Source organism: Acinetobacter legionensis (assembly GCF_057165765.1).
Map to the genome: position 1 here is coordinate 1,557,133 of NZ_CM169896.1, position 57,671 is coordinate 1,614,803.

Here is a 57,671-nt window from a genome sequence, read left to right on the forward strand (position 1 = left end):
TGCGGTAAAAGGCAAATGAATTTCAAAATGGCGTAACCATTGAAAATCCGCTTGTCCTAATTGATCTAGACCAATCGGGTAACGACCTACACTACTGATATAATCAGCACTAAAACCATAGTCTGTTTCTTGCGTAGTGTAATCAGGCACTTCTGTATTTTCTGGGTCACCAAAAGTTTCTGGATGTACCCATGCAAAATGGGCAACATCGATAAAGCCTTCCAATTGTCGACCAGCAAAGCATTTTAAATCGACTTGAGGACAAACCAGTTGTTGGTACGCGGTCTCATCCCAATGCGGCATATTTGGAATATTGGCTATATCCTGTTCTTTTGCTAAAAGTGAACACCAGATTAATCCATAACGTTCAACAGCAGCATAGGTTTTTAGGTGGAAACGGTCCGAAATTTTATGATTGGGATGAGCAGGGATTCGATTACATTTACCATTTTCACCAAAGCGTAAACCATGATAACGGCAAACGATACCTTGACCATCATTTGTTCCGATGCTTAACGGAACACCGCGATGTGGGCAGGCATCTTTGGCAACAATAATTTCAGCATCTATTTTATAAATGACCAATGGCATATCCAGCAACATGGTTCCGAGTAGTTGCTCAGTAATATCTCTTGCTAATGCAATTGGATACCAATATTGGGCTAAGAGTTGCCAGTCATGTTCGGAGAAGCTCATATGAACGGGGAGGTCTGGGTTAAAGCTGTTCAGCGTTTTGCTATTCATATTCAAATCTTTTATGGAATGCTCATTTGAATATAAAACAATGCTGTGTTCTTTGAAATTTCAATTATTATGCGTAATGATGGAAAAAAAGAGAACACATGATTGACTACTAAGCATGATAAGCGGTGGATTTCCATATATAGGCTTAGCTGTAATAATCTTTTAACATTTTTCCAAAATTTAATAAAAAAGAACTGAGTACAATAAGTGCGATGGAGAAACTGCTGCAAAAGAAAATAATTTTTTGATAATTTAACCTGCAACTATTCATTAAAGGCAAATAGTAGACTTGATACATTGAGCGTAAGGTTTGCATGGTTAATATAAATAAACTGATGAAGCTAAAACTAATGACAATATTTTGGATCAGATTGTATTGACTAATTTGTGCCAATAAAAAGTAAATGATCCAACAGCTCATATAGATAATGAATGTAATCATGCTAGCTGAGGCTACCATTTTTAGAAAAGTTTCATGCCATTCTTTACGATTTAATCTCATTATTTAAATTGCTCTTTTTTATTTATTTTAAAGGTTTTTAGATGAGTAAATAAGGTTGATACGACGTATATTGTCGCTTTAAGTATGTAAACGTTAATACAGTTTTTGTGACATACACATGAAATATTACAATTTGAATTGTAATATCCTCAAATTTAAAAAATAGCACACAGTTGATTACATATTGAATTTAAAAGATTTTTAATAAAATCAAATGTGAATTATCAAATATCATAAAAGCGTCATAAAGCTGTAACTTATTTGTCATATTTTAAAATCAAAATGCAATTATCCGAAAAGTACTACACAACAAGAAGTGGTGTACTTCAAAATTGCAGTTTATTTAAGAGAGAAAAGAATGCGCATTAATCACATCGCACTTGCATTAGCAGTTTCAGGGGCAGCAGTATCAGCAAATGCTCGTGATACCATCCAAATCGCTGGTTCTTCTACTGTACTTCCTTATGCGAGTATTGTTGCTGAAGAATTTGGTAACACTTTCCCTCAATTTAAGGCACCTGTAGTTGGCTCAGGCGGTAGTTCTGCTGGTCTTAAACAGTTCTGTTCAGGTGTAGGCGATAACACAATTGATATCGCAAATGCTTCACGTAAAATTAAAGATACTGAAATCGCAGCGTGTAAAAAAGCTGGCGTAAACAAAGTCCAAGAAATAAAAATCGGTTATGACGGTATCGTTTTTGCTTCAAATGCAAGTAAAGCAGCTTATAAATTACGTCCACAACACGTATTTGCAGCCCTGGCAGCTGAATTACCATCAAATGGTAAATTGGTACCAAACCCATATACACGTTGGAACCAAATTGATAAATCGCTTCCAAATGAGCCAATTACTTTAGTTGTTCCAGCTTCTAACCACGGTACACGTGAAGTGTTCCAAGAGAAAATGGTTGAAGCGGGTTGCGAAACTTACGATTACTTCAAAAAGTTAGACAAAGATGCACAGAAAAAAGCATGTTCTAACTTCCGTAAAGACGGTAAAGTAATTGAAATTGCTGGTGATTATACTGAAACTCTAGCACGTTTAAAAACATCTCCAAGTGCGGTAGGTGTATTTGGCTTAGGTTTCTATGACCAAAACAAAGATAAATTACGTGTTGCGACAGTGAACAACGTTGTTCCTTCTGAGCAAACTGTTTTAAATGGTACTTACCCTGTATCTCGTCCTTTATACTTCTATGTAAAAGGTGAACACTTACAGTCAATCAAAGGCTTAAAAGAATATACTGAATACTTCCTTAACAAGAAGGTATCTGGTAAAGGTTCTAAGTTAGACAAAGCTGGTTTGATTTCATTGTCAGATGCTGAACGTGCAAAAGTATTAGCTGGTTTTAAAGCTGGTAAATAATAAAACCGCAATAATGGAGCTGATGGTGGGTGACTACCATCGGCTTTCCTTGCTAAGTAGAGTTTTTTCAAAGCATTGAAATTGAAAAAACGGTGGAGAATACATGAATCTGCTACTCATTGGCGTGTTATTGGCTTTAATCGCTATCGCATATCAAATCGGGCTACGAAAAAGCCGAAGCCTAGCAGGTAAGGGAAATAACACTGCAATTTTACATTCGCGTCCTGGCTACTATGGCTCTTTGGTGGCGTTGTGGTGTGGAATCCCAGCTTTTTTAATTTTGATTGTGTGGAATTTGGTAGAACCAAGTGTTTTACAACATCTAATTTTAAAAAATGTTCCAGCAACTGTTGCTTCATCGCTAGATACAGCTGGGGTAGATGTACTGGTAGATCGTATTAAAGCAATTGCCTCTGGCTTTGGTGTGACAGATACGCCAGCAGCTTATGAGGTTGCAGCTGCAGAACAACTCTCAAAATTTGAAAGAATTGGCTCGTTTGCAAAGTTTGCTGTGGTAACGTGTGCTGCGATCCTTGGATTGATTTGGGCAAGAAAAAGAATTAGTCAACAATTTCGTGCACGTAACGAAGTTGAAAAAACTATTAATGTTGTTTTGATCCTCTGTTCTGGTGTCGCGATTCTCACAACTGTGGGTATTGTGATGTCGATGTTCAGTGAAGCGATGCACTTTTTCCAGTTTGTAAGTCCAATCGACTTCTTCTTTGGTACAGAGTGGAATCCTGGGTTTAGTACTTCAGGAAATGCCGAAGGAAGTTATGGTTTGCTACCATTACTTTGGGGAACACTCATGGTCAGTGGTATTGCACTACTGGTTGCTGTTCCACTGGGTCTAATGATTGCAATTTATCTTGCTGAATATGCTTCACCTCGATTCCGTTCATGGGCAAAGCCAACAATTGAAGTTTTAGCGGGTATTCCAACCATTGTTTATGGTGTTTTTGCCATGATGGTGCTTGGTCCAATCTTCAAATCAATTGGTGATTCTATTGGCGTTGAAGTTAATGCGACTAGCGCACTAACAGCGGGTTTTGCAATGGGGATTATGATTATCCCATTTGTATCTTCTTTATCAGATGACATTATTACTCAAGTGCCGCGAGCTTTGCGTGATGGTTCGTTAGGTTTAGGTGCAACCAAATCTGAAACTATTCGCCAAGTGGTTCTCCCAGCTGCCTTACCAGGTATTACTGGTGCATTCTTACTCGCAGTATCTCGTGCGGTAGGTGAAACCATGATTGTAGTACTCGCTGCTGGTAATAGTCCATTGTTACATATCAATCCACTTGAAGCTGTTTCCACAGTAACAGTAACGATTGTAAAACAATTAACAGGTGATACAGACTTTGCAAGTCCGCAGGCATTAGTTGCATTTGCACTGGGTTTAACTTTATTTACCATTACATTGTGTTTAAACATTGTCGCACTTTATATTGTGCGTAAATATCGTGAGCAATACGAATGAGTACATCAAATACATCTCCTGTGGATCAAAATGTATTTGATCCTCAAGCCGCTGCTGAGTCGCGAGAAAAACGTAAAGCTAAAATTGCTAGCTCATTGTCAAAACGCCATCGTAAAGAAAAGACCTTCCGTATTGCTGGCTTTTCAGCAGTGATTACTGGCTTGGCATTTGTAGCAATCTTATTTGGAAGTATTTTATACAAAGGGTTGCCAGCATTTTGGCAAGCAAGCATGACTGTACCTGTGTATTTTGATCCCGCTATGATTGATGCAGGACCAAAACCAACGCAAAAAGTAGGGGAGTCTCCTGCTGTTTTTCAAGAGCGTTATGTAGACTGGCAAACTAAAATGGGTATGGTTGATTGGGATGCCTTGATTGTAAATGCAATCATTGCAAAAGATCCTACACTTGAAAGCCGTCGAGATGATCTTTCGGGTGTTTACACCAGCTCAGAAGCTTATCGTATCCGTGATATGGTCTTCAAAGATCCTGCATTGATTGGTAAAACAGTCGAACTCAACTTCCTTGCTGATGCTAATATTGATGTTTGGTTAGCAGGTCATATCGATCGTTCATTACCTGATGAGCAACAACAACTTAGCCCAGAAGTACGTCAACTTTCAGATGATTTGGCCGCAAAAGGGATTATTAACCGAACTTTTAACACACAAATGTTCACTAACCCTGATTCACGAAGTTCACCTGCAACAGCAGGTTTAGCAGGTGCATTTATGGGTTCATTGTTCATGATGTTAATTGTGATTGCGATTTCTATTCCATTGGGCGTGGCAAGTGCGATCTATCTCGAAGAGTTTGCACCAAAAAACTTTATCACAGACATTATTGAGGTAAACATCAATAACCTTGCAGCGGTTCCATCGATTGTATTTGGATTATTGGGCGCTGCCATTTTTATTGGTTGGATGCATTTGCCTATATCCGCACCTTTGGTCGGTGGTTTGGTATTAAGTTTAATGACCTTGCCTACAGTAATTATCACCACTCGTGCATCACTGAAAGCAGTACCTCCATCAATTCGTCAAGCGGCGTTAGGTATAGGTGCTTCTCGTTTACAAACAGTATTCCACCATGTATTGCCTTTGGCTCTGCCAGGGATTATGACAGGTGCGATTATTGGTATTGCTCATGCATTGGGTGAAACAGCACCATTACTCTTAATTGGTATGAGTGCTTTCGTTGCAAATATTCCAGTATCTCCATTAGACCAATCTACGGCTTTACCTGTTCAAGTTTACTTATGGCAAGGTAATGAATTACGTAACTTCTTCGAAGGGCGTACGGCTGCAGCCATCATTGTGTTATTGGCACTCATGGTCGGTCTAAACAGCTTTGCAATTTGGTTACGTAAGAAATTTGAAGTTCGCTGGTAAAAGAGGGCAGAATAGAGATGAATACTGTAGAAACTAAAAATTCCTTAAGACAGGATACAACCGTGAATTCTGAACAATCTCAATTTACATCGACTGACAGTAAGCAAAAGCAAGCAAGCACTTCTTTTGTATCCCAGTTTGAGTCTTCGACGCCGAAGAAAGAAAAAAATACAACTGTGAAAATTAGTGCTGAAGATGTGCATGTTTACTATGGTGAAGCTGAAGCGATTAAGGGTATTGATCTTCAAGTTTATGAAAATGAAGTGATTGCATTTATTGGTCCATCAGGTTGTGGTAAATCAACATTTTTACGCACCTTAAACCGTATGAATGATACGATTGATACTTGTCGTGTAACAGGTAAAGTGCGTTTAGATAATCAAGATATTTATGATCCAAATCTAGATGTTGTATTGCTTCGTGCTCAAGTCGGAATGGTATTTCAAAAACCAAACCCGTTTCCTAAATCAATTTTTGATAATGTTGCTTATGGGCCTAAACTACATGGTTTAGCCAAAGATAAGTATGATTTAGAAGAGATTGTTGAAAATAGTTTGCGTAAAGCAGGTTTGTGGGATGAAGTTAAAGATCGTTTAAGTCAGCCAGGCACAGGTCTTTCTGGTGGTCAGCAACAACGTTTGTGTATTGCGCGAACAATTGCTGTAAGCCCAGACGTGATTTTAATGGATGAACCATGTTCTGCACTTGATCCGATTGCGACAGCAAAAGTTGAGGAGTTAATCTCTGAGCTTTCTGCACAATATACAATCGCAATTGTAACCCACTCCATGCAACAAGCAGCACGTGTTTCTGACCGTACAGCCTACTTTCATTTAGGAGACTTAATCGAAGTTAACTCTACAGAGAAAGTCTTTACTCAACCAGATCACCAATTGACTGAAGCTTATATTACTGGTCGTTTTGGTTAAGTCGAGCACTGATTAAGTCCAGTTTAGTTGTGAAATTAAAGAGCCGTAAGGCTCTTTTTCTATAGATAAAGCATATAAAAATTTGAGAAAATGAATTAAATTTATGAGAATGGTAGATCAAAAAAATTAAAAACCTAAGCTGCCAAATAATAAATTGATTGTCTAAATCTTTTCTTTGTTGGGTGCTGAAATAGGGATGTAATGCAGTTTTAGTTAAGTCTAGTATTTTTTAATAAAACCAATTTAATAAGAATGGGTAAGGCTAAATAATTTAAGAGGTAGGAATAGATGAGCTATGCGTTCATATTTCAATATAAGTGCCATGAAATAAATGCTTAATTATTTGAGCTTATAAGAGCGGGAAATTAAACAAAGGCTTTTTTAAGACATACATCATTTTAAGCTTTGTGTATTAAACATATTTTTCAGTTAGGGCTTTATTTTATATGCGAATAGCAGTTGATTGTTATTTGTAATTTTCTGAGCTATTCATAGTTGCTTTATATAAAAAAGGAGCTCAAAAGCTCCTTCTTATTACCAAGATTGCTTATAGTATGTTTTTAATCGATTGGATCTTCACGATGTTGTTCAACTGCTTTAGCGTCATAGTGTGCTTTACTCGGATGAGCGAATGCAGCAGCCAGTTTGTCTTTGTCTAAAGCATTGTCCCAACGTGCCACAACAATCGTTGCACACGCATTACCGACTAAATTGGTCAGTGCACGGCATTCAGACATAAAGCGGTCAATACCTAGAATCAAAGCCATACCTGCAACAGGAACTGCTGGAACAACAGATAATGTGGCTGCTAAGGTAATAAATCCAGCACCTGTAACACCAGCAGCGCCTTTAGAGCTTAGCATTGCAACGAGCAATAATAAGATTTGGTCTTGAATACTCAAATCGATATTGCAGGCTTGTGCAATAAAGAGCGCCGCCATCGTCATATAGATGTTGGTACCATCTAGGTTAAATGAATAACCAGTAGGAATAACCAAGCCGACTACAGATTTTTCGCAGCCTGCTTTTTCCATTTTACGCATCAATGATGGAAGTGCGGCTTCAGATGAACTGGTCCCTAAAACTAACCATAATTCATCTTTGATATAGCGAATTAGATCTGTAATTCTAAATCCATTGTAGCGCGCCACTGCACCCAAAATAACCAAAATAAAGAGTAAGGCCGTGATATAGAACGTCATAATCAAAAGTAAAAGATTTCCAATACTTTCAATACCATACTTACCAATTGTAAATGCCATTGCACCAAAAGCACCAATCGGAGCAAATTTCATCAGCATTCCAACTAAATGGAATACAGGTGCTGTAAGGTTGTTTAAGAAGTCTACAATCGGTTGACCTTTTTCGCCTACCGCAGCTAAGGATAAACCAAATAATACGGCAACAAATAGAACTTGTAGAATATCACCACTGGTTAATGGGCTAACGATGGTTGTTGGAAGAATATTCAGCAAGAAGTCGACAATCGAAGCGTCATGTGCTTTTTCAGCGTACTCAACAACTTTCTCTGATTTTAATGATGTAGGGTCAATATTTAAACCTTGTCCTGGTTTAATAATATTGGCAACAATCATCCCGACGATTAATGCGAGTGTAGAGAATGTTAGGAAATAAAGCATCGCTTTACCGGTTACTCGTCCTACAGTTCCCATATGTTTCATGCCTGATATTCCAGTGACAACCGTCAAGAAAATAACAGGTGCAATAATCATTTTGACCAGTTTAATAAATGCATCACCTAATGGTTTTAAACTTGCACCAATATCTGGCCAAAAGTGTCCAAGAAGGATACCAAGTACAATGGCAAAAATAACCTGAACATAGAGGATTTGATAAAACTTTTGTTTTTTAGGGGGGAGGTGTTCATCGTGTGAGGAGATATCCATACTCAATCCTTATCCTTGATGTTGATAAAATTAAACATTTTTTAAAGAAATGACACGCAAATGTTCATAAATTTTAAAAATGTAATTATTCTTTTTAACGTGTTGATTTTAAATAGTTTAATCAAAATAACAAATATGTTATTTAGATAAAAAGAGCTGCTAAATAAGCTAATATAAATTTTAAAAATGTGTGATATATGTTTATTTGTATTATTCGTTTGATATAAACATGTCTATGTTTTTTTATGTGAATTTGTCATAAGAAAAGCCAGCAAAAGTTCTACTAAGTGGCATTTGGCTTATTTTCAAGATAAAGTCGCTGAATATAATCAAATCATCAAAGCTTAACTTAGATGTAAAAACTATTAATAAAATCTTAATTTATTCACGATGTGCATCTTTACTCGAATTTTAATGCGTTTTAAAGTATAAAAAAAAGCTATATTATTCATAACTTAAATTTGGTTATTGTATTTTCAAAAGTCTTAATAAGACCGACTTTTATACTTTATATAGCCTAAGTGAGTTTAGCTTTGTCGAATTTTTCAAAAAGTGTATTGAAATTTACCTGATCCGTCCGCATCTTATTAGAAAAGCATTTCCTCAAATATTCGAGATTATAAATTCTATGTTATTCCATTTACCTAAAGTACCCGCAGAACTTCGCATTAGTCATTTAAATGCTCGAATTAATGAGCAAAGAAAAAGAATTGCTCAGTCTACTGCATCGAAATTGGAACTGTTTCAACTGACTCAACAGTTTGTAAAAGAAGCTCGTATACGTAAAAAGAATAATCAAAAAATCTATGTATTGGATTTTAAAGGAGATGTACAAGCTTCAGCGGTTGAGAATTTACGAGAAGAAATTACCTTAATTCTTGCGACAGCAAAAGCAGGGCGTGATCGTGTCATCGTACGTTTAGAAAGCCCAGGTGGTATGGTGCATGGTTATGGTCTTGCAGCTGCACAATTAGTTCGTTTACGTGATGCAGGCTTTAATCTGACGATTTGTGTGGATAAAGTAGCTGCGAGTGGCGGTTATATGATGGCATGTATCGCAAGTGAAATCGTCTCTGCACCTTTTGCTGTGGTTGGTTCGATTGGTGTTGTTGCTCAAGTGCCCAATTTTAATAGACTGTTGAAAGAGCATCATGTTGATTTTGAGCTATATACTGCTGGTCAGTTTAAACGTACTGTGACGATGTTTGGTGAAAACACTCCAGAAGGTAAAGCAAAATTTGAAGAAGAGTTACAACAAACACATCAATTATTTAAGCATTTTGTTGAAAAATATCGCCCACAACTCAATGTGGAAAAAGTTGCTACAGGTGAACATTGGTATGGTGAAGATGCGCGTAATTTAAATTTAGTGGATAAATTGCAAACTTCAGATGAATATTTGCTGAGCTTACTGCCACAACATGATGTATATGTGATTCAAACACGTCGTAAGCCAACACTTGGCGAGAAGTTAGGTTTGCAGGCTGCACAAATGGCAGATGCCTTAATTCCATCTGTCGTGAATAAATTGATGAGTGAGATCACCAAGCTAAATTCTTCTTTACCGATGTTTAAAGACGATAAATTCTAAGTTTTAATTGTTTATTGACAACCTAAAGAGTAATTGGTGAAAGCTGATTACTCTTTTTTTATAGAAAAGTCTTTTCTTTATTCGCAAAAATGCTCAGAAAAAATGACCTCATGTGGTCATGACAAGTCCGTAAAAAATGATTAGCATGCTAGGGATCATAAAATCAAAAACTCAGATTGAAAGGAATACAAGACATGTTGGCATATGATGCAGATTTAGAACTTTTTCGTGATAACTTTAAACGTTTTATGAGTGAACACGTTGCTCCATTTTATGAGCAATGGGAAAAAGAAGGTTTAATGCCACGTTCAGTATGGTCATTATTGGGTGAAAATGGCTATCTTTGTGTGGATGTGCCTGAAGCGTATGGTGGTTACGGCGTTCCAACTGAATATTCATTGATGTTAGTTGAAGAGTCTGCACGTGCAGGCTATGGTGCCTTGTCTACCGCAATTTCATGTCATTCAGAAATAGCAGCTCCTTATATTTTGCATATTGCCAACGAAGAACAAAAACAATACTGGTTACCGAAAATGGTGTCAGGTGAAGTGGTGGGCGCAATAGGGATGACGGAACCGGGCGCGGGTTCAGACTTACAAGGGATGCGTAGTAGTGCAATTTTAAATGGTGACCATTATATTTTGAATGGTTCTAAAACGTTTATTTCAAATGGTCAGCATGCAGATTTAGTGGTATTGGCAGCAAAAACTGATCCACAAGCGCGTGCAAAAGGTGTGTCACTTTTATTGGTTGATACACATCTAGATGGATTTAAAAAGGGCACCAACCTCGATAAAATTGGTTTGCATTCGCAAGATACCTCAGAACTGTTCTTTGATAATGTTAAAGTTCCAGCAAATCAATTGTTAGGTAGCGCAGGTCAAGGTTTTGCCTATTTGATGCAAGAGTTACCTCGTGAACGTACTGCAATTGCAGCAACGGCACTTGGTGCAATTCGTGGTGCAATCGATATTACCACTCAGTATGTACAGGAACGTCAAGCATTTGGTCAGAAAATTGGCAGCTTCCAAAATACGCGTTTTGTTTTGGCTCAAGCAAAAATTGATGAGTTGGCAACAGCAGCATTCTATAACCAAAATTTAGCTTTATATAAACAAAGTAAATTGGATGTTGAAACAGCAGCGGCTTTAAAAAGTTTTAGTACTGATATGCAGATGAAAATCATCGATAGCTTGTTACAACTGTTTGGTGGTTATGGCTATATGACGGAATATCCAATTTCTCGTTTCTTTGTAGATGCACGTATTCAGCGTATTTATGGTGGAACAAATGAAATCATGAAAGAAATCGTGGCGCGTGGCATCATTGGTCGATAATGCATAAATAAATAGCAACGATAAAGTATTCAAATAAAAAACCTTCTTTATTTAAAGAAGGTTTTTTATTATCAAGGTTTAGGGATTAAGCACTTAATACATTTAAACATTCATTGATAAAGATAGGTAACTCAAAAGTTGAACGTGAAGAAATATATAAATTGTTGTCGTTTACCACTTCGCGATCAAAAACCACAGCGCCAGCTTCTTTAAGTTCTTTGAGGATATCTTCAATTGAGGTTAAGCGCCGTCCAATGGCAATTTGTGCATCGATAAGCAAATGGCTACTGTAACAACATAAAAAAATAGGTTTTTGCGCATTGGCAAAATTACGTAAAAAATCAATAAATCGTTCATCTTCTTTAAGATGATAAGGGGAATAGCCACCCGGAATCATCAGCGCATCAAAATCCCGAACAGAGATTTCATCAATGCCTAAATCTATACTGACCGAAGATTTTCTTTGTTTGCTATACACAATATTCCCCGCAGACTTTTCAATATTGCGCACAGAATGGCTTGCAGCTCGAAAAGCTTCAACGGGATGATGATATTCCGCATCTTCGAAATCATGGGTAATGAGAACAGCGATTTTTTTATTCATATTCTATGACTCGAAATGCGCTTATGCTTTTTATCATAGAGCGCAATGTTTAAAATTCTATAGCTGCTTTGTAATTCATTTTGTGGTCAGAAAATTTATAAAGTGATGACATTTTATTCAATATATAAGTTGGAAGTGAAACATTGAAAAATGCACTATTGCCCAACAAATTAAACTGAACTATTGTTATACTGTCAGTGGTCTAAAACATAGACTTCTCGTAATTCTCGACTTTAAAGGGCGACATAACAATGATCAACGATGATCAAAAAACGACTTCTCTAGATCTTGCTCAAATCCGTGAAGATATTGACTCTGTAGATCAGCAAATCCAACAACTTATCAATCGCCGTGCAAAACTGGCCGAATCAGTTGCTAAAGCAAAATTTGCAGCAGAAGAGAATCCGTTATTTTATCGTCCTGAACGTGAAGCACAGGTTTTACGTCAAGTTATGGAGCGCAATGAAGGGCCATTGTCAGATCAAACCATGGCACGTTTATTCCGTGAAATTATGTCTGCATGTTTGGCACTTGAAGCACCACAAAGTATTGCATTTTTAGGTCCAGTCGGTACTTACACCCATTCTGCTGTATTAAAACATTTTGGTCAGGATGCTGTGGTTCGTCCACTACCAACGATCGATGAAGTGTTCCGTGAAGTTGAAGCGGGCAGTGCACATTATGGTTTAGTTCCAGTTGAAAACTCATCTGAAGGTGTAGTCAACCATACTTTAGACTGTTTTAAAGCATCACATTTAAATGTGATTGGTGAAGTTGAATTGCGTATTCATCACCAATTCCTGATTTCTTCAAATACCCGTAAAGACAGTATTAAACAAATTTATGCACATCAACAAACCCTTGCGCAATGTCGTAAGTGGTTGGATGCACATTATCCGGGTGTAGAACGTGTAGCTTTAAGCTCAAATGCAGAGGCTGCTCGCCGTATACGCAATGAATGGCATTCAGCAGCAATTGCATCTGATGTGGCTGCAAGTATTTACGACTTAGAGGTTCTCCACGGCAATATTGAAGATAATCCTGAAAATACCACACGATTCTTGGTCATTGGTCGTGAAAAAGTACCACAAAGTGGCAATGATAAAACCTCATTACTGATTTCAGCACATGACCGTGCGGGGGCTTTATTGGAAATTCTTGCACCATTTGCAAAACACAACATTAGTTTGACCAGTATTGAAACCCGTCCAGCATTACCTGAAAAATGGGCTTATGTATTCTTCATTGATCTTGAAGGTCATGTGGAACAGGACAATGTTAAAGCGGCGATTGAAGATATTCGCCCACTGGTTAAAGAAGTACGTGTACTGGGTTCATATCCGATTGCTGTGCTTTGATGTCGTTGTGAAATAGGTAGTTCAAAATCGTTATGTCACAACCTTTATTTAAAAAAGTTGCTTTTATTGGACTTGGATTGATTGGTTCAAGTCTAGCCCGTGTGATTGCAGCGGAACATCTTGCTGAAAATGTTGTTGCATCAACACGCTCAAAAAAAACATTAGAAGATGCAAAAGCTTTAGGAATTATTTCTGCGGGTTTTAATGATCCTGTAGACGCTGTAAAAGATGCAGATTTAATCGTTCTGGCTTTACCCGTTCGCGCGACACAGAAAGTACTTGAAACGATTCAAGCTTATGTTTCTGAAAATGCCATCATTACCGATGTCGGAAGTACCAAAGGGAATGTGGTGGCTGCGGCACATGCTGTTTATGGTGAAAATCTTCCTGTAGGTTTTGTACCTGGTCATCCAATTGCTGGCGCAGAACATACAGGTGTCCATGCCGGTAAAGTTGACTTGTTTGTAAATCATAAAGTGATCCTAACGCCGTTGCCGACTAGTGCTGATTGGGCAGTTGAAAAACTGATTCAGCTTTGGCAGGCTGCAAAAGCTGAAGTCATTTGTATGGATGTGGACAAACATGATGAAGTGTTGGCACATACCAGTCATTTACCGCATCTGATGGCATTTAATCTGGTCGAACAGCTTGCAAATCGTGAAGATAACCTAGATATTTTCCGTTATGCCGCTGGAGGTTTTCGTGACTTCTCACGTATTGCTGCCAGTGATCCGCAGATGTGGCATGATATATTTTTTGCCAATAAAACAGCCATATTGAAAGCAGTTGATGGTTTTGAAACGCAACTTGCGACATTACGTCAACTGATTGAAGATGAGAATTCACAAGCCCTGATGGGATTGCTAGGACATGCACAAGCGGCACGACAGCATTTCAATCATATGCTCGCCAATAAACCTTTGATGGAGAAAAATAAGGTGACACAACAATTTACCATTTTGCCGGGTGAGAAGACATTTAAAGGTAAATTTACCGTGCCGGGTGACAAGTCAGTGTCACATCGTTCCATCATGTTTGGTGCAATCGCTGAAGGTACAACCCATGTTACAGGTTTCCTAGAAGGTGAAGATGCTTTAGCAACACTTCAAGCATTTCGTGATATGGGTGTCAGTATTGAAGGCCCTAAAAATGGTGAAGTGATCATACATGGTGTGGGTATTCATGGTTTAAAAGCACCCAAAACGGCACTGTACATGGGTAATTCTGGTACATCGATGCGTTTGCTTTCAGGCATGCTTTCAGCACAACAGTTTGACTCTGTGATGACGGGTGATGCGTCTTTGTCTAAGCGTCCAATGGAGCGTATTGCAAAACCTTTACGTGAAATGGGTGCGCAAATTCAAACCACGGGTGAACGTGGTACTCCGCCTGTTTCTATCACTGGCGCTCAAGCACTGAAAGGGATTCATTACGATTTGCCAATGGCATCTGCGCAAGTCAAATCTGGAATTTTATTGGCAGGTCTATGGGCAGAGGGAGAAACCTCTGTGACTGAACCTGAACCAACCCGTGACCATACTGAGCGTATGTTACGTGCTTTTGGTTATGCTGTGAAAACGGAAGGTAACCGTATTTCACTCCAAGGTGGTGGCAAGTTGGTTGGGACAGAGATTCAAGTGCCTTCTGATATTTCTTCTGCTGCATTTTTTATGGTGGGTGCTGCCATTACTGAAGGTTCAGATATTACCCTTGAAGCTGTTGGGATTAATCCAACTCGTACAGGTGTAATCGAAATCCTTAAGCAAATGGGTGCAGACTTAACTGTTGAAAATGAACGAATTGCAGGCGGTGAGCCGATTGCTGATATACGTATCCGTGGTACCCGTACACTGAAAGGCATTCATATGCCTGAAGATCAAGTACCGTTGGCAATTGATGAGTTTCCATCTTTGTTTATTGCTGCTGCATGTGCTGAAGGGAAAACGGTGTTAACAGGTGCTGCCGAATTACGGGTTAAAGAGTCTGATCGTATCCAAGTGATGGCAGATGGTTTAAAAACCATGGGGATTGATTGTACGCCAACTGATGATGGCATCATCATTGAAGGAAAAGGTAAATCGGGCGACTGGTCTGCTATTTTCTCTGGCGGTGAAATTGAATCGCACCATGACCATCGTATTGCAATGAGTTTTTCGATGGCGGGTTTACGTAACTCTGGCGAGATTAAGATTATTGGCACTGAAACAGTAGCAACAAGTTTCCCCACATTTACTGAACTCACCAATCAGGCGGGGCTTCAGATTGAAGTCACGGAATAAATCAGTCCTTGTCTAATATTTGTATAATTAATTAAAAACAGCCAAGCAAATGCTTGGCTGTTTTGTTTATATTGCTTATTCTAAAACCATACAACTATAAAGCCTTTTGGATGAAGCAATGAGAACATTACAATTTACAGCAAACTGTGAGAATCATATTAACAGTCACAACCATGGTGAAAATGTATGTTATGTCACTCAGGAATATGTGACGACTTTGTTGTTAAAACAACTGTCTGAATATGGCTTTAAAGCGGAAACAACATACTCCGATGAAGACCTTGCTGTCAGCGTAGAAAATCATCCAATTGGTTTGGGGGTTAATTGTCATTTAAATGATCAAGGATTATTAACTTGTGAAATTTCAGCCCATGCTGATGAAGAACAAGCATGGTTTAAGAAGATTGCAACCCAGAGCATGATTAAGCAATTGGCAAATGCTGTAGAAAATACATTAAAAGAAGATGATGCGTTTAGTGGATTTGAATGGAAAGTATAAGCAGGGCTAAAGAAGATACTTATGCAATTACAAGCATTTATCAATAAATTTTCAGTAGATCAGGCGGGAAACAGAGTAAGCCCTGAAACTGTAAAAAAATATCAAGCATATTTACCTGAAGCGCTCTTAGAGCTTTGGCAAAATCATGGTTTTGGCTTCTATGGTAATGGTTTGCTACAGATCATTAACCCTGAGCTTTATCAAGATGTACTTTGGTCATGGTTAATGAAAGATCAACCTGATATGACCCGATTACCCATTGCTATTTCGGCATTTGGTTTGGTGTTTTATTATCGTTTAGTAAGCGAAGATGGCGATGAGGATGTATCCTTTATCGACCCGCACAACTCGGATATTGGGGTAACAGCTTGGTCATTAACAGATTTTTTTAATGACTGGATTTGTGATGATGAGATCATTGAGCAATTTTTAGAAAAATCAGCCTTAGTAAAGGCGCAAACTCAATATGGTAAATTAACTGATAATCAAATGTATTGTTATCTTCCTGCACTGAGATTGGGTGGGCGTGCCAGTGATCTCAATTTAGATAAGGGTGATGCTGCCACACATTTAGATTTTTTATATCAACTTGCTGTGAATAACTGATTTAAAAATCATTCAAAATAGATGCTTAGAAATGACAGTTTGAGTGAGATAAAACTGTCATTTCTATTATGAATTAAATTATGCTATTACTCGACACGTAACCATGTTTGGCTACGACCTACTGCTGAAATACCTAAATATCCACGAAGAAATAGTTTCTTGCCATTTGGGCTGACTTTACCTTTTAAGCGATAGATTTTACCTGAAACTGGGTCAATAATTTTCCCATCAGTATAACTCACATGATCATCTGTCTTTAGCCCAGAGATTACCTGTAAGCCAATAATTGGCTTGTTGGTATAAGGTGCAGGGCAATTGGTGCAAAATTCTTTTGGGGTGTAGCCTGGGCGTGGTGTTGCTTTTAATGCTGTACCCGCATAAGTACCGTTACTTTGTTTTTCAATTTTAACCAGTCCCTTTGCTTCACCAGTTTTGTCATCGATATAACGCCAAGTTCCCACGATATCTTCTGCAAAAGCTGTCGATGTTAAAAATGCGATACATGCTGTCCCCAATAAAACTCTCATCATTTCCCTTATTCCTTAAGTGGGTATTTTCTACTTTAAAAATCATACTTATTTAAGGCGTTGATTATATAATGAATAGTTGGGTCATTTATTTACATAATGTGCCAATAAGTATGAAATTTAAAATGAATTGGCACATAAAGATAAGCAATTGATGAGCTTGTAAACTGGATTTAGCATAGCTGAAGCTTATGTGATGACACTCACCTTAAAAATATCATTGATTGCTTCAAAGTGAATTTCACAATCTAAGAATTTTTGAATCATTTCAGCTTGTGTTGTGGTGTGTTCACTGACAACTTGAGCAGTAAACGCACCGCCTTTACCTAAAGCTAAAGGCAATAAAAGTTGGTCTGCTAGATATTCGTCAGCCACAGCATCGCAAGCTAAAAAGGATTTAACTTCTTTGGCTAAATCATGCGCTACTTTTTCTGCACTTTTCTTCATTTCACCTAACGCAGAAAATACTTGTTGATGGTGTTGGTAATCTAACACCACAAAAGCTGTATTCCCTTGGCTAATCCCTTGAAAGTTTAGTCTATTACGTTGGCTTAAACTCAATTTATTATGCAATACTTCCAGTTCACGATCCGCAATATTCTGTTGAATATTTAAGGCAGCGGCATAGCCACGTATTTCCAGTAATTTGCCTTTATCTAATACTGAATATTCAAGCTTATCTATCCAAGGATAAGTAGTAATATTGATTTGACCCGCACCAATTGGAAAGAAACCAGCACGTTCACATTCAAAATCAACCTTTATTCCAAGTTTATGAAGAGTAGGTAGAAAACAAGACTCTATGAAATCTGCAGTCGGTGCCATTGGATTATGTGTTCCGCCGTGGATACTGATGTGACTGATTTCATTTTGCATCATCAGTGCAGGCAGTAGTGTTTGTAAAACCAATACTGTGCTACCGGCTGAACCAATATGAAAATCATATTTACCCGCCTGAACTTGTTGGGGCTGAAAATATAATTTTTGTGAATGTAGTTCAGCACCTTCCACAATGGCATTACTGATGCGTTGTGATGCTTGTACACAGACTAAATGCTGTCGCATTAAGCCCGGCTTTTTACGCCCTGCTCGAATATTCACAAGCTCAAATGGAATACCCGTTAACATAGACAGTGAAAGGGCAGTTCTTAAAATTTGCCCTCCACCTTCGCCTTGTGAGCCATCAATTTGGATGGCTTTATTTTTTACTAATGTGTTCATTTTGTTCTTCATCATTTCTTTCTAAATCATTCGGTTTTCGAACATGTTTTAAAAACCGTAATTCACTTACACCATATTGTTGATAATTATCTTGTGCTTCTGCTAATGAGATTGCATTTGCACCACTTTTTGAATTTGGATGAATATTTTGTACAGGATCATCTTCCCAAAAACAAACTGGACAAATCTCAAAGTCAAAATTACCTAGAGGCTAATCTTTAGTGTAATGATGACAACAAGAACAAGGGTAATTCATTAAAAATTCCAAAAAGGGGTGAACATACTGTCAGTGCATGGTGATGCTCAGTGCATTGTAACTTTGCTTTCACAAAGGTTTGCCTTGTACGTAGTGATGGGTTGATTTGTGCTTAAAGTTTTAAGCTAACCCGCTCGCTCATCAAGCCACTACACCTTATTTTCAATCCTGTGTTGTGGAGGTAGGGGATCTTGCACTCGCCCAGTATGTTCGGGTTTTCTCAAATGACGAATCACTTGAGAAAAGGTGAAATATATTGTCAGTACGTGGTAATGCTGTGTGAATAGTCACTCTGATTCACAAAGGTTTAAGTGATGATAGGTGATGGATTTGATTGGTGTGTTTCCGCTCTAAATCCGCTTCGCTGTCATTACCCAAAAATGATGCTGACTTTTATTTCAATCTATACAGCCTTAGATCTTGTACTCGCCCAATATATTTCGAGATCTGATAGGGTAAAGCCCTATCAAAGCTTTTAAATGATGGCTTTAAACGTCAAGTAAATCAACTTGCCAATTGGTGGCTTGTATCAATACATTCAAGTCGCGTAATTTGGCACTGATATCATCGGATTGTTTTTGCAAGGATGATACTGGAATGACCTTATGCCATTTGATTTCACGTGTGCTATAGCGGTCAGGCTCACGTTGTGTGTTGCTGATAGCAGACGTTAAAATTTTATGACGCTCTACAAGCTCATCACGTTGAGTAAGTAAAGCCAATAATGAACGACCATCTGTTAATTTTGCCAAAGCATTGGTTTGATGAATGGCATAAACAAGTTTTTGGGATTCTTGAGTTAATGCAAATACTTGCTTTAATAACTCATTTGGATCCTCGGATGGCTCATCACCGTCTTGTACCAATACGTTTGCATTGATACGTTGTTTTAATGAAGCGAGTTTCTTTTGTTGATCGCTTCGTAATAAAAGTGCTTCTGCAAGTTTCATTTTATTTTCCTTATCGCTTTTAATAGTCAATAAATATTTAACACAACGATTTCATATAAAGTTTGCTGGGGTAAAGTATCAATTGGGATTGATCCGGCAAATTTGATAACATCTTCTAAAGTTTGATTTTCATGCCAAGTGGTCATGAAATTATAATCATCGTCTTTAGGTAGATCATAATTACAAAATTCTAAATAAGAATAATCCAATGCATCATCCCAAATTGAACATTCATGGCCCCAAGCTAAAGCCCAATAGCATTGTTTAGATTTTACAATCCAATCACTGCATTGATTGCGCCAATCATTAGTTACATTGTTGTTATGTATTGCTAGCACAACAATGTATGGCTCTTGTGGTAATTCAAGATGGATTGCTTGATTAGCCAAAAGATCGTAATGACTGATCTTAATTTGTTTAGAGCGATCCATTGGCATTACTCACATTCAATTAGGAGGAATTTGTGAAAGACAAAAAGCTTTATGATATATAAGTCCTTTTTCAATACATACATCATATGAAAAAGAGTGAATATTTCGTTGTAAGGCTATAATCTCATTTCTCCAGATACAAATATCTCCATGCTTTCTCTGTTTGGACTCACTCAAATACCGTTGTAAAACCAAAGTTTTTTTAAAGGGATCACTTAATCTTTTAAATTGATAAGCAACCATATAGTAAAGCAGATACTTAAAATAATTCTGCTTATTGCATTTGTGGTCTACTGCGAGTTCCAGAAAAAGTAATAATTCATCTTTCCAGACCAAGTATAAATCCCATTCAGTCGTAGGCAGATATGTATCCGAAAATGCCCATGCTCGAATTTCAGTTATGCTCGGATTGGAGATGTTGGTTATCACTATATTATCCCTTTACACAAACAACCTGACTTAAGGTATAAACCACTTCCACCAAATCACTTTGTGCTTTCATCACATCTTCAATTGGCTTATACGCAGATGGAATCTCATCAATCACGGCTGCATCTTTACGGCATTCTACACCTTTGGTTTGTTCAATCTGATCTTCCACAGTAAACAACTTTTTTGCCGCAGTACGGCTATGTACACGACCAGCCCCATGCGAACATGAACAGAAAGACTCCTGATTTCCCTTACCTTTGACAATAAAAGACTTGGCACCCATTGAACCCGGAATAATTCCATACTCACCCAAACGGGCACGTACAGCACCTTTACGTGTTACCAGTACTTCCTGACCAAAGTGTTCTTCTTTATCCACATAATTATGGTGGCAATTTACGGCTTCAACTTTGGCATTAAATGGTTTGTTGATGATGATTCGTAAAGCTTGAACCGCAGCTTCCATCATTAACTCACGGTTTTTCATGGCAAATCGTTGTGCCCAACCCACCGCAAACCAATAATCATCAAAGTGTTCAGTCCCTTCCACTAAATAAGCTAAATCTTTATCAGGCAGGTTAATAAAATGCTTTTGCATATCTTTACGTGCAAGCTCAATAAAGTGGTTACCAATCGCATTTCCAACACCACGAGAACCTGAGTGCAACATAATCCATACTTGTTGATGCTCATCTAAACAGACTTCAACAAAATGGTTTCCAGTTCCCAAAGTACCTAACTGTTTATGGTTGTTGGTATTTTTTAAACGGGGATGCTTGGCGCAGATATATTCAAAATCAGTTACCAATTCAGCCCAAGCCTGATCAACACGTGCAGTAGGTGTATCCCATGAACCTCGGTCACGACGACCACGACCTTTGGTCATACCATGTGGAATTAAACGTTCAAGTTCGGTACGCAGTGCGTATAAGTTGTCTGGTAAATCTGATGCGCTTAGCGAAGTACGTGCGGCCATCATTCCACAGCCAATATCTACACCGACCGCAGCAGGGATGATTGCGCCTTTGGTTGGAATTACACTTCCAATCGTTGCTCCGATTCCTACATGTACATCTGGCATTACTGCCATCCATTTATAAATAAAAGGCATTTGTGCTGTTTTTAATAATTGGTCTTTTGATTTCTCATCGACAGGGACACCTTTGGTCCACATTTTTATAGGAACACCTTTAGCATCCTGAATTACGTTATAAGTATGTTCCTGCGGTAAGGAAGTTTGTTTTTCGATTTGTTCTGCGACTAACATTGTCATTGCTTTGATCCTTTTCAAAACCTGCCTGCCAAGCGGTTGCAGGCAGGTGATATTTATATACATCTCATGATGTATGCTTTGTATATTGCAGAGAGTGTGCCAACTTTGTCTTTTAATTGATTTTTATTTTATAAGATATTGATTTTTAATAAATAGATAGATTTGCATTTTATTTTAAATGTACGTTTTAAAAAAAATATGCAAATTTAAATATTATTTTAGATAGTAATTTATCTATTTTTATATTTTAAATAAAATATAAAACAACCAATGCCTAAACATAATAAGAAAAGGAGGCTAAAACCAATTGAAAAGATGAGGCTTATTTTAGAGCCTTGTAAATATGCAAATAGAGTGATTGAAAATATTAGGCTATAAATACTACTAAGGAAATATCTTCCGCAATGTGGTGCAAATTTAGTTGTAAAATAGCCGAGCCAAATAGCTATTGGGAATGTTGATATAATTGAAAAATAATAAATTTTTGAGCAGGTTGGGATATCTTCTTGCTGGAAACCGCAACCCAAAGTGAGTGAAAGCAAAAAAATGACGTAGAAGAAAAATAAGAATATAAAAATTACTAAAGGAAATAAGAGGAAAGCAAACCAAGTACGCATTGTTATTATTCAGGATATTTATCATGTTACAGATTATAGTATGAAATCTAGTTTGGGAGAATTTCTTCTCCCAAACTAGATTTGATGAAATTTGTGAATCTTAATTTTTGTTCATATCCCATATCGTATTATCATCAGTTGGTTCATAATGTTCTTCGATATGGATTTTTAACCTCAGTGCGAGAGGATCATCTTCTAGGATTTGACTATGCCCATGTAAAAGTTTCAGTTCGCTTTTTTTACGACTTTTACTTGGCGGTTTTTCATGATAGTTCTGGCATTTCTTATACCAGTGGTTAGTTTCTAAATAGTACTTTTTGACTCTTAGTTTCTCTAAAGCAAGATCAAGATTGTTATCGTCAACAATAACTTGTATAGACATGATTTGCGTTTTACAGACTGACACCTGTCTTTGGTTTTAAGTTGAGACTCCAAGCTAGCAAATTTTTTGTTGATTCACAAGCATCGCTTTTAAACATGATAAGTTTAAAAAGAAAAGCAGCCACAAACGTTAAGATTGGATATTGTGAGTGAACACGATAGGAGGGTTTAAACCCTGCACTAAGGCGTTACCATGTAATCCAATTTATATTCGTGACTGCTTATCGTGTAAATCTATTTATTATAATGAGAGTACATCAACAAAAGGCTGAAGACAGTCGTGGCTCTACCAACTGAGCTACTGTATCTTGTTATACAGGGTGGTATCGAAGCACCGACAAACGCGTAATGTAGTCCTCAAAGCATTTGATCTACTTTCATTATTGCTTATACAAGATCAAAAAAGTTGGTGTTGGATATGTGCAGTACCCGAAATACTGTGCGTGAGATCGTGATGTAATCCAACAGGCATTTGATCGTTTAAACATAGGTCAAAGCCCATCAACAAATTTGATTATAAGACAAACAATTCACCGCTTTTGCTTTAAGCGACTGTATGTATATACAGCAGAGGAATCTAACCTCTGATCTGTGAATTCTAATGTAGTCCTATGAGTATTTGATGGACTGATGACCCCAGTATATTTTCATATACTGCCCTACAAGTGAATCAACAAGTTTTTCAAAGACGTTCGTGCCTTACCGCTTGGCGACCATCATCGAAATGATGGGGTGGATTCGAACCACCGATGACGTCAATTTTAAGATGTAGTCCTTGAAGCATTTGATTCTTTTACTGCTTTGCATAAACAAAATGTTAAAGACGTTTCGTTGCTCTATCCAACTGAGCTACTTTTCAAACTTGCAAAAGCGTGAAAAGGGTGGATTTGAACCACCGACCTACGCATTAAAGATGTAGTCCTTAACGCATTTTATGCGATGTATTTTGCCAACAAAGGTGTCGATAAAACATCAATTATTCAAAGTAATGTAGTTCTATCTGCATTTGGCAATTTCTTACTTAGCACAACAATTAAATATAGAAACAGCATAATCTTGAAATGTAGTTCCTATGGCATTTGTGCTTTTTATCTAACCCAGTCTTATCAAGTGTGGACATTGTTAAATGTAAACACTTGAAGAGACTCGATCAAATTTGTTTATACATTCAACTTGCATAAAGCTGAGTTTGTGTAATATCTATTTTTTCAATTTCGTTTACCCAATGATCTGCATGCATTTCATTTTTGGCAAAACTTTCAATCAGTTGAAATACCGTATCGGAAAACCCACCGACATTCATCACATCGCTATGTTCAGGCATTTGCGTAGTGGTATAGGGTTGCAGATCAACACACACCAGTTTTGCATCTGGGTTATGCTGTTTTAGCTGTTTCCAATAATGCATCATCCCAGTTTTTCGGTGTGATCTTGGAACTTGATCTGCCCATGATTCATTATCAGAGAAGAAAATTACCATATCAACTTTGGCATTTTCTTTCACTAACAGTTCCAAAGGCTTAGAGCAATCAGTTCCTCCACCACACATGCTGGCAAACATTTTAGCCAAAGCAAAAATATCAATTTCTGAATTTTGCTGTTTTCCAAAATGTTTTCGTTTTAAATATTCCTGTACTTTGCTGAAATTGGATAATTGACAAACTTCAGTATCAAACGGCATCAAACGAATATTTGGATTTACATATTTAAATGCACTAGCAAATAATGCAGCAGCATCTACGCAACGTAACTGAGAGGTTGCACCCTGACGATAACCTGTCACAGAACTTGACATCGAACCGGAAACATCAATCGCAATCACCACATTTCCTTCAAGTTTCGGTACATTGGCGATGGCACGCTGCATAGCAAACTTTAGCGCATTGGCAATTTCATGTGGCATATCCTCTGCAAGTGCTGACCAAGCCATCATCAATTGATATGGAAATACTCGACTTTTGGCTATGGCTTGCTCATCCATCAATTTATCGGCAATGATTTTTGTCATTCCTTTGATTTTAAAAACATCATGGCGTAAGAAGGTATTTAAGTTCATACGTAGCATTTGCCAAGAACCATTTTTTGCAATTTCGGCCCATTGTTTCGCATTCAAATTTAAATTGGTTAGAAGCTGCATCGGTACTTTAGGTACTTGTGTTGCTGTTCCCAATCGAAACTCTTCCAATGCCTGCACTTGAGTCGGTAATTGGACAAGTTGGTATTCTTTTCCTAAGACATAGGCAAAAAAAGCATCGTGTTGAACTGTCTTTGGTTTTGGATGAGTCATTTTTAACACATCGGCAAGTGAAGGGCTGTTTCCAATATTGGCCGCAATCAATTGTTGATCCGATGCTGAAAGAATCCATTTATTGACCATACGTTTCGGTAATGAACCTAATGACTTACGACCAATCATTCCAGAGCGCATGATTTGAACAAAATTTCTCAACTGTTTTCCATTATCAATAATCAAAGGAAAAACTTGCTTAAATAATTCTGCATCAAGTTCAGAAAGTAAAGCCAATAACACTACAGGTGTATCTTTCATATGTGCCTTTTGGCGTGCATAAATTGCAGTTTTAGCCACAAATTCAGGCTCTACTTCAAGCGCTAGGTTTAGAATATTATCAAGTTGCACTTGTGCATTTTGATAAAAGGTCTGATTCAGTGTACCTGTTGCAGCAAGCTGCGCTAGTGCGGCACGTGATTTTAATTTATATGCGCGACCACCAGCTTCGTTGTATTCAATGGTTTTTGGTTTTGCCTGTTGTTTAGAGGCAAAAATTGTCTTGTTCGCCATGACAGCATCCTCAAGTGATTTTTTAATTTCTTAAGATAGATATAGCAGAGAGTGTGCCAGGTTTTGTTTTGGAATGAAATTTTATTTTTAAGTGATTGATTTTATGAGTTTAAAAATTTTAAAAGTTCAGTGGTTATTTGTTTTTAAATTTAAAAGTTATAAGATAAAATATCTTTATTTATAGATATTTATCTTTATTTCTATTTTTAAATTAAAAATCAATGAGCCTAATGTTGTGCAAATAAAAAGGACACTAACTCCAGCTAAAAGCAAAGTTAGTTGGGGTACAGTCAACCTATTAAAAAACTCAGACACAAAAAGATGTTTTTTTTTAATTCATATTTTTAATTAAATTAATTGCATGGTGGAATAAACTATTTGAATATAAAAAGCTTGCACTGCCACACCTTTTGGAGATGAGGCCAAACCTTGCGCTGCAAACAAAGCTGAGCTTTGTTTTGCTCATGTTGGGCGAGGGGTAGATCCTGTACCCCCACATTCCTACACACAATGGGCAATATCCATATCTCCACACAATAGAACGACCATCTATGATTCAACAATATTGCATAGCGTTAAATTGAAGTTGGGACAATTACTTTTCCCAAGGTTTCCCGGTGCGAAGCTGTGTTAATTCGCCGTACATGTTTAATTCATACTGATCAAAATCATCAGCAATATAAAAATTGCCATGATAGTACTGGGCAATTTCATCACCAATGCTTTGCACACCTTGTGCATCGTGGTAACGGGCACTGAGATGCGTTGCAATTAAATTGGATAGCTGAATCGATTCGGCAAACTCAGCGACCATTTTTGCAGAACTGTGCATTGGACCTGTACCTACTTTGTCTAACACCGATTGAGTATAGGTGGTTTCATGAATCAGTAGTGCTGCATCCTGACAAGCGTTCGATAGTAATTCTGGCTGGTCGTTATCTCCACCGACAATGGCATAAACACTTTGAGTGTTTTGAATGAGAACCTCTTGACTTAAGATGGACTGCCCATTCCATTCAATATTTTGACCTTGTTGTAGATCACCCCAGAGTTTACTTTTCGGAATTTTGAGTTGATTTAAAACCTCAATATTGAGGTTGCGCTGAGTTTGTGTCGCTTTAAAGCCATAAGCATAACTTGTCACACGGTGGTGTAAGTGATGAACGTCAATAGAAATATGCTCATCCAATTGCAATGGACTCGTCAACGTATTTACATCGATAAAATGTATTGGATAAGGCAGAAAAAGTTCAGTGAATTGACAGGTAACTTCTAACCATTGCTGAATTTCTTTGGGTGCAATTAGCGTGATTGGATCTTTACGTGCATTCATACCAGCACTTGCCAGTAAACCCATCAAGCCATAACAATGATCGCCGTGTACATGCGTAATGCAAATGGCTTTTAAATGTTGTAAAGAGAGTTTTGCTTGTTGAATACGATGCTGTGTACCTTCGCCTGCATCAACCAATATCCAGTCTTTGCTTTTGCAATAATGAATCGCTAAACCTGACACATTGCGTGTTAATGTGGGCACACCAGAGGATGTCCCTAAGAATGTAAACTGTAACATGAGGAATTAAAACCTATTGAATATTTAAAATGTTTTCTATGATTGTTTTTACAACAAAGCAGGGTGGATTCCATCAAAAAGTGTCGAATCAGACGGTGATGGGAGAAGTGAGTAAAAGCTTTGTACATCAATAGTATAGTCGCATTATATTCAAAAGAGAAACTGAGATTTTTAAAATATTAAAAATGACGGTATAAACAGTATTTGATTTTTGACAAAATAAAACTATGCTTTAAGCAAGATATATAAAATTTTATAGATTTATAGAAATATGCAAAAATTTAAAAAAACAGTCGTGATTGGTTTTGTGGGTTCTACTTTAGATCAAGGGAAAAAACTTGATCGCTGGCAACGCTGGCGTCCCACCATAAGTTTGTTGATGCATGAAGATTTAGTGATTGATGAGCTGGTTTTGTTACATGATCGCCGTAATGTCAGCTTAATTGATCATTTGCGGCAAGATGCGTTAGAAATCTCACCGCAAACCCAGATTACTGGCCATAAGGTGTGTATCCGTGATCCTTGGGATTTTTCAGATATGTATGGTGCATTATATGACTTTGTAAAATCATATTCTTTTGATACTGAGAACAATCATTATTTATTACATATCACCACAGGTACTCATGTTGCGCAAATATGTTGGTATTTACTGGTTGATGCGCATTATTTACCAGCCAAACTCATTCAAAGTGCACCTACAGGTAAACAACAACCCGAGGGTGAATATCGGATTATAGATTTAGATTTATCTCGATATGCGGCATTAACCCAGCGGTTTGAACATGAACAATCTGAAAATTGGCAGCAGTTAAAAGCCAATATTGCCACGAAGAACCAAAACTTTAATCAAATGATTCAAGAAGTGGAATTGGTTGCAACACGCTCAAGTGCGCCAATTTTGATTATGGGTGCAACAGGGGTTGGTAAGTCGCATTTAGCCAAGCAAATTTATCAATTGAAAAAGGAAAAATTTCATTTTTCAGGACGCTTTATTGATGTGAACTGCGCAACACTGGTTGGTGATAGTGCGATGTCGACATTATTTGGTCATAGTAAAGGTGCATTTACAGGCGCTATTGCAGCACGTACGGGTTATTTGAAAAGTGCGGATAATGGCATTTTATTCCTCGATGAAATCGGCGAGCTAGGGTTGGATGAGCAAGCCATGTTGCTCAAGGCCTTGGAGGATAAGTCATTCTTTCCTGTAGGAAGTGATAAAGAGGTTCAGGCTGACTTTCAGTTGATTGCAGGAACCAATCGAGATTTACGTGAGGAAGTCCGTGCAGGGCGGTTCCGTGAAGATCTATGGGCTCGCTTAAATACATGGACCTTCTTTTTACCGAGCTTAAAAGATCGCGTAGAAGATATTGAACCGAATATCACCTTTGAATTACAACGTTTTGCTGTTGCGCATCAACGGCAGTTGCGTTTTCATACCGACGCCTTAGAAAAATATTTAAAATTTGCGCAATCTTTAGACGCCAGTTGGCAAGGGAATTTTCGTGATTTAACTGCAAGCGTAACACGTATGGCGACTTTAGCCAATGGTGAGCGTATTGGTTTACATGAAGTAAATGCTGAGATTGGCCGACTACAACAAATTTGGAATATTGCTGAAAATAAAGAGGCTTTAACCCAATCGTCACTGATGAAAATTTTAAGTGCTGAACAAGTGGCGCAGATTGATGAGTTTGATCGTATTCAATTGCAGGGGGTGATTGAGGTTTGCCAAAAATCGAAATCCATGGCCGATGCTGGACGGCGTTTATTTTCTGTATCTCGCGAGCAAAGACAAACCACCAACGACAGTGATCGCGTGAAAAAGTATTTGGCGAAATTTGGTTTGAGTTGGGATGATGTGAACGGATAAATAAAGTGACTCATTCACCTTATTTATCCTAGAATTCTTTTTAAATTCAGATTTATGGCACAAGAAGAAAACGCGAAATTGCGATTCTTAACTGCTTTAAATAACCTGTAAAGAAATGGTTTGCGCCTGGCAATACTGTAATTAAATGGCGCTGAGGTTTTGCCCATTCAAGCAAATCAGAGAGTTTAGTCGTCGGATCTGCTTCACCATGTACAAACAGGATATCGCCTTTAATGGCTGGGGTAACATAATGACGCAGACCATCTACAGTGGATGTTGGTAAACCACATAAGATCACTTGTTGCGGTTTAATTTCATCAGGTAGCGCATGATAGGCTTTTGCCATTACATGTGCACCAAAACTAAAACCGCCAACGTAGAAAGGTAGACTTTTGTGTAATTGTCTAACGTATCTAATGACCTCTAGAATATCTTCAGTTTCAGCAAAGCCTTCGTCATGGATTCCATCGCTTTGTCCAGAACCACGAAAACTTGGGCGATAGACCACACAACCCTGTTCAGAGAGGATTTGTGCAAGTAAAGCAGGAACTTTATGTTGAGGTGTACCACCTTGCAGTGGGTGAGGATGACAAACGACAGCAAAACCTTTTACTTCGCCCACAGGATAGTCAACAAAAACTTCAATTTTGCCAACCGAACCTTGAATGAACAGTTGTTCGGACATAATTTAAACGATCATAAGCAGGGAAGTGCGATAGTTTACCGATTCTGTTCACAGAAAACATGAATTGGAATTAAAATATCCCGACTGTTATAGTTTGATTAGTTATTTTTTGATCAGGAAGACCATGCTCGCCTTAATTTCCCCTGCTAAGACACTCGATTACCAGTCAGCACTACCGACCGATACGCACACTCTACCAAGACTGCTGGATCAATCTCAACAGCTTATAGACCTAAGTCGTAAACTCTCCGCTTCAGATATTGCCAGTTTGATGAGTGTCAGTGAAAAAATTGCCAATCTCAATGCGGAGCGTTTTCGTGACTGGAATGCTGACTTTAGTTTTGCCAACGCGCGACAAGCAATTTTTGCATTTAAAGGCGATGTTTATACAGGTCTGGATGCTTATAGTTTGTCGCAAGACGATCTCAATTTTGCGCAAGATCATTTACGCAGCTTATCCGGTCTATATGGCTTATTACGTCCTCTTGATTTAATGATGCCGTATCGTTTGGAAATGGGAATAAAACTTGCCAATACCCGTGGTCATAATCTTTATGAGTTTTGGGGGGATCGAATTACCGATTTGATCAATCAGGATTTGCAACAAAGCGGCTCAACGTTATTGGTCAATATTGCTTCTGATGAATACTATAAATCGGTCAAGGAAGCAAAAATTCAGGCTGATATTATTAAACCAGTATTCTTAGACCAGAAGAATGGTAAATATAAGGTGATCAGCTTCTATGCTAAAAAAGCGCGTGGCTTAATGGCTCGATACATCATTCAAAATCAATTGAAAAAAATGGATGATCTTAAATCCTTTAATACTGATGGTTATTATTTCGATGCCGAGAGTTCATTGAAAGGTGAACTGGTATTTAAGCGTGATGAGCAAGTTGCTTAAGTATTTCAATCGTTTAATGTATTGAAAGAGAGTTGGCTTGCTTTAAGCCAGCTCTTTTTCAAAAATAATGTATTCATGACCAAGCGAATTTACCGCTTTGATTTGAACAAAATCAAAGCCATCTAATTTTAATCTCTCAACAGAAATTATTTCCCCCGAAATAAGCTCAATTTCACCGTCTTGATTGAGAAAATCATCTAGTTCTTCATCATAATCTATATTGTGATAGACACTAAAAATGATCTCGAATTGATCCTGATTGTCCTGATCTTTATAAAAATGGATTAACGGTCTTTCGGTGATTTGTTTATGTGTAAACTCATCGCAGAACATGGGATCATAGCCATGTTGCGTACCATCAAAAAGTAAAATTTCTTCATTGCTTTCTACATCTACCGCGTAGATGAGTTCTGGTGCAAAGTCTGTCCCACAAATGAGCTGATATTCTTCAAAAATATCTCCATAATATTTGATTTTAAATCTTTTATTTTGTGTGGAGGACTGTATTTGACCTCGCCATTCAATATCAATGAGATCTTGAAAATAGTCAGCGTGTTTATAACAAGCAAATTTGTCTAAATGAGAAGGGGCTAAAAATTTTGATTTATTGATCATGGGATAACAGCCAAAAGTGTTGTATTAATATATAAAGTCTTAGATGTTCTATAAATATGATCATAGCTAAAACAGAAAATTACCTCAAACCATTCAATCAATATTGGGCTGAATTTGCGAATCAGATAGCAATCGAAAAAGAGCAGTGTATTTTTTTACAGCAGTTGCTTGTTGCTGCTTATACTGAGCCACAACGTCATTATCATACGGTTCAACATATTGTTGAATGCCTTGAGTTATTTCATCAAGTAAAAGCGCAATTGAATGATCCTATTGCTGTTGAGCTGGCAATTTGGTTTCATGATGCCGTTTATAATCCACAAGCAAAAGATAATGAACAACAAAGTGCTTACTTAATGCAAAAGCATTGTACGAATATTTTAACGCAATCGGTCTTAAACAAAGTTTCTCAATGGATCATTGCAACACAAGAACATCAGCCGTCTAATCAACATGATTTAAATTATTTACTTGATATCGATTTGGCAATTTTGGCTAGCCCCCCTGAACGTTTTGCAGAATATGAACAGCAAATTCAACAAGAATATGCATGGGTTGATACTGAAATCTATAAAGTCAAAAGAGCAGAAGTTTTACAGCATTTTTATCAAATGCAACCTTTGTATCAGACTGAATATTTTAGAAATCATTTTGAGCAAAATGCGAAAGTAAATTTGTCAAAACTTTAAAGGTGAATCTAGATCAGCATAGAAATCGTTATTATTCGGTCTTTTATGGATTTGCTGATTTCATTTTTATATTTAAATTTCATAACTTTAAGTATTTATTTTATTAAGAAACCTTAGTTTATATTTAGGAAAATATTTTGAACATTGTCAATATTTTGAGTTTATCAGTGCTTGTTTTCTTAAGCGCTTGTTCTCAACAAAATTCTCAGAATGCAGCTCCAGCGGAGTCTACGAAAAAAGTAGCGATTGCAGCAGATAATAATGACAAAGTTGATCGTGCAAAAGCTGATTCAGGAAAGTCAAGCAGTGAAGTTGAAGTCGAAATTCCTACGACTGTTACTGAAGCAAAAATAGAGCATAAATCTAAAGCGTTAAATTATCCTGATGAGCTTATACAGCAGGTAAAAGATGCACAGAAACATTGTAAGCAAGCTGTAGCGGTTGATATGAAAGATGTTGTTACGGTTGTGGATTTAATTGGGGATGATCAGCCAGAATATATTTATGAACCTGACTCAATTCGGTGTGTTGAAGATGGTGTATTTAGAGGGCATGGGGGAGATCAGCTGGTGATCTACCAATCTAAAGATCATAAAACCATACAAGAAATTTTTAACAGTGCGGTATTTTCTTATCAGATTATCAATAATCAAGCCAAAGCTATCGTTCAAGTCGAAGTTGGTGGGGGATACTGTGGGCAAAACATGGCAGAAATTAGCCGTGCAGAAGCAATCAATTGTAAGCGTAATTTGGAATGGGATGAGAGCCTAAAACAGTTGAAGATGGGTAAGATGTATGTTGATGAACCGAAGGCTAATGCTGAATAAGTGCTATTCAATATAAATAGCACTCTAAGCAGTCAATTATGTACGAATAATCATACAGGTCGCTGTTGCATGTGCATATAATTTGCCATCTTCATCGACCAATTTCCCTTCAGAAATGGCAAGACTTTTACTTAAATTAATCAACTGTCCAATAGCAAATAATTGCTTATTTTGAGGTACAGGGCGGCACATTTTTACATTTAAATCGATGGTGCCATAACCTACGCCTGCTTCTAGGGTGGTATGTACTGCACAACCTGTTGCTGAGTCTAAAACTGTTGCTGCAAAACCGCCATGTACGCCGCCTAAAGGATTTAAATGACGTTGGTCCGCTTTGACTTTAAAACTTGCATGACCATGCGAAATTTCATGTAAATCCATCGGGATGGTTTCACTAATCGATGCTCTAGGAATTTGTCCAGCAACCATTGCTTGTAGAAATTCAAGCCCTGTCATTTCTTTTGGGTGTTTCATATATTTATCCTTTATATAGGGTTCTAAAATAGAACTTAAAGTAAAATATGATGTTGGGGGATTTACTGTCAAACTTTTTATTGAATTTGAACGATTGAGTTGATCTTTTTAATGTTCAAAATCGTAGAATTTTTCAATATGGTTGGATTGATGAATGATTTTTAAATCAATTCTTTCACCCGTTGCCCACGTGGCAATCGATGCTTGTAAGTCGACATCAATAATATCGAGCTCTTTACATAAGGTCTGATCAGTTTCAATCACAATGAATTGAGGTGATTGTGTCTTTAGGCACTTTGCAATATACCGTTGAATATTTTGGAGCTGATAAACATCTATAATTTTATAACGCATACTTTTCCAAATATTATATTTAAATTGTTGTATTGACTAATTTAGAGTGAATCATTTAGGTTTTCAATTAAAAAGCATGAGTATGATAAAAAATATCTGTTTCACTATAATTTCTCTACATCATTGTAGTATCTTTATTGAAAATTTATAAAACATAAGGAAATTATTATGAAAGGGCAATGTGTTTGTGGGGCAACAACTTTTACGGTTGAATTAAAAAATCATGATGTTCATGCGTGTCATTGTTCAATTTGTCGTAGACAAACGAGCGGTGTAATTATGACGATTGATGTAGAACAGGGTAGTTTAAAGTTTACTCAAGATGATCACTTAAGTATTTATAATTCTTCTGAATGGGGCGAACGTGGGTTCTGCAATTGTTGTGGAACGAATTTGTTTTGGCGGACCAAAGACCGAAGCTATTGCAATATCAATGCATTTGCTTTGGATCAACAGCTTCAAGAACTAAAATTTAATATGGAAATTTTTATAGACAATAAGCCCGAATTTTATGCATTTAACAATGAGACAAAAAAATTAACCGAAGCAGATGTGATTGCACTATTTGCCGGAACCACTGATTCATAAGTGCGTTATTCACTGATTCGGATAAATTTTTATAAAACCAATAACTCCATGCCAGCCAATTTAAGATTGACTGGCATTTTTATTGCTTTAGAAGCTGAGTTTATGGTTTATAAAGTCCAAGTTCAGTCAAATGTAATCTTAAAATCCGTCTAAGTTCCAATACCGCTTCAGGTGTCTCTTGGATCGAATGACCACCTTTGATAATTTTCTCAGATACTGCACCGTCTAAATGTGAACTAGTATATGGAACGATTCCATCGGTCATTACGTTAGGATCTGTACTATTGGTGATATTGCCCATAATTGAGTGATAGATCATGTCTTTCTTCGGCATAACGTTTTCAGTCAATTTGGTGAAGTTTGAGCTATGGCTTAAGTCACTTGGACCATTTTGAATCAGTCCATGCCCAACATCTTTTAAAAAGTTTTTTGCATTTAAATCACGATCATCAATAGAGTCAGCTAAAGCCCCCAAGAATGCACCTGGCAACTTAATAATTCGACGAGCAGCTAAAGTGAACCAGCGATCAGCAAATGCAGTGCCACGATGTGGTGCTGAAATAAAAATAGCACGATCAAAATTAGGTATAGATTGAATAGTCAAACGAGATTTGAACATTGGATCATCTTTAAATTTATCAAATTTACGATTGTTCAACATCTTTAAGGCTGGTTGTGTCAGATTGGCATCACTGACGAGTAAGCGCGCAATAATCCCGCCCATACTATGCCCAATCAACACAGCATCTTTAGCAGAAGCAGAATTTTGATTAATTGAAGCAAAACCTTGATTAATGATGGCATTGATCTGAAAACGGCTTTCTAAGATCGGCATATTGGTGGAATAAAAGACCTGCCAAACTTGATAGTGCTCACGTAATACATTGTCGCCCATAATATCATTAGTTAAGCGAATCCAAGCTTCCGGGCTACTGGCGAGACCATGTACCAAAACAATCACTTTCTTATTTGGGTTGTATGGTTCAAGCATATACAAATGAGGCATAGTCAGGCTTTGATCGCGATCAATTAAGCTCAGATAAGCCGCAATACCTAAATTATTTTGAGCCAGCCATAGACCATAGGGCGCTGAAAAGTTTGCCGCAAGCGGGTATTGTTTGCCACCAATTTTTAAATTTTCAATGCTATAAGGATCATAAACATTCAGTTGAAAATTTGGGTTATGTAAGATGTTTTGTAGTGATTCCTTCGAATTTTCAGGTTGTGCTACAATACTGACCGATAAATAACGTGGTTGATGAATGTTGGGATTCATGCCATTTTTGTATTTATAATCAAATGGATTTACAATATATTTGTTTTCTTCAGGTGCTGTGGTGTTGGGTAAAATTGCAACAAATTCTGCACCGAAACCGTCTCTACGGTTGATTGAGCGTAACCCTGAGAAGTTTAAGTTATAGCTCGAAACAAGATCCTCAAGTTCAATCTGAGCCAGTGCAGGATAGCCATTAAAATTAATACGATAAGTGCTTTTGCCAACTTTAATTTGTTTTGCTACTTTTTGGTTTTTATTTCTTAGGGCATATGTCGAAATCAGTTTAGCTAATGCTTGATTATAAAAGTCACGTATCTGAACTTGTCGGTTATTAAAAATACGGTCTTGGGGTTGGCGTTCAGTTTTAAATAAATAGGCATAACTATAGCGGATGCTATTATCTAACATCACCATCTGCTGATCTAAACATTGCTCATAGTTTTTTTGGGAGGATTGTTGCTTGTCAGTGGATTGATGTTTAGAAAAAAGACTGACTTTACAATCTGATGAGTCGCCCAGATTGATTGCTTTGGTTAAGTAAATTTCACTTGCGGTCGAAAGTAGTTGTTCATCTTGAATCTGTGGGATTTCAGCTAAATCTGCCACACATTTTTCGGGTTCATCTGTACATGATTTGGCTTCTCGTCCAGTCATTGACAAAACATTTAAGCTGGCTTCACTCATTTTTGAACGTGTCAAAATGCTGTCACGTTCATTGGCAATAGTTACATTAACCTTTTGATTTTTTACACTGACAACTTGGCATCCGGATAAAATCAATGGACAAATTGCCAGAGCACAAAGCAAAATATTGTTTTTTGAGTATTGCATAATCATTAACTAGATCAATCTTTGTCTGAATCATACGTGAGTTTTATTCAATTGATAAACAAAAAAAATAGACTGAATGTTCAGTCTATTTTTTATATTTTATAAATTTATTTTGCCTGTGCTGGATTTTTTAATACCTGCCAAACGTTGTAACGACCTTGTTTTTCAATTTCTTCAATTAAACGATCTGCAACTTCAGCTTCTTCTGGGTATTTCACTTTATAATTTTTCAAGGTTTGGATTGCATTTTTCTTTTGCTCCATACCAATAAAGTTATTTGCAGAAGATAAATAGGCTTCTTGAACACCTTGTTTGATAGCTTTATCTAAATATGGGATGGCTTCTTTTTGACCGCCACCCTCTGATAAAGAGAAACCAAACCACAAGTTTGCTTCAGCATCATCTTTGTTGATTTTAAGGATACGTTGAGCATATTCTAGTGATTTAGTTGTATAAGATGAACCAAGGTCAAGGTTACGGCCCAAAATACTTGCTTTAAATGCACGAATCAAAATATCAAAAGAAGCATTTGGTGCAGCGGCTAATTGGTCAAGCTGAGTAGAGACTTCTTTTAACTTACCCTCAAAGCCTTTACGCTCTTTACGGTCACTAAATTGTGGTGGGTAATGGCGTGCTTTACCTTCAACCATTTGCAAGAAATCATCAATAGCAGTGATGTCAATTTCATTGTTTTCCGCAAGTACTGCATACTTCATAGCACGTTGTGAGCTATTCACTGTAGGTACAATTAGTTTATTGGTATCTAAAATGATTTTTTGGTTTGGATTTGCTGGATCAGTAACTTCAAGTTTGTTTACAGGTTGAGCCGATGCTTTTTTTAACTCCAACTCAAAAACAGGTGGTTGAGAGTAATCGAAAGGGTTTAGTGCATAGAACGGAGGAGACAATTCAGGCTCAGTGTAAATAAAAGGCTCGTTTACATCTACTTTGTTTTGTTGCTTGATGGGTGTTGTTGAACACGCCGTAAGTACTGAAGCTGCGAGTAATGCATATGCCAAAGGCTTAATCGTCATGTGTTTCTTCCATTAATTTATATTAAAAAACGTGCATGGGCATCAGTCTATGAAAAGACGTCTGAACATGCAACTTGATTTGGTTCGTATTATTAAAAATTATACATTACAGTCTATTGACACTTCATTTTGTAAAGTAGTTGGGTCTGTTGACATTTCATAAATGGCTTGCGTTGTAGGTTAAAATTGAGCAGGCAGGGGATGAAACAAAGAGAATAGCGAGACTGTTTTCGAGTTTCATAACGAAGGCTGAGATAATTTTAGCCACTACCCTGAGCAAGAACAAAGTACTGCTTTGTTTGCAGCGCAAGGCACAGCGGGGGACTAGCGTGTTTTTTGCCGCTACTTCGTTAGTTTGCGAAACAATGTTTCTCATCATTTAGAATGACTAAATTTCATATTTCGCGCCTAGTATCGCCTAAAAAACACACGTAGTCGCAAACGTAGACGAATTGTCAACAGACCCCAAGCAGCCTTATGCTTTCGATGAATGGTTTTGCGCCTCACATTCACGTCTAACTTCTTCAATGATTTTGATTTCATCTTCACTCAAAGGCTGCTCAATATTGTGTTGTAAATTGAACGTTGGGTCTAAAATTGATAAACGCTGGCACAAAATATTGAGGCGCTTTTCATTTTGTTCTAAGCGATCTAATAGAACACGCATACCATCAAGCATAGGATCGGATTGTTCTGGTACAGCTGCATAGGCTTGAAATTCTGTATTTTCAATAACACTGCTCATTTCTTCTGGACAACTTGGTTCAGGTGTTGAGATGATTTCTTTATCTTTGCTAATAAAGCGAGCAGGATTACCTACCGCCGTGACGCCATCCGGTACAGCTTTTGTCACCACAGCATTTGAACCTACTTTAGCATTTTTACCCACCACAAAAGGGCCTAGGATTTTTGCACCTGCGCCCACCACAACACCGTCAGCTAAAGTAGGATGACGTTTACCTTTATTCCATGTTGTGCCACCTAAAGTCACTCCATGATACAGGGTGACATCATCACCAATTTCTGCTGTCTCACCAATTACCACACCCATGCCATGATCGATAAAAAAGCGTTTACCTATTTTAGCGCCAGGATGAATCTCAATACCTGTTGCAAAACGACTAAAAGAAGACAAAATACGCGCTGAAGTTTTACAATCTTTTTCCCATAATTCATGGGCAACACGATGCATGATTAATGCATGTATCCCAGGATATGTGGTTAAAACTTCAAATGTATTACGCGCAGCAGGATCTCGCGCAAATACAGCTTGGATATCTTCTTTAAGCTGTTTTAGCATTAGTTTTGATCCTCATCTTTTGACTTTTTCCATGTACCATTATTTAAGGCTTGAACTCGACTAAAAATGCCTCTTAATAAATGATATTCCATCTTATCTAATTGTATACGCCCAAATAATCGACGCAAGCGTAAAGGCAGTAAACGTGGGTTTTTAGGGTCTAAAAACTCGATTTCAGCCAACATTTTTTCAATATGCGGATAAAACTGTTCCATTTGTTCGTGTGTGACCAAAGGTTCATCCCAGTGCATATCTTCTGAATCTGTTACACGCATCATCGCTTCAGTATCCAGTTTCTTATCAGCCAGTTCTAACGTTGCCATACGCATTTCATAGCACAGCACTTGAATTGCTTGAGCGACATTTAACACGCCATAATCACTATTTACTGGGACTGTAACGTGAAAGTTTGCCAGTGCAAGCTCTTCATTGGTTAAACCACGATCTTCACGACCGAAGACAATAGCGATTTCTTGCTGGTGTTGAATAACCGCTTGCATTGATTTTTGAGCCGCAGGGCGTGCATCAAGCAAAGGCCATGGAATGGTGCGACTACGCGCACTGGTTCCAAATACAATATGGCAATCTTTAATGGCATTTTCTAAGCTGTCGACAATTTCTATTTGCTCGATCAGATCTGCTGCACCAGCTGCCAACGCATCTATATCTGGGTGAGGGTAGGTTTTAGGCGCAACAAGCACAAGTTTAGTTAAGCCCATTGTTTTCATCGCACGTAAAGCACTTCCAATATTGGCAGGAAGTGTGGTATTGACCATGACAATACGTACATGACTTAAATGCTGTGAAATCACAGCATTGTCGAAAATATCCATGAATATTCCAAAATATTAAGCTTTAAATTCAAATAGGGAGGTTAAGAGAATTGGCCTGCATCTGCCATATAGTCATCCATTGCATCATCCATACTCATATTTTCTGGTGGCGGTGCAACTTGAGTCGGTTGGGCAAGTCCACGATGATCAACGGCTTTTGCCGCTTTAGATTTGACTTGGTATTCAATATGAATAGATTCTTTACCGAAGTAATCACGTAATTTCGAAAGTAACTCATCCAATGGGGCAACTTTCCATTGTTGACCTAAATGTAACTCAGCTGTGGCATAGTCGTAATCTAACTGGATCTGCATTGGGATATGTTGGCACATATCGACATTACAGAAGGGCAGTAAGATCTTTTGAATATCCGAGGCTAAAGTTTTAGTCATCACTTCAGTATTCAGTGTTATGGCAATGCTATTGGCACGCTTTTGTCGAATTTCATTGAGAGTGAATGCTTTGGTCAAACGTCCCATAGGACGGTCAAAACCTTCACGTTCATAAATTTCACCTTCAATCACAACCACTTTTTCATTTTGAATAATGTCTTTAAAGCGTTGGAAGCGTTCATGATTTGCAGAGACTTCGATACGTGCTGTGCCGTCATCAAGGGTAATCATCATCCGATTTGGGAAATTGGCAATATCGACCACTAAACCTGCGAAAACAGTAGTTACACCACGGCGAGTTGGGGTTAATTCATTAATTTTATTTGGAATAAAGGATTTTAATTCTGCACGATAGACATCAATTGGATGACCTGTCAGATATAAACCTAGTGTATCTTTTTCGCCTTTTAGACGCACTTCATCTGACCAAGGCTTTACAGGTTTAGCAGGCTTACGTTGAACCTCTTCAACTTCACCAAATAAGTCCATGATACCCGTTTCACGATTTGAACGTGCTTGTTCAGCTGCTTGGACAGCTTCAGGAAGTTGAGCCATTAAACTTGAGCGTTCAATTCCCAAACAGTCCAGTGCACCAGCGCGAATCAATGCTTCCAATGTTCTTTTATTGATTTTTTTCAAATCTACACGGTGGCAGAAATCAAATAAATCTTTAAAAGGACCATCTTGCTCACGTGAATCAATCACGGATTGCATGGCCTGTTCGCCGACACCTTTAATTGCACCTAAACCATAAATAATGGTGTTTACATCACTGGCATAGAATTGGTAGAACGACATATTTACCGATGGCGGTAATACCACTAAATTGTTGATTCGACAGTCATCAATTAAAAACACAATGTTATCAGTGTTTTGCATTTCCGAAGACATGACCGCAGCCATAAATTCAGAAGGGTAATGTGCTTTTAACCAAGCCGTTTGATAGGCAACTAAAGCATACGCAGCGGCATGTGATTTGTTAAAACCATAGCCTGCGAATTTTTCCATATAGTCAAAGATATGGTTGGCTGTACCTTCATCAATATCTTTTTTCGCAGCACCTTCAATAAAGGTGGCACGTTGCTTGACCATTTCCTCGACTTTCTTTTTACCCATCGCACGACGAAGTAAATCTGCACCGCCCAGTGTATAGCCAGCACAGAACTGTGCGGCTTGCATCACCTGTTCCTGATATACCATGATCCCATAAGTGGGTTCGAGTACACTTTCTAACAGCGGATGTAAGTATTCAAATTCCCCACCATGCATACGATGGATAAAGTCAGGAATAAGGTCCATTGGACCCGGTCGATATAAGGATACGAAGGCAATAATTTCTTCAAATTTACTTGGGCGTGCTTCTTTAAGCATTTTTTTCATGCCCACGGATTCAAACTGGAATACCGCGGTGGTATTTGCATCAGCAAATACTGCATAGGATTTAGGATCGTCTAAGGGAATGTTTGAAATATTTAACGGCTTATCAGATTGAATACGCTTATTGATATTTTGAATCGCATCTTCAATTACAGTAAGGTTACGTAAACCCAAGAAGTCGAATTTTACTAAACCTGCAGCTTCTACATCATCTTTATCGAATTGGGCAACCCGCCCTGTACCATCAGCTTCACACAAAATTGCCGAATAATCGGTGATTTTGGTTGGTGCGATGACCACACCACCAGCGTGTTTACCAGTATTACGGGTAATGCCTTCAAGCTTGAGCGCCATTTCCCAGATTTCAGCAGCATCGTCATAATCTGGGTTGGATGGATTGGTAACGATATCTTTAAGTTGTGGTTCAGCCTCAATAGATTCTTCTAAGGTGAGGCCTAAAGGTTTAGTCGGAATCATTTTAGAAATACGATCTGCCAAACCGTAAGATTTACCTAAAACCCTTGCTACATCTCGAATCGCACCTTTAGCAGCCATGGTACCGAAGGTTGCAATCTGAGAAACCGCATCACGACCATAATGGCGTGCCACATAATCGATGACCTTATCACGCCCAGCGATACAGAAATCGATATCAAAGTCGGGCATGGATACACGTTCTGGGTTTAAGAAACGCTCGAAGAGTAGGTCATAACGCAGCGGGTCTAAGTCGGTAATTTTTAAACTATAAGCGACCAGTGAGCCTGCACCTGAACCACGACCAGGGCCTACAGGAACACCATTATTTTTAGACCATTGAATGAAGTCCATAACGATGAGGAAGTAACCGGGGAAATCCATTTTATTGATAATGCCAAGCTCATAGGCCAGACGTTCATCATAAGGCTTACGAATTTCAGCCCAATCTTCATCACGTGTTTCAACAGGATAAAGGAAGTCTAAGCGTTCTTCTAAACCAATTTCAGAAAGATGCTCAAAGTAAGAATGGATGGTATGCCCTTCCGGAATCGGATAGTCTGGTAGATCATGGAATCCTAAACGGAGTGAAACTGTACAACGCTTTGCAATTTGTAAGGTGTTTTCTATCGCACTTGGAATATCTGCGAATAACTTAATCATTTCAGCAGAGGTTTTAAAATATTGCTCAGGGCTGTAGTGCTTAGGGCGTTTATTATCACCTAGAACATATCCATCTGCGATACAAACGCGTGCTTCATGTGCTTCATAATCTTCTGGTCTAACAAAATGCACATCATTATGTGCCACAACACCAATATTGTATTTTGCAGCAAGTTTAACTGCTTCTTCATTGAAGCTTTCTTCTAATGGGCGACCTGTTCGCGTCAATGCTAAATAAACACGATTGCCAAATTTTTCGATCCATTGTTCTAACAGCGGTTCGGCTTTTTCAGGATAAGCTGCACAAAGCATTTCTCCGACATCACTATGTAGACCCAAAAGTACAATGATGTCTTGAGACTGTTCAAGCACCCACTCTTTTTGTACACATGGAATCGACAGTTGTTGTCCTTCAATAAAGCCACGAGAGACAATTTCAGTCAACCCACGCCAGCCCTTATTGGTCATCGCCAGTAAAGTTGCTTTATGGTTGGCATCGTTTAATCGAATTACACTGCCGAAAATAGGTTTAATCCCTTTCCCCAGCGATTTGTTGTAAAACTTAACTGCTGCATGCAGATTGGATAGGTCTGTAATGGCTAAAGCAGGCATTTCATCAGATGCGGCAGCTTTAATCAGATCAGGTATACGTACGATCGATTCTGTAATAGAGAATTCGGTATGAATACCAAGATGAACAAACTGCATAGACCTATCCTATATGAAACTGCCGGCTATTTTATCACGCTTAAACTGTGATGTGCTGAAATAAAATGTTCTGGATGAATTATTGATTTGCATTTAAGTTATTGAAATATATTTAAATATACTGAATTTTTTAATTTTGGCTTTTAGTTGCATGATTAACCAGCAGTCAGTTTGAGTTATATGTTGGCAGGCGGTTTTGCATGGGAATAAAGAAATTAAGCTTTATTTGAATCATATGGATTAAATAAAGTAGCAGTGTTCGTCCGTGCGATTGTGTTCAGATGAGACCAACACGCAGGGACACTTTAATGTGCGATAAATAAGTTTAGGATGACTAAGCCAATAAAAATATGATCTTTTATTGGAGAGTCTGCTATTCGCTTAGCTTGGTCATGTATATTGAACCGATTTATTTGATGAATAATTTAAAGCCCTGACTATTATTCAGTTAGAGCTTTGTATATCTAAAAAAGTTGGGCTTATAATGCCTTTAAACGTTCTGAACCAATCCAATGTTTAGAGAATTGATATGCTGCACGACCTGAACGTTGACCACGTGCCTGACACCATCTTAAAGCCTCCGCACGAACATCCTCAGTAAAGGGCATTGCTGCTTTTGCCAAATAATGTTCCACAATTTCTAAATAAAGATTTTGATCCATTGGATAAAAAGACAACCACATACCGAAACGATCTGATAATGAAATCTTTTCTTCGATGGCTTCTTGCGGATGCAACTCTTTATATTGCGGCACATCGACTTTGGTTACAGGCGTGTTTTCATGCATAAATTCGGGCAATAAATGACGACGGTTACTGGTTGCGTAAATCACAAAATTACTTGAGCCAGATTGTAGCGAGCCATCTAACACGCTTTTTAAACTACGGTAATTTTCATCTTCAGCATTAAATGCCAAGTCATCACAATAAACGATGAACTTTTCTGGCCGATCTTTAATAATTTTTTGAATTTCTGGCAAGTCAGACAAATCATCTCGTTCAATTTCAATTAAACGTAAGCCTTGTTCTGCATACTGAGTAAGTAAAGAGCGAACAATGGATGATTTTCCTGTGCCGCGTGAGCCAGTCAGTAAAATGTCGTTGGCAGGTAAGCCGTGTAGAAATTGTTCAGTATTTTGTAAAATTTTAGCTTTCTGCCGTTCAATCCCTTTAAGATCATCCAAATGCATTGCTTTCGGGTTATAAATCGCTTTGAGTTGTTTATCGTGCCACCTAAAAGCCACTGCTTTAAAGTCAGTATCTTGTTTCTTTTCAGGAAGGACTTGATGTAACTGATCCAGAACAGTGGATAATTTTTGGATGATATTGTCAGGTAAGTCGAAAGTTGCCATATCCGTTCGCTATTTTCAGAAATTACAATGTGTGGTTGATATTAGCACAGTAATTTTATTGAGCTAATCTCAATAGGCGATAATTGGAATCTAAAGCAAGAATTAAATGACTTATGGTAATTGATTATCTGGTTATTTTTCAGCATAGTTTATCGACAGGTATTTAAAAGTGTCGGATTAAAAATCAAAGGAATATTAGAAATGTTATTAGAACTTACTCAAGATTTAAATCCGCATCAGGCTTATCGTATTAAAAAACTAAAAAGAAAACTGAAACATGCAGAAAACTATGAAGAGTGGAAATCTATAGCGTTAAAACTGGATGAAGAAACGGGGGCACAGGAGTGGAAGCTAGATAATACCTCACCATATTTTGATGCTGAAATTATTTCCCATCGATTAAATTTATTACGCCGTTACCGAATGCAAAATCGAACCCAAGACTTGATGTATATCCTTAGAGAGGGATTTAGTCATGATGTTGCCAATATTGGGCACCCGATGTTATTTGCGCATACCTATGTTGGTACAAAAAAAATAATTGAAGATTATATTGAGGAAGTGAGTAATAGTTTGGCATTCATCGCTTCAGATGGTTGCCAAACTTTATGTCATGAAAGTAAAAGGAAGTTTTTTGAAAACTGTGAAAAGGCCTATGGTCAGCCCGCACTGATGTTTTCAGGTGGGGCAACCTTAGGTTTATTCCATAGCGGTGTTTGTAAGGCATTAATGGAACAAGACTTGATGCCCAAAGTACTTTCAGGTTCGAGTGCTGGCGCAATTATGACGGCGATGTTGGGGGTAAATGAACCAGGTGAAATTCCAAACTTACTCAGTGGTGACCAATTTTATAGCGAAGCTTTTCACTTTCGTAGTGTAAAAGAATTAATCAAAGGCAATGGTGGTTTTGCAGATGTCCGATATCTTAAAAAATTCTTGGTTGAAAATTTAGGCGATGTGACTTTTCATGAGGCTTTTGAAAAATCAGGCTTGGATATTAATGTCACCGTTGCACCTTATGATGTTTCTCAAGAAGATGTACGCATCATGAATAAATATACCTCACCAGATTTGTTGGTCTGGAGTGCAGTATTGGCATCCTGTGCTGTACCTGTTTTATTTCCACCTGTGCGTTTAATTAGTAAACGTTACGATGGTGTACATACTCCTTATTTGGCCAATACCCGTTGGGTGGATGGCAGCGTACGAAATGATTTCCCTCAAGAGCGCATGTCACGTCTTTATAATTTGAATTACACCATTGCCAGTCAGGTTAATCCACATATTGTACCGTTTATGCAAAATGATGAAGAACGTTACCGTAGAGATTTACTGAGTTGGCCTGAACGTATCGTACGTAGTCAAGGACGCATGGCTGCAATGGGGATCATGGATTTTGCTCGAGGTCGTATGGGAAGAGTGCCATCTATGCGTCGTTTACTCGATCACGGTTACGGTATTATTGACCAGCGCTACTATGGTGATGTCAATATTATTGGGGAGTATAGTCTACGCCATTATAGCTATATGTTACAGAACCCACGCCCATATCTATTTAAGCTGTTGCAACGAGAAGGTGAGCGTGCAACTTGGCCAAAAATTTCAAGTATAGAAACACATGCACGTATTGGTAAAACAATCCAACATTGTCTAGAAGTTTTGAATCATCCTATGACGAAAGATATACCAGCAGAACAATTGATCGAAGTATGAGCCAAAGCAGAATTCTTCCAGTTGCATATAATTCAATCCAAAGTCAAAAATTTGGTCGCCGTGTTTATCAAATTCAACAGGGACAGCAATGGTTTTGGTTGAAATTGCAGCTCAAAAATTCGAATCGCTGTTATCAACAGCACTTTTTCAATGAGCTAAACTGCTATAGCAAATTGAATGCATTGGAGACAGAATCTCAGCCTGTAATATTAAACTTTTCAATATTTGATCCATTTCAGCAATTTAAAATTGAAGAAGAGGTCATTGATCAAGCTTTATGGGTGGAAGATGTCCCAAAGCTTTTTCAGGATGCACCTGATTTACTTAGCTTGGCTGAAATTGGTATACGATTGATACTCAGCTTAGATGTGCTTGAACATCTGCATGACTATGGTTATCTGCATGGCGATATCAAAGTTGAGCACTTTCGGGTTAAGGGTGGAAAAAGTTATTTGATTGACTTTGAACAGGCTGTAAAAATAGCTCAAGACGCAAATCTAACAAGTATTGAGACACATACAGCAACACCAAGGTATATGGCACCAGAATTGTTTCATGCGCAAGTAAAATCATTTCAATCCGATATTTATGCGCTGGGAATCGTTTGGTTGGAGTGGTTGACACAACAGCGGCTATCTGCAAAAAGCTATCAAGATTGGGCATTTTTGCATTGTCAGGAGTTAAATGTGGTGTTACCAGAGCGATTTAAAATTTTTGAAATGGTATTAACAGCAATGTTAATGAAAAAAACAGGGCAACGTTGTTCAAATATTTATCAAATAAAACAAGTATTAAGCCAAATTGTTTAAACAAAAAGCAGTATTTGCAACATTTGTTTTTTATTTAAACAAACGAGTGTCTTTTTCGAAAAAAGGGCTTGTCATAATAAAACGATCTCTATAATATACACAGCCATTGGGGACGTGGCGAAATTGGTAGACGCACTGGATTTAGGTTCCAGCGCCGCAAGGTGTGAGAGTTCGAGTCTCTCCGTCCCCACCAAGCAATTCATTTTGCGGTACTAAAGCAAAATGAAGTGTTATAGAGGATTGGTGTAATGGTAGCATGACGGTCTCCAAAACCGTTCGTCAAGGTTCGAGTCCTTGATCCTCTGCCAAGTTATTTAAAAAGACTAAAACGTTAGTTTTTATTCGGGGACGTGGCGAAATTGGTAGACGCACTGGATTTAGGTTCCAGCGCCGCAAGGTGTGAGAGTTCGAGTCTCTCCGTCCCCACCAAATTTAAAAAAGCATGATGAAAATCATGCTTTTTTTTATGGCTAAATTTTTATTCTGATGATGCTGTATCTTATCTTAGTCATAGGTTTGGGAATTTAATTTTATCCAGATCAAAAAAAGACCTAAACGAAATCGTTTAGGTCTTTTTAAAGAGAAACTTCATTTACACACTTACTAAGCCTTTAAGTGATCCTCAAACTCTTCACCGAGCTGTATCGCTAAGTTATTACCTGATAAATCACAAGTGACTAAACCATATTCTTTTTTAAAGCTGAAAGTAAATCCTTTTCCATCAGCTAAATTTTTTACTGAATAGCCTAATTTTTCTAACCAAATACGAAAAGCGATTAAATTCTTTGCCTTTACAACCTTTTTCACAGAAGATCTCCTTAATTCCTGCCTATAAATTTAATAGGGGTGATCATTAAATTTTTAAAGGGGAAACTTGATGAAAGTTATTTTTTATATCAATATTTGAGCAATTTGAGAAATGAGGCTTTTGTATCATTGCGTATTTTTTTGCTATAAATATGAATAAAATGTGAATTTATTATAAAATAGTTAAATAAAACAAATTGTTAAAATAGTGTGGAAATTGTCCTTGTAATATTTTGATGCAAAGATATCTATTTTTAAAAGCAGAAATTTTCTCATTATTAGTTTGAATAAATGTAAGTAAATTTAACAGAAGAATAGATTATTGCAGTCGAACAGGATGATGTTGTTGTAAAAAATCTAAAATATCACTAAATAATTCAGCCTGATCTTTGCCTAAGGTCATGAGGTGTCCTGTCTTGGGATAGCTTTTAATCTGTTTTTCTGTGGAATTGACATGATTATAAATAATTTGTGCACTGGATTGATAATGTACATCATCTAATTCACCATACAATAAAAAAATAGGCGCGCGAATTAAAGAAACATTGCTTATGGTTACGGCAATAAACTGATGCAATTGGTGTAGTTGTATTGTTGCTTTATTTTCTAAGCTTTTTATGTCTAGTTCTAAATCGCTATTCTGAAATTGATGAAGATATTCTGCATAGTGTTTTAATCGCTTAAAGAGATCATTTACATTTCGATCCTGTGGTGCAGACATGCTAATACAAGCATCAATCGGAAAGTACTCAGTGAGTTTTAATGATAAAATTGCGCCTAAAGATACCCCAATGATAGCAATATGCTTATAACCCTGATTTTCTAAGAATTGATAAGCATTATGTGTATCTCGCCACCAATCCTCTGTAGTGTAAGTGAGAAACTCATCAATCGTTAAACCATGTCCAGCGTAGCTAGGTGCATAGCAAGTGTAGCCATTTTGATGCAGAAATTTTGCCAAGGCCCTCATATCTTGAACGGTACTGGTATATGCATGTAATATCAGTACCGCCCGCTGAGAGGCTTTTAAAAACAGAGGCTTAGGTTGGCGCAGTTTTAACATTGTGAGGACAATAATCGTGATTGCTTAAAAATTATCTTTCAATGCGCGAATACGCGCAAATTCTTCAGCACTTTCGACACGTAAAAAAGGATTGGTTTCAAGCTCAAGTTCAATGGTACTGGGCAATGTGATTTGCCCATGTTCACGAAGCAGTTGGATCTCTTCGGCACGTTGTTGTATTGCTCGGTTCTCTGGTTCGATATGCAAAGCAAATTGTGCATTAGAAAGGGTATATTCATGTGTACAGTAAACTTTGGTTCTTGGTGGTAAAGCGGCGAGTCGATTGAGAGAGTGATAAAATTGTTCAGCAGTTCCTTCAAACATACGTCCACAACCCATAGCAAAAAGGGTATCACCACAGAAAACACTGTCTAATTCATCAATAAAATAAACGACATGTCCTAGGGTATGACCTGGTACTGCGATAATGTCGATGTTTAATCCATGAAATTCAAATTGATCATCGTGTTGTAGTGGGTAGGTAATAAAAGGAATGTGACTCAGTTCAGCGCGCGGCCCATAAACAGGAATATTATGGTCTGCGATCAATTCTGGAACACCACCAATATGGTCTTTATGCCAGTGTGTGAGCCAAATTTGTTTTAAATTCAGCTGATGTTCAAGGCAATAATTTTCAACGAGTGATGCTTCAGTGGGATCAATTGCAACGATATCATGGCTTTGACTTTCTTCGATCAGCCAAATATAGTTTTGTAATTGATTTTTTACATCTATGACGTGAATTTTAAATTGCATCGTTTAATTCCATGAATATGCTGACACAAATTTAATAGCAAAATCAGGCTATAGACAAGTTAGAAAGCTGATTACAGTCTTTTTTATGTGAAAACATATGTAATTCGATAGTGCGACATGTTATTTGCTTAAACAAACAAGTCATATGGTAGGTTATTCTTTTAGAGAATAGCATATAGATCAATATGCTATTCTCAATAAAACTTAACAGGCCATCCCTTGGTTGATTTCTAATTTGCTTAGTTTGCCATTTTTAAAATTAAAATTGACGTAGGCGAGATAGCCCGCTTCAAACTCAGCAGGATTTTTTAAAAACTCTTTGGCTTCCGATGCCGTTAAAATTAAAACACTGGTGCCAGTTTTGGCGCTGTTTGGGAAGTCTTTTTTAAATTGATTGATGCTATATAGATTAGTGATGGGTTTATTGTTAATCAGGATTGTATCTGTGATTGCTGGTGCATTTGTCCAAGAAAGCCAAACTCGTCCTTTGGTTGTGCCAAGTTGTTGAAAATTATTTTTGGTTTTATAGAAGGAGTTAGACTTAATCTGTGGATTGTCTTCACTATAAATTTCAAACATCAGTTTTTTCCCTGATGCAGTAGAGCTTGAATATTCATAGTTCCCACTACATTCAGAAAATGCTTTTATAGTTTTTTGAGAGGTGTTTCCGAGCAATTTTTCAATTTGCGTTGCACTTAGCGCTTGATTGAGCTCTACACCATTGACTTTTACTGTGGTGGTGTAATCGTCTGAAGCTTGCGCAAAACTACAAATAGGTAGCATAAGGAGTAGTGAGGCGATTGTTTGAGTAAAATTATTCATTTCAAATATTTCTTAAGTTTTCTATAACTTAATCAGTTCTGAAGGATTGATCAAGAGCAGATGATCAAATGAGTAGAATTAAAAAGGATCTATAAATTTTATAAGTATTTATATCTGTAGCTAACTCAAGAAATAAAAAAATACCCTCAACAAGGAGGGTATGATTTTAGAAGTAAGAAGAATTGAAAATGAGATGCAAAGATTATCGAAGCTTAGATAACCAATTTCCAAGACTCTGTACAATTTGTACAAGGATCAATAAGACAATCACAGTGAGATAAACCACACTTTGATCGAAACGTTGATAACCATAAGAAATTGCTAAATCACCAATACCACCAGCGCCTACAGCACCCGCCATCGCTGTTGCACCAATCAAGCTAATGGTTGCTGTGGTAAGGCTCAGGATGAGTGAGCTACGAGATTCAGGGATAATAAATTTAAAAATAATCTGCCAAGGCGATGCACCCATTGCTTGTGCAGACTCAATAATCCCTTCATTCACTTCAAGCAATGATGTTTCTACAAGACGACCAATATAAGGACCCACATAAATGGTCAACGGTACAATCGCTGCCCAAGTACCAATAGTTGTACCCACGATCGCTTTGGTGAGTGGGAAAACCGCAATCAACAGGATAATGAAGGGTAGGGAACGTAGCGCATTGACGATAGGATTTAAAATCTGATAAACAGCGCGATTGGGTAAAATGCCATTAGGGCGAGTAACCAGCAAGGTAATTGCTTGAACAAAGCCCCAAATGGTACCAAACAGCATTGCAAAAATGACCATTTGGATGGTTTCTTGCATCGCTGTAACAAATTGGTCAATGCTTAAAGAGCTTTTCCAAAATGGTGCTGTGAGCGTAGTGAGCCATTGTACAATGAGTTCTCTCATAGTCTAACTCCTGACTGTTCCACCTTGACCCCATTTTTTTCAAAGAAATTTATGGTTTGGCGAATGCTTTCGGTATCTCCCAAAAGTTGTATAAACATTTGACCGATCACTGAACCATTAATTTCAGTCATATTGGCAAATAAAATATTTAAGCTGACATCAAATTGCTTAATTGCTGCTTGTACCACAGTTTCTTGCGCTGAAGTACCCAAAAATTGCAGACTATAAATACTTTTATGATTTTGATTTTCGAGATTGTTTAAGATATTAACAGGGAGTTGTTGCTGTAAAACGGTTTGAATAAAGTTTTTAGTCGTGGGGTGTTGCGGTTGACTAAAAATTTCTAAGGTAGAACCTGTTTCAATCACTTTGCCTTGTTCCATGACGGCAACAAAATCACAAACAGATTCGATCACATCCATTTCATGCGTAACCATGACAATGGTAATCCCTTGCTCTTGATTAATCTTTTTAAGCAAAGCGAGAACAGATTTCGTGGTTTGTGGATCAAGTGCAGAGGTTGCTTCATCACAAAGTAAAATTTTGGGGTGGTTGGCCAAGGCGCGTGCGATACCGACACGTTGCTTTTGTCCTCCCGAGAGTTCGTCTGGAAAAGCATCTTTTTTATGCTTTAGATCAATGAACTCAAGTAACTCATTTAAACGTTTTTCACGTTGGTCTTTACTGACACCAAGCAATTTTAACGGCATTTCAATATTGTCAGCTACAGTTTCGGTTTGTAGCAAATTGAAATGCTGAAAAATCATGCCTATATTTGCACGTTCTTGACGTAATGCACGTGCATCAAGTGCCGTAAAGTCTTTTTGATTAATGATGACTTGTCCTTGGTTAGGACGCTCAAGCAAGTTAATCAAACGGATTAAGGTACTTTTACCTGCACCACTATAGCCGATAATGCCAAAAATACTGCCCGCTGGAATCTCAAGATTAATCTGATCCAGTGCACGTATGGTTTGACCTTTCAACTCATAGTGTTTTGAAATGTTTTTAAATTCAATCATATCGTCAAAAACTATAGCAAAAAGAAAAAACAGGCAAATTCACTTTGCCTGTTTTATGAGGGCCTATAGACCTTTCATAAAAGAATGGTCAATTGACCTGATCCATTATAAAACTATTTTGATTCTGTAAGATAGCTTACAGGTTTATTCACATCAACTTTAGTTCCACCGAAGTGTTCTTGAACATATTTACCTACAGCAGGAACATGATATAACTCACCCACTTTTTTCAAGAGGGCATCGTCTTTACGTGCATCTGCAACAGCAAGTACGTTGACATTCATTTTGGTTGTTTGGTCAACTGGCTCATAATAAACTGAATCTTTAAGCACGTTTAAACCACCTTCCATTGCTAAAGTATTGCCTAAAACAATTGCATCAACTTCATCTTTAGCACGTACCGCAGTCGCCATTTGAATTGGTTTGATGACAATTTTCTTTGCATTTTCAGTAATATCAGCAGGTGTACCTTTGACTAAATCAAAACCATCTTTTAATTTGATGAGACCAGCAGATTGTAAAAGTAACAATGCGCGCGATTCATTTGCGCCATCATTTGGAATAGCAATAGTTGCACCATTGGCAAATTCTTCAACTTTTTTAACTTTACTAGAATAAATACCCATTGGCTCTAAATATGTTGTAGAGATTGGTGCAATTTTTTCTTTGTTTGATTGATTGAAAGCAACAAGATATGCATAAGATTGGAATGCATTGATATCGACTTCTTTGTTTGCCACAGCTGTATTCATTGCAACATAGTCAGTGAAGTTTTTAACTTCTAATTTAATTCCAGCTTGTTTTGTTTCTGGTAATGTTGCGATATAGCGCCAAATATCTGCATCTGAACCTGTAGAAGCCATGGTAACGACTTGTTCTTTACCTGCATCTGCTTGGGCAGCATCATTTTTTGGAGCTTCTTGTTTTCCACAAGCAGAAAGAGTGAGCACAGACGCGCTAAGTAAAACGCCAAACAGCTTTTTCATGAATAAGTCCTAAGTAGCAAATGCAGTAGAATTTTGTCCTTTGCATTCTCGATCATTTAAATCGAATTTTTAACATTTTGAAAATAAATAATGCGGTGACGTACTTGTCTGATTGCGCTATCTATATTCTTTACATTTGAGGATTAGCAGCCTGTTTTAAAAGAATTTTAATTGTTTAAAACAAACTCTAAAGATTTGTTTATCATATCAATAAATGAAAATTATACATAGTGGCTGCGTGTTGACATTGGGTGGTGATGTCGTTGCATGAATATCAATGTTTTTATTAATTTAATAAAGAAAACAAATGCTTTTGTTGAATGCTAAACGATAAATGATTAAATTTTATACTTATTCATAATATATAAATTTTTTAGGATTTATTATCTTTTTTTTGAATAAGTAAAATAATCTTAGATCTGCATCTATAGCAGTGCTCTGATAAGCGTTATTTCAAATTGTTAGGCGAAATAGGGGGATTTTATTCAAACAGTTATTGACATTGACACTACTGTCATACTTTAGCATGAAGATCTTATATACATCAAAGAGATCAATAAATGAAATTAATCATCTTTTTTTTAAGCAGTTTGTTATTTCTAAATGCTGCATATGCTCAAAATAATGTTTATATCATTCATGGCTATGGTGCAAAGGTGGATGATCATTGGTTTGATTATCTTGAGGAAAATTTACAAGATAAAAATACTAAAGTTGTAAAGATCGCATTGCCGAACTCTAACAATCCAAAGCTTTTACAGTGGAAGCAAACCTTAAAAAATAATATTGCTCAAATTGATCAACATACATTTTTTGTTGCGCATAGTTTGGGGTGTATTACGCTGCTTGATTTCCTGTCTGAATTGGATTTTCAACAGATAGGTGGTGTTGTCTGTGTATCGGGATTTTCGAATAAATTGGTAGTACTACCTCAACTAGATTCATATATCACTGAAACGAATAAGGATTTTTCTTTTAAAAATAAAATATTAAATCGAAAAATGTTTATATCGAGTAATGATCAATATGTTCCAACTGATTTAAGTATCTCGTTGGCAGAAAAACTGGAGTTTCCATATGAGATTATTCCCAATGCTGGACATTTTCTAGCCAGTGATGGGTATCGGGAATTTCCTCAATTATTAGATTGGCTTCAAATGGTCATTGGTGGTGTTGATGAGGTTGAGAGTTCTTATGATTCAAACTAAATTTTTACAACATCTTTATTATAAATTAAGTTGGATTAAGCTTTTCTATGAATAATCGTAAAGGCGACTGATACTTTACAATTACAAGCGTTTTTTTCTGAACTCATACTGTTTAGTTGTTTTGAGATAGTGGAAAGAAGAATTGACTAAGAGGATTTTTGAATAAAAGGCAAAGTTGATTTATTGGTTGTGGTTGATTTAATTTATTGATTTTTCATTTTATTTATTGTTTTTATTAGATTTTTTGTAATAAAAACTATTCATTTTTTTAAATTGTTATGTTTAAATCGAACATTATTTAATCAAGAATAAATTAGAAAATAATAATGAAAGCATTAATTACAGTTGGTTGTAAGACTGATCATGGCGGAGTCATAATTTTAGGTGATGTTTCTTTTCTTGTGGAAGGTAAAGCAGTGCATCTAGATGGTATGACACACTTTTGTCCAAAATGTAAAGTTCAATCTAAGGCTATTGCTTCTAATCAAGGTTTTGTGATTGTTAGTGGTAAGAGTGCTGTAGCTGATGGTGATAGTTCAACTTGCGGTTCAAAATATTTAAAAATTTCAGATCTTGCTGTTATGAGTAATGGGGCTAGTGTTGAAATGAGTAATGCAGTGACAGCACCTTTAATGAAAAATAATTTTATTGAATATCAGAAAAATACTTATGATGAACAGTTACAATTGCAAGATATAAATGGTGAGCCTTATGCCAATCTTGAATATTTAGTTACTTTTGATGATGGCTCAACTTGTAAAGGTGTTACTGATGATAAAGGTAATACAAAAAGGTTGAAAACAAATGGTGCTGTAAAAATTATTTCTGTTGATTTAATCGTCAATAGTAGTTGGACTGAATCTTGTTTTTGCGGGAAATAGAGTATGGATTTTAAAATTGTCCCTGATTTACATTTGCCCGAAGTTCCTGGATTTAAATTACCTAATATGCCTGAAATACCTTCAGGTAAGTCAGTAATTAGATTTATCACAGATAATCTTATAACAAATACAATTGCAGACTCTAAAATAATTATTAGAGAAGATAAGTCTAAAAATTATCGGTCTTTAACATCAGGTGAGATAGCAATATGTCAAAAGATCTTTCGTGACTCAATCAACTATAAAAATGTCAAAGTTATTAATAGTGCAATTTTACCCAAACAGGATGTTCCTGTTACACCATATGGAAGCCCTCATTACCCTGATAATTTAACGGGTTCGGATGTATACCAGTCTGATTTTTCTAATCCAAAGTTTAAAGGTAATACAAATGTTGGTAATGGCCGTGATTTAACAATAGTATCAAGAATGACGTTTATTCATGAAATGACACATGTGTGGCAATACCAAAAAGGGCTTAATCTGAGTAAAAGAGGTATCATTTTACAACCTTTAGATAGGCTGATTCCTGATAGTATTTATGATGCATATTCATATCAATTAAAATATGGCTCAAAATTTAATGATTTTAATTTTGAGCAACAAGCAACTATCGTTTCTGACTATTTTAGAATTCTATCAGGTTTTAATGAGGCTAATTTTAGTTCATATTGGAGAAAATATTCTAATCCATTTTGGAGGCAATATATTCAGGACTTAATGCTACCAATAATGAATAATCCTAAAGACTTTAAGCTCAAGGGGACTCTATTAGATAATCCAATGACTATAGCTTCTAATTTATATTTTATAGTGAGATAAAATGAAAAAAACAGCATTATTTTTATCTATTGTATTACTCTTGCTAAATGGTTGTAAGAAAAAATATGAAGATAACTTTGAATATAAGATAGTGAACAAAAAAATATGTGCTGTAAAGAATAGAGTAGTGGAGAAAGCAAATCATATAAATTGGTTATTTCTGGAGGTTCGGAATTCTTTGGGTGATGTTGTGAGTGGAAATTTGCAGGTTGATAAAAACAATAAAGAGTACCTTTTTTGCTCAGATTTGAATGAATTTAAAAAAGAGGTTGGAGAAGGGTTTATACAGTCAGATATTTCAATTGAATTAGATAATACTTCATCTGTACAAGAATATAATTTCAGGAATTATTCTTGTATTTTTGCAGACTCAGTAAAATTAAACTTATCTCAACGTGATTCATCTAAAAGCTGTACCTGAAAAAACCTAATATGTATGTACGAAGATATGAGTTTTATAATCTTTATTTAAACGTAAATTTTTGATCTGTTTGTCGTTGGAGATTTACCAAATAAAAAACCCGCCTAAGCGGGTTTTACAACTCAATCGAGTTTAAGCATTTTCACGAGCAATCGCACGGTAACCAATATCTTTGCGGTATTGGACACCATCAAAAGTCACTTTTTGGCAAAGTTCCAAGGCTTTTGCTTGCGCTTCACCAATTGTGTTGCCTAACGCTGTAACGCAAAGTACACGACCGCCAGCAGTCACTACATCACCATTGGCATTATTTGCTGTACCTGCATGGAAAACTTTAGCATCTGTCATTTGGGTATCTAAACCCAAAATCACGTCATCTTTGCTCGAAGTTTCAGGATAGCCTTTAGATGCAAGCACAATACCAACAGTTTTACGCTCATCCCATTCAGCTTCAGCGGGTAAGTTACCTGCAATACCAGCTTCTACTAAATCAACCAAAGAAGATTTTAAGCGCATCATGATCGGTTGAGTTTCAGGGTCACCAAAGCGGCAGTTAAACTCAATGACACGAGGTTGCCCTTGCTCATCAATCATCAAGCCAGCATACAAGAAACCAGTGTAAGTATGACCATCAGCTTTCATACCATCTACGGTTGGACGCATAACTTCTTTCATGACTCTGTCAAAAACATCTGCAGTCACTACAGGGGCAGGGGAATATGCACCCATACCACCCGTATTTGGACCTTGGTCAGCTTCAAAAATACGTTTATGGTCTTGTGAAGTTGCCATAGGAAGGATGTTGTCACCATCAATCATACATATGAAAGATGCTTCCTCACCATCAAGGAATTCTTCAATAACAACACGCGAACCTGCATCACCAAATTTATTGCCTGCAAGCATGTCATCAATTGCATCAAACGCTTCTTGATTGGTCATCGCTACAATGACGCCTTTACCCGCAGCAAGGCCGTCTGCCTTAATTACAATTGGTGCGCCATTTTTTTCTACGAATGCTTTGGCTGTTTCCACTTCGGTGAATACATCATAGAATGCTGTAGGAATGTGATGACGTTTTAAAAAGTGTTTGGCGAAAGCTTTAGAGCCTTCAAGTTGTGCTGCAAATTGGGTTGGCCCCCAAATTTTAAGGCCAG

Annotated in this window: 51 protein-coding genes and 3 tRNA genes (2 of these 54 only partly in view); 24 read left to right on the plus strand and 30 right to left on the minus strand. The window is 37.3% G+C overall.

What is annotated here, in order from left to right:
- Window positions 1–744 carry the 5' portion of a Rieske 2Fe-2S domain-containing protein gene (locus AC2G3J_RS07015; RefSeq protein WP_483770872.1) on the minus strand. It extends 309 nt beyond the left edge of the window, so only the first 744 of its 1,053 coding nucleotides appear in the window; it begins with the start codon at window positions 742–744; the stop codon falls past the left edge of the window.
- An 860-nt stretch (window positions 745–1,604) separates the two neighbouring features.
- Here AC2G3J_RS07015 and AC2G3J_RS07020 point away from each other — a divergent pair.
- From AC2G3J_RS07020 to pstB, 4 genes are all read left to right on the plus strand, one after another.
- The gene (locus AC2G3J_RS07020) at window positions 1,605–2,612 is read left to right on the plus strand and encodes a substrate-binding domain-containing protein (RefSeq protein ID WP_419359514.1); all 1,008 of its coding nucleotides are present in this window, start codon (window positions 1,605–1,607) and stop codon (window positions 2,610–2,612) included.
- Between the two features lie 103 nt (window positions 2,613–2,715).
- Window positions 2,716–4,095 (plus strand): phosphate ABC transporter permease subunit PstC, encoded by a 1,380-nt coding sequence (gene pstC, locus AC2G3J_RS07025; protein ID WP_336954407.1) that lies wholly within the window; start codon window positions 2,716–2,718, stop codon window positions 4,093–4,095.
- Complete coding sequence (gene pstA / locus AC2G3J_RS07030; RefSeq protein ID WP_336954408.1) at window positions 4,092–5,486, plus strand: phosphate ABC transporter permease PstA; 1,395 nt, start codon at window positions 4,092–4,094, stop codon at window positions 5,484–5,486. The genes pstC and pstA overlap by 4 nt, the downstream gene beginning before the upstream one ends.
- Before the next feature lie 17 nt (window positions 5,487–5,503).
- Window positions 5,504–6,415: a phosphate ABC transporter ATP-binding protein PstB gene (pstB, locus tag AC2G3J_RS07035; RefSeq protein ID WP_336954409.1), complete on the plus strand. Its 912-nt coding sequence runs from the start codon at window positions 5,504–5,506 to the stop codon at window positions 6,413–6,415.
- A gap of 560 nt (window positions 6,416–6,975) precedes the next feature.
- Here pstB and AC2G3J_RS07040 read toward each other — a convergent pair.
- Entirely contained in the window at window positions 6,976–8,322 is a 1,347-nt protein-coding gene (locus AC2G3J_RS07040) for a dicarboxylate/amino acid:cation symporter (RefSeq protein WP_004719230.1), read from the minus strand.
- Window positions 8,323–8,950: 628 nt separating this feature from the next.
- On the opposite strand from AC2G3J_RS07040, the gene sohB reads away from it, so the two are divergent.
- Window positions 8,951–9,913, plus strand: a complete 963-nt coding sequence (sohB, locus tag AC2G3J_RS07045; protein WP_419820258.1) for a protease SohB — start codon at window positions 8,951–8,953, stop codon at window positions 9,911–9,913.
- Between the two features lie 194 nt (window positions 9,914–10,107).
- Window positions 10,108–11,250: an acyl-CoA dehydrogenase family protein gene (locus tag AC2G3J_RS07050; RefSeq protein WP_224963824.1), complete on the plus strand. Its 1,143-nt coding sequence runs from the start codon at window positions 10,108–10,110 to the stop codon at window positions 11,248–11,250.
- A gap of 85 nt (window positions 11,251–11,335) precedes the next feature.
- On the opposite strand, the gene AC2G3J_RS07055 is transcribed toward AC2G3J_RS07050, so the two are convergent.
- On the minus strand, window positions 11,336–11,854 hold the full coding sequence (locus AC2G3J_RS07055) for a DJ-1/PfpI/YhbO family deglycase/protease (protein ID WP_336954410.1): 519 nt from the start codon (window positions 11,852–11,854) through the stop codon (window positions 11,336–11,338).
- Window positions 11,855–12,105: 251 nt separating this feature from the next.
- Here AC2G3J_RS07055 and pheA point away from each other — a divergent pair, with 251 nt between their 5' ends.
- The 4 genes from pheA to AC2G3J_RS07075 all read left to right on the plus strand — a co-directional run bounded on the left by pheA (window position 12,106) and on the right by AC2G3J_RS07075 (window position 16,596).
- A complete protein-coding gene (gene pheA, locus AC2G3J_RS07060; protein WP_004719240.1) occupies window positions 12,106–13,212 on the plus strand; it encodes a prephenate dehydratase in 1,107 nt (368 codons plus the stop codon).
- 32 nt (window positions 13,213–13,244) lie between these two features.
- Window positions 13,245–15,491 (plus strand): bifunctional prephenate dehydrogenase/3-phosphoshikimate 1-carboxyvinyltransferase, encoded by a 2,247-nt coding sequence (locus tag AC2G3J_RS07065; protein ID WP_483770873.1) that lies wholly within the window; start codon window positions 13,245–13,247, stop codon window positions 15,489–15,491.
- 118 nt (window positions 15,492–15,609) lie between these two features.
- On the plus strand, window positions 15,610–15,990 hold the full coding sequence (locus AC2G3J_RS07070; RefSeq protein WP_483770874.1) for a hypothetical protein: 381 nt from the start codon (window positions 15,610–15,612) through the stop codon (window positions 15,988–15,990).
- Between the two features lie 21 nt (window positions 15,991–16,011).
- A complete protein-coding gene (locus AC2G3J_RS07075) occupies window positions 16,012–16,596 on the plus strand; it encodes a GAD-like domain-containing protein (protein WP_483770875.1) in 585 nt (194 codons plus the stop codon).
- Window positions 16,597–16,682: 86 nt separating this feature from the next.
- On the opposite strand, the gene AC2G3J_RS07080 is transcribed toward AC2G3J_RS07075, so the two are convergent.
- From AC2G3J_RS07080 to AC2G3J_RS07120, 9 genes are all read right to left on the minus strand, one after another.
- Entirely contained in the window at window positions 16,683–17,126 is a 444-nt protein-coding gene (locus tag AC2G3J_RS07080; RefSeq protein WP_105713769.1) for a DUF2147 domain-containing protein, read from the minus strand.
- A gap of 186 nt (window positions 17,127–17,312) precedes the next feature.
- Window positions 17,313–18,344, minus strand: a complete 1,032-nt coding sequence (gene rtcA, locus AC2G3J_RS07085; protein ID WP_483770876.1) for an RNA 3'-terminal phosphate cyclase — start codon at window positions 18,342–18,344, stop codon at window positions 17,313–17,315.
- Window positions 18,322–18,531, minus strand: coding sequence for a CPCC family cysteine-rich protein (locus AC2G3J_RS07090; protein WP_483771066.1), 210 nt, complete (start codon window positions 18,529–18,531; stop codon window positions 18,322–18,324). The genes rtcA and AC2G3J_RS07090 overlap by 23 nt, the downstream gene beginning before the upstream one ends.
- Window positions 18,532–19,088: 557 nt before the next feature.
- Window positions 19,089–19,550, minus strand: a complete 462-nt coding sequence (locus AC2G3J_RS07095) for a DIP1984 family protein (protein ID WP_004822548.1) — start codon at window positions 19,548–19,550, stop codon at window positions 19,089–19,091.
- Window positions 19,551–19,576: 26 nt separating this feature from the next.
- Window positions 19,577–19,981, minus strand: a complete 405-nt coding sequence (locus tag AC2G3J_RS07100; protein WP_419359523.1) for a DUF7684 family protein — start codon at window positions 19,979–19,981, stop codon at window positions 19,577–19,579.
- Window positions 19,982–20,414: 433 nt separating this feature from the next.
- Window positions 20,415–21,680 (minus strand): RtcB family protein, encoded by a 1,266-nt coding sequence (locus tag AC2G3J_RS07105; protein ID WP_483771067.1) that lies wholly within the window; start codon window positions 21,678–21,680, stop codon window positions 20,415–20,417.
- Window positions 21,681–22,403: 723 nt separating this feature from the next.
- Entirely contained in the window at window positions 22,404–22,685 is a 282-nt protein-coding gene (locus AC2G3J_RS07110) for a hypothetical protein (protein ID WP_483770877.1), read from the minus strand.
- Between the two features lie 1,167 nt (window positions 22,686–23,852).
- Complete coding sequence (locus AC2G3J_RS07115; protein ID WP_483770878.1) at window positions 23,853–25,484, minus strand: TROVE domain-containing protein; 1,632 nt, start codon at window positions 25,482–25,484, stop codon at window positions 23,853–23,855.
- A gap of 595 nt (window positions 25,485–26,079) precedes the next feature.
- Window positions 26,080–27,057, minus strand: a complete 978-nt coding sequence (locus AC2G3J_RS07120; protein ID WP_483770879.1) for a ribonuclease Z — start codon at window positions 27,055–27,057, stop codon at window positions 26,080–26,082.
- Between the two features lie 271 nt (window positions 27,058–27,328).
- Here AC2G3J_RS07120 and rtcR point away from each other — a divergent pair, with 271 nt between their 5' ends.
- Window positions 27,329–28,930 (plus strand): RNA repair transcriptional activator RtcR, encoded by a 1,602-nt coding sequence (gene rtcR, locus AC2G3J_RS07125; protein WP_419327744.1) that lies wholly within the window; start codon window positions 27,329–27,331, stop codon window positions 28,928–28,930.
- Window positions 28,931–28,982: 52 nt separating this feature from the next.
- On the opposite strand, the gene AC2G3J_RS07130 is transcribed toward rtcR, so the two are convergent.
- Window positions 28,983–29,615 (minus strand): alpha/beta hydrolase, encoded by a 633-nt coding sequence (locus tag AC2G3J_RS07130; protein ID WP_336954423.1) that lies wholly within the window; start codon window positions 29,613–29,615, stop codon window positions 28,983–28,985.
- Between the two features lie 124 nt (window positions 29,616–29,739).
- Here AC2G3J_RS07130 and yaaA point away from each other — a divergent pair, with 124 nt between their 5' ends.
- Window positions 29,740–30,519: a peroxide stress protein YaaA gene (yaaA, locus tag AC2G3J_RS07135; RefSeq protein WP_004719270.1), complete on the plus strand. Its 780-nt coding sequence runs from the start codon at window positions 29,740–29,742 to the stop codon at window positions 30,517–30,519.
- A gap of 42 nt (window positions 30,520–30,561) precedes the next feature.
- Here the strand turns inward: yaaA and AC2G3J_RS07140 are convergent, their stop codons facing one another.
- Window positions 30,562–31,134 (minus strand): hypothetical protein, encoded by a 573-nt coding sequence (locus AC2G3J_RS07140; RefSeq protein WP_056511990.1) that lies wholly within the window; start codon window positions 31,132–31,134, stop codon window positions 30,562–30,564.
- A 56-nt stretch (window positions 31,135–31,190) separates the two neighbouring features.
- Between AC2G3J_RS07140 and AC2G3J_RS07145 the strand changes: the two genes are divergently transcribed.
- Together AC2G3J_RS07145 and AC2G3J_RS07150 are read left to right on the plus strand one after the other, a co-directional pair.
- Window positions 31,191–31,823 carry an HD domain-containing protein gene (locus AC2G3J_RS07145; protein ID WP_483770880.1) on the plus strand — a complete coding sequence of 211 codons (633 nt, stop codon included), beginning with the start codon at window positions 31,191–31,193 and terminating at the stop codon, window positions 31,821–31,823.
- A gap of 137 nt (window positions 31,824–31,960) precedes the next feature.
- Entirely contained in the window at window positions 31,961–32,650 is a 690-nt protein-coding gene (locus AC2G3J_RS07150) for a hypothetical protein (RefSeq protein WP_004719277.1), read from the plus strand.
- 36 nt (window positions 32,651–32,686) lie between these two features.
- Here the strand turns inward: AC2G3J_RS07150 and AC2G3J_RS07155 are convergent, their stop codons facing one another.
- Both AC2G3J_RS07155 and AC2G3J_RS07160 read right to left on the minus strand, forming a co-directional pair.
- Window positions 32,687–33,124: a PaaI family thioesterase gene (locus tag AC2G3J_RS07155; protein ID WP_004719280.1), complete on the minus strand. Its 438-nt coding sequence runs from the start codon at window positions 33,122–33,124 to the stop codon at window positions 32,687–32,689.
- 108 nt (window positions 33,125–33,232) lie between these two features.
- Entirely contained in the window at window positions 33,233–33,478 is a 246-nt protein-coding gene (locus AC2G3J_RS07160; RefSeq protein WP_336954427.1) for a hypothetical protein, read from the minus strand.
- 168 nt (window positions 33,479–33,646) lie between these two features.
- Here AC2G3J_RS07160 and AC2G3J_RS07165 point away from each other — a divergent pair, with 168 nt between their 5' ends.
- The gene (locus AC2G3J_RS07165; RefSeq protein ID WP_419820263.1) at window positions 33,647–34,066 is read left to right on the plus strand and encodes a GFA family protein; all 420 of its coding nucleotides are present in this window, start codon (window positions 33,647–33,649) and stop codon (window positions 34,064–34,066) included.
- Between the two features lie 100 nt (window positions 34,067–34,166).
- Here AC2G3J_RS07165 and AC2G3J_RS07170 read toward each other — a convergent pair whose 3' ends face one another.
- From AC2G3J_RS07170 to AC2G3J_RS07195, 6 genes are all read right to left on the minus strand, one after another.
- Window positions 34,167–36,179, minus strand: coding sequence for a lipase family alpha/beta hydrolase (locus tag AC2G3J_RS07170; RefSeq protein ID WP_336954429.1), 2,013 nt, complete (start codon window positions 36,177–36,179; stop codon window positions 34,167–34,169).
- Window positions 36,180–36,280: 101 nt separating this feature from the next.
- On the minus strand, window positions 36,281–37,207 hold the full coding sequence (locus tag AC2G3J_RS07175; RefSeq protein ID WP_336954430.1) for an ABUW_2363 family tetratricopeptide repeat lipoprotein: 927 nt from the start codon (window positions 37,205–37,207) through the stop codon (window positions 36,281–36,283).
- A gap of 475 nt (window positions 37,208–37,682) precedes the next feature.
- Window positions 37,683–38,507: a serine O-acetyltransferase gene (cysE, locus tag AC2G3J_RS07180; RefSeq protein ID WP_336954431.1), complete on the minus strand. Its 825-nt coding sequence runs from the start codon at window positions 38,505–38,507 to the stop codon at window positions 37,683–37,685.
- Window positions 38,507–39,340, minus strand: coding sequence for an RNA methyltransferase (locus AC2G3J_RS07185; RefSeq protein WP_336954433.1), 834 nt, complete (start codon window positions 39,338–39,340; stop codon window positions 38,507–38,509). Before AC2G3J_RS07185 ends, cysE begins: the two co-directional genes overlap by 1 nt.
- A 41-nt stretch (window positions 39,341–39,381) precedes the next feature.
- Window positions 39,382–42,954 (minus strand): DNA polymerase III subunit alpha, encoded by a 3,573-nt coding sequence (dnaE, locus tag AC2G3J_RS07190; RefSeq protein WP_419327750.1) that lies wholly within the window; start codon window positions 42,952–42,954, stop codon window positions 39,382–39,384.
- Window positions 42,955–43,433: 479 nt separating this feature from the next.
- Window positions 43,434–44,306 carry an ATP-binding protein gene (locus AC2G3J_RS07195; RefSeq protein WP_336954435.1) on the minus strand — a complete coding sequence of 291 codons (873 nt, stop codon included), beginning with the start codon at window positions 44,304–44,306 and terminating at the stop codon, window positions 43,434–43,436.
- A 201-nt stretch (window positions 44,307–44,507) separates the two neighbouring features.
- On the opposite strand from AC2G3J_RS07195, the gene AC2G3J_RS07200 reads away from it, so the two are divergent.
- The 5 genes from AC2G3J_RS07200 to AC2G3J_RS07220 all read left to right on the plus strand — a co-directional run bounded on the left by AC2G3J_RS07200 (window position 44,508) and on the right by AC2G3J_RS07220 (window position 47,257).
- The gene (locus AC2G3J_RS07200) at window positions 44,508–46,019 is read left to right on the plus strand and encodes a DUF3336 domain-containing protein (RefSeq protein ID WP_336954436.1); all 1,512 of its coding nucleotides are present in this window, start codon (window positions 44,508–44,510) and stop codon (window positions 46,017–46,019) included.
- Complete coding sequence (locus tag AC2G3J_RS07205) at window positions 46,016–46,828, plus strand: protein kinase domain-containing protein (RefSeq protein ID WP_419327753.1); 813 nt, start codon at window positions 46,016–46,018, stop codon at window positions 46,826–46,828. The genes AC2G3J_RS07200 and AC2G3J_RS07205 overlap by 4 nt, the downstream gene beginning before the upstream one ends.
- A gap of 108 nt (window positions 46,829–46,936) precedes the next feature.
- Window positions 46,937–47,021: transfer RNA gene (locus AC2G3J_RS07210), tRNA-Leu, on the plus strand.
- A 41-nt stretch (window positions 47,022–47,062) separates the two neighbouring features.
- Window positions 47,063–47,136 (plus strand) — tRNA-Trp (locus AC2G3J_RS07215).
- Window positions 47,137–47,172: 36 nt separating this feature from the next.
- Window positions 47,173–47,257 (plus strand) — tRNA-Leu (locus AC2G3J_RS07220).
- A 174-nt stretch (window positions 47,258–47,431) separates the two neighbouring features.
- Here AC2G3J_RS07220 and AC2G3J_RS07225 read toward each other — a convergent pair.
- From AC2G3J_RS07225 to AC2G3J_RS07255, 7 genes are all read right to left on the minus strand, one after another.
- Window positions 47,432–47,635 (minus strand): hypothetical protein, encoded by a 204-nt coding sequence (locus AC2G3J_RS07225; protein WP_336954439.1) that lies wholly within the window; start codon window positions 47,633–47,635, stop codon window positions 47,432–47,434.
- Between the two features lie 319 nt (window positions 47,636–47,954).
- A complete protein-coding gene (locus AC2G3J_RS07230) occupies window positions 47,955–48,698 on the minus strand; it encodes an alpha/beta hydrolase (protein WP_336954440.1) in 744 nt (247 codons plus the stop codon).
- Window positions 48,699–48,722: 24 nt separating this feature from the next.
- Window positions 48,723–49,454: a hydroxyacylglutathione hydrolase gene (gene gloB, locus AC2G3J_RS07235; protein ID WP_336954441.1), complete on the minus strand. Its 732-nt coding sequence runs from the start codon at window positions 49,452–49,454 to the stop codon at window positions 48,723–48,725.
- A gap of 204 nt (window positions 49,455–49,658) precedes the next feature.
- Entirely contained in the window at window positions 49,659–50,276 is a 618-nt protein-coding gene (locus AC2G3J_RS07240) for a hypothetical protein (protein WP_483770881.1), read from the minus strand.
- 202 nt (window positions 50,277–50,478) lie between these two features.
- Window positions 50,479–51,174 carry a methionine ABC transporter permease gene (locus AC2G3J_RS07245; RefSeq protein ID WP_004719300.1) on the minus strand — a complete coding sequence of 232 codons (696 nt, stop codon included), beginning with the start codon at window positions 51,172–51,174 and terminating at the stop codon, window positions 50,479–50,481.
- A complete protein-coding gene (locus tag AC2G3J_RS07250) occupies window positions 51,171–52,196 on the minus strand; it encodes a methionine ABC transporter ATP-binding protein (RefSeq protein ID WP_483770882.1) in 1,026 nt (341 codons plus the stop codon). The genes AC2G3J_RS07245 and AC2G3J_RS07250 overlap by 4 nt, the downstream gene beginning before the upstream one ends.
- Before the next feature lie 113 nt (window positions 52,197–52,309).
- The gene (locus AC2G3J_RS07255) at window positions 52,310–53,182 is read right to left on the minus strand and encodes a MetQ/NlpA family ABC transporter substrate-binding protein (protein WP_056511959.1); all 873 of its coding nucleotides are present in this window, start codon (window positions 53,180–53,182) and stop codon (window positions 52,310–52,312) included.
- Window positions 53,183–53,742: 560 nt separating this feature from the next.
- On the opposite strand from AC2G3J_RS07255, the gene AC2G3J_RS07260 reads away from it, so the two are divergent.
- The 4 genes from AC2G3J_RS07260 to AC2G3J_RS07275 all read left to right on the plus strand — a co-directional run bounded on the left by AC2G3J_RS07260 (window position 53,743) and on the right by AC2G3J_RS07275 (window position 56,514).
- Window positions 53,743–54,390 carry an RBBP9/YdeN family alpha/beta hydrolase gene (locus AC2G3J_RS07260; RefSeq protein WP_419359537.1) on the plus strand — a complete coding sequence of 216 codons (648 nt, stop codon included), beginning with the start codon at window positions 53,743–53,745 and terminating at the stop codon, window positions 54,388–54,390.
- Window positions 54,391–54,716: 326 nt separating this feature from the next.
- On the plus strand, window positions 54,717–55,271 hold the full coding sequence (locus AC2G3J_RS07265; protein ID WP_483770883.1) for a PAAR domain-containing protein: 555 nt from the start codon (window positions 54,717–54,719) through the stop codon (window positions 55,269–55,271).
- Between the two features lie 3 nt (window positions 55,272–55,274).
- Entirely contained in the window at window positions 55,275–56,093 is an 819-nt protein-coding gene (locus AC2G3J_RS07270; protein WP_483770884.1) for a hypothetical protein, read from the plus strand.
- 1 nt (window position 56,094) lies between these two features.
- Window positions 56,095–56,514, plus strand: coding sequence for a hypothetical protein (locus AC2G3J_RS07275; protein WP_483770885.1), 420 nt, complete (start codon window positions 56,095–56,097; stop codon window positions 56,512–56,514).
- A gap of 132 nt (window positions 56,515–56,646) precedes the next feature.
- Here the strand turns inward: AC2G3J_RS07275 and purD are convergent, their stop codons facing one another.
- On the minus strand, window positions 56,647–57,671 hold the 3' portion of the coding sequence (gene purD / locus AC2G3J_RS07280) for a phosphoribosylamine--glycine ligase (protein ID WP_483770886.1). It continues 259 nt past the right edge of the window; 1,025 of the gene's 1,284 nt are visible here — the last part of the coding sequence; its start codon lies beyond the right edge, outside the window; the stop codon is at window positions 56,647–56,649.

Coding starts and splice junctions, on each gene's coding strand:
- cysE (WP_336954431.1), bottom strand. CDS start 38,507: ATGCTAAAACAGCTTAAAGAAGATATCCAAGCTGTATTTGCGCGAGAT.
- AC2G3J_RS07105 (WP_483771067.1), bottom strand. CDS start 21,680: ATGTTAGTCGCAGAACAAATCGAAAAACAAACTTCCTTACCGCAGGAA.
- AC2G3J_RS07230 (WP_336954440.1), bottom strand. CDS start 48,698: ATGTTAAAACTGCGCCAACCTAAGCCTCTGTTTTTAAAAGCCTCTCAG.
- AC2G3J_RS07185 (WP_336954433.1), bottom strand. CDS start 39,340: ATGGATATTTTCGACAATGCTGTGATTTCACAGCATTTAAGTCATGTA.
- AC2G3J_RS07245 (WP_004719300.1), bottom strand. CDS start 51,174: ATGAGAGAACTCATTGTACAATGGCTCACTACGCTCACAGCACCATTT.
- AC2G3J_RS07050 (WP_224963824.1), top strand. CDS start 10,108: ATGTTGGCATATGATGCAGATTTAGAACTTTTTCGTGATAACTTTAAA.
- AC2G3J_RS07080 (WP_105713769.1), bottom strand. CDS start 17,126: ATGATGAGAGTTTTATTGGGGACAGCATGTATCGCATTTTTAACATCG.
- gloB (WP_336954441.1), bottom strand. CDS start 49,454: ATGCAATTTAAAATTCACGTCATAGATGTAAAAAATCAATTACAAAAC.
- yaaA (WP_004719270.1), top strand. CDS start 29,740: ATGCTCGCCTTAATTTCCCCTGCTAAGACACTCGATTACCAGTCAGCA.
- AC2G3J_RS07020 (WP_419359514.1), top strand. CDS start 1,605: ATGCGCATTAATCACATCGCACTTGCATTAGCAGTTTCAGGGGCAGCA.
- AC2G3J_RS07145 (WP_483770880.1), top strand. CDS start 31,191: ATGATCATAGCTAAAACAGAAAATTACCTCAAACCATTCAATCAATAT.
- AC2G3J_RS07275 (WP_483770885.1), top strand. CDS start 56,095: ATGAAAAAAACAGCATTATTTTTATCTATTGTATTACTCTTGCTAAAT.
- AC2G3J_RS07140 (WP_056511990.1), bottom strand. CDS start 31,134: ATGATCAATAAATCAAAATTTTTAGCCCCTTCTCATTTAGACAAATTT.
- AC2G3J_RS07070 (WP_483770874.1), top strand. CDS start 15,610: ATGAGAACATTACAATTTACAGCAAACTGTGAGAATCATATTAACAGT.
- pstA (WP_336954408.1), top strand. CDS start 4,092: ATGAGTACATCAAATACATCTCCTGTGGATCAAAATGTATTTGATCCT.
- AC2G3J_RS07250 (WP_483770882.1), bottom strand. CDS start 52,196: ATGATTGAATTTAAAAACATTTCAAAACACTATGAGTTGAAAGGTCAA.
- AC2G3J_RS07055 (WP_336954410.1), bottom strand. CDS start 11,854: ATGAATAAAAAAATCGCTGTTCTCATTACCCATGATTTCGAAGATGCG.
- AC2G3J_RS07165 (WP_419820263.1), top strand. CDS start 33,647: ATGAAAGGGCAATGTGTTTGTGGGGCAACAACTTTTACGGTTGAATTA.
- AC2G3J_RS07110 (WP_483770877.1), bottom strand. CDS start 22,685: ATGTCTATACAAGTTATTGTTGACGATAACAATCTTGATCTTGCTTTA.
- AC2G3J_RS07195 (WP_336954435.1), bottom strand. CDS start 44,306: ATGGCAACTTTCGACTTACCTGACAATATCATCCAAAAATTATCCACT.
- pheA (WP_004719240.1), top strand. CDS start 12,106: ATGATCAACGATGATCAAAAAACGACTTCTCTAGATCTTGCTCAAATC.
- AC2G3J_RS07170 (WP_336954429.1), bottom strand. CDS start 36,179: ATGATTATGCAATACTCAAAAAACAATATTTTGCTTTGTGCTCTGGCA.
- AC2G3J_RS07260 (WP_419359537.1), top strand. CDS start 53,743: ATGAAATTAATCATCTTTTTTTTAAGCAGTTTGTTATTTCTAAATGCT.
- dnaE (WP_419327750.1), bottom strand. CDS start 42,954: ATGCAGTTTGTTCATCTTGGTATTCATACCGAATTCTCTATTACAGAA.
- AC2G3J_RS07265 (WP_483770883.1), top strand. CDS start 54,717: ATGAAAGCATTAATTACAGTTGGTTGTAAGACTGATCATGGCGGAGTC.
- AC2G3J_RS07155 (WP_004719280.1), bottom strand. CDS start 33,124: ATGAAACACCCAAAAGAAATGACAGGGCTTGAATTTCTACAAGCAATG.
- rtcR (WP_419327744.1), top strand. CDS start 27,329: ATGCAAAAATTTAAAAAAACAGTCGTGATTGGTTTTGTGGGTTCTACT.
- AC2G3J_RS07130 (WP_336954423.1), bottom strand. CDS start 29,615: ATGTCCGAACAACTGTTCATTCAAGGTTCGGTTGGCAAAATTGAAGTT.
- AC2G3J_RS07270 (WP_483770884.1), top strand. CDS start 55,275: ATGGATTTTAAAATTGTCCCTGATTTACATTTGCCCGAAGTTCCTGGA.
- AC2G3J_RS07175 (WP_336954430.1), bottom strand. CDS start 37,207: ATGACGATTAAGCCTTTGGCATATGCATTACTCGCAGCTTCAGTACTT.
- AC2G3J_RS07095 (WP_004822548.1), bottom strand. CDS start 19,550: ATGAAACTTGCAGAAGCACTTTTATTACGAAGCGATCAACAAAAGAAA.
- AC2G3J_RS07065 (WP_483770873.1), top strand. CDS start 13,245: ATGTCACAACCTTTATTTAAAAAAGTTGCTTTTATTGGACTTGGATTG.
- AC2G3J_RS07120 (WP_483770879.1), bottom strand. CDS start 27,057: ATGTTACAGTTTACATTCTTAGGGACATCCTCTGGTGTGCCCACATTA.
- AC2G3J_RS07205 (WP_419327753.1), top strand. CDS start 46,016: ATGAGCCAAAGCAGAATTCTTCCAGTTGCATATAATTCAATCCAAAGT.
- AC2G3J_RS07160 (WP_336954427.1), bottom strand. CDS start 33,478: ATGCGTTATAAAATTATAGATGTTTATCAGCTCCAAAATATTCAACGG.
- rtcA (WP_483770876.1), bottom strand. CDS start 18,344: ATGAACACATTAGTAAAAAATAAAGCCATCCAAATTGATGGCTCACAA.
- sohB (WP_419820258.1), top strand. CDS start 8,951: ATGTTATTCCATTTACCTAAAGTACCCGCAGAACTTCGCATTAGTCAT.
- AC2G3J_RS07040 (WP_004719230.1), bottom strand. CDS start 8,322: ATGGATATCTCCTCACACGATGAACACCTCCCCCCTAAAAAACAAAAG.
- AC2G3J_RS07115 (WP_483770878.1), bottom strand. CDS start 25,484: ATGGCGAACAAGACAATTTTTGCCTCTAAACAACAGGCAAAACCAAAA.
- AC2G3J_RS07200 (WP_336954436.1), top strand. CDS start 44,508: ATGTTATTAGAACTTACTCAAGATTTAAATCCGCATCAGGCTTATCGT.
- pstB (WP_336954409.1), top strand. CDS start 5,504: ATGAATACTGTAGAAACTAAAAATTCCTTAAGACAGGATACAACCGTG.
- pstC (WP_336954407.1), top strand. CDS start 2,716: ATGAATCTGCTACTCATTGGCGTGTTATTGGCTTTAATCGCTATCGCA.
- AC2G3J_RS07240 (WP_483770881.1), bottom strand. CDS start 50,276: ATGAATAATTTTACTCAAACAATCGCCTCACTACTCCTTATGCTACCT.
- AC2G3J_RS07075 (WP_483770875.1), top strand. CDS start 16,012: ATGCAATTACAAGCATTTATCAATAAATTTTCAGTAGATCAGGCGGGA.
- AC2G3J_RS07255 (WP_056511959.1), bottom strand. CDS start 53,182: ATGAAAAAGCTGTTTGGCGTTTTACTTAGCGCGTCTGTGCTCACTCTT.
- AC2G3J_RS07100 (WP_419359523.1), bottom strand. CDS start 19,981: ATGGATCGCTCTAAACAAATTAAGATCAGTCATTACGATCTTTTGGCT.